Source organism: Streptomyces candidus, from assembly GCF_014207445.1.
Classification (GTDB): domain Bacteria; phylum Actinomycetota; class Actinomycetes; order Streptomycetales; family Streptomycetaceae; genus Streptomyces; species Streptomyces candidus.
The window spans coordinates 1-54,555 of record NZ_JACHEM010000019.1; the positions used below are offsets into that span (position 1 = coordinate 1).

At 72.5% G+C, this 54,555-nt stretch carries 54 protein-coding genes and 2 pseudogenes (1 of these 56 only partly in view); 27 read left to right on the forward strand and 29 right to left on the reverse strand.

Annotated elements, in window-relative coordinates; translation table 11 throughout:
- Nucleotides 1–153: 153 nt before the first annotated feature.
- Nucleotides 154–567, reverse strand: a complete 414-nt coding sequence (locus tag HNQ79_RS28195) for an organic hydroperoxide resistance protein (RefSeq protein WP_185035776.1) — start codon at nucleotides 565–567, stop codon at nucleotides 154–156.
- Nucleotides 568–670: 103 nt separating this feature from the next.
- Here HNQ79_RS28195 and HNQ79_RS28200 point away from each other — a divergent pair, with 103 nt between their 5' ends.
- Nucleotides 671–1,240, forward strand: a complete 570-nt coding sequence (locus HNQ79_RS28200; protein ID WP_185035717.1) for a MarR family winged helix-turn-helix transcriptional regulator — start codon at nucleotides 671–673, stop codon at nucleotides 1,238–1,240.
- A gap of 2 nt (nucleotides 1,241–1,242) precedes the next feature.
- Here HNQ79_RS28200 and HNQ79_RS28205 read toward each other — a convergent pair whose 3' ends face one another.
- Together HNQ79_RS28205 and HNQ79_RS28210 are read right to left on the reverse strand one after the other, a co-directional pair.
- Entirely contained in the window at nucleotides 1,243–2,466 is a 1,224-nt protein-coding gene (locus HNQ79_RS28205) for a PP2C family protein-serine/threonine phosphatase (RefSeq protein WP_185035777.1), read from the reverse strand.
- A 321-nt stretch (nucleotides 2,467–2,787) separates the two neighbouring features.
- Complete coding sequence (locus tag HNQ79_RS28210; protein ID WP_229923459.1) at nucleotides 2,788–3,543, reverse strand: polysaccharide deacetylase family protein; 756 nt, start codon at nucleotides 3,541–3,543, stop codon at nucleotides 2,788–2,790.
- Nucleotides 3,544–3,791: 248 nt separating this feature from the next.
- Between HNQ79_RS28210 and HNQ79_RS28215 the strand changes: the two genes are divergently transcribed.
- The 3 genes and pseudogenes from HNQ79_RS28215 to HNQ79_RS34965 all read left to right on the forward strand — a co-directional run.
- Complete coding sequence (locus HNQ79_RS28215) at nucleotides 3,792–4,859, forward strand: hypothetical protein (protein ID WP_185035719.1); 1,068 nt, start codon at nucleotides 3,792–3,794, stop codon at nucleotides 4,857–4,859.
- A gap of 2 nt (nucleotides 4,860–4,861) precedes the next feature.
- The gene (locus HNQ79_RS28220; RefSeq protein WP_185035720.1) at nucleotides 4,862–5,962 is read left to right on the forward strand and encodes a hypothetical protein; all 1,101 of its coding nucleotides are present in this window, start codon (nucleotides 4,862–4,864) and stop codon (nucleotides 5,960–5,962) included.
- A gap of 179 nt (nucleotides 5,963–6,141) precedes the next feature.
- Nucleotides 6,142–6,477 (forward strand): annotated as a pseudogene (locus HNQ79_RS34965) (glycoside hydrolase family 12 protein); the annotation flags it as partial.
- 39 nt (nucleotides 6,478–6,516) lie between these two features.
- On the opposite strand, the gene HNQ79_RS34855 reads toward HNQ79_RS34965, so the two are convergent.
- Together HNQ79_RS34855 and HNQ79_RS28235 are read right to left on the reverse strand one after the other, a co-directional pair.
- Nucleotides 6,517–6,729: a DUF4190 domain-containing protein gene (locus HNQ79_RS34855; protein ID WP_185035778.1), complete on the reverse strand. Its 213-nt coding sequence runs from the start codon at nucleotides 6,727–6,729 to the stop codon at nucleotides 6,517–6,519.
- 196 nt (nucleotides 6,730–6,925) lie between these two features.
- Nucleotides 6,926–7,072 (reverse strand): hypothetical protein, encoded by a 147-nt coding sequence (locus HNQ79_RS28235; protein ID WP_185035721.1) that lies wholly within the window; start codon nucleotides 7,070–7,072, stop codon nucleotides 6,926–6,928.
- 121 nt (nucleotides 7,073–7,193) lie between these two features.
- On the opposite strand from HNQ79_RS28235, the gene HNQ79_RS28240 reads away from it, so the two are divergent.
- Nucleotides 7,194–7,850 carry a TetR family transcriptional regulator gene (locus tag HNQ79_RS28240; protein WP_185035722.1) on the forward strand — a complete coding sequence of 219 codons (657 nt, stop codon included), beginning with the start codon at nucleotides 7,194–7,196 and terminating at the stop codon, nucleotides 7,848–7,850.
- Nucleotides 7,851–7,911: 61 nt separating this feature from the next.
- Here HNQ79_RS28240 and HNQ79_RS28245 read toward each other — a convergent pair whose 3' ends face one another.
- A complete protein-coding gene (locus HNQ79_RS28245; protein ID WP_185035723.1) occupies nucleotides 7,912–8,460 on the reverse strand; it encodes a GNAT family N-acetyltransferase in 549 nt (182 codons plus the stop codon).
- A gap of 149 nt (nucleotides 8,461–8,609) precedes the next feature.
- Between HNQ79_RS28245 and HNQ79_RS28250 the strand changes: the two genes are divergently transcribed.
- A complete protein-coding gene (locus tag HNQ79_RS28250; RefSeq protein WP_185035724.1) occupies nucleotides 8,610–9,608 on the forward strand; it encodes a TIGR03885 family FMN-dependent LLM class oxidoreductase in 999 nt (332 codons plus the stop codon).
- The gene (locus HNQ79_RS28255) at nucleotides 9,605–11,296 is read left to right on the forward strand and encodes an alpha-amylase family protein (RefSeq protein ID WP_185035725.1); all 1,692 of its coding nucleotides are present in this window, start codon (nucleotides 9,605–9,607) and stop codon (nucleotides 11,294–11,296) included. The genes HNQ79_RS28250 and HNQ79_RS28255 overlap by 4 nt, the downstream gene beginning before the upstream one ends.
- A gap of 56 nt (nucleotides 11,297–11,352) precedes the next feature.
- Here the strand turns inward: HNQ79_RS28255 and HNQ79_RS28260 are convergent, their stop codons facing one another.
- Both HNQ79_RS28260 and HNQ79_RS28265 read right to left on the reverse strand, forming a co-directional pair.
- On the reverse strand, nucleotides 11,353–11,751 hold the full coding sequence (locus HNQ79_RS28260; RefSeq protein WP_185035726.1) for a VOC family protein: 399 nt from the start codon (nucleotides 11,749–11,751) through the stop codon (nucleotides 11,353–11,355).
- A gap of 122 nt (nucleotides 11,752–11,873) precedes the next feature.
- A complete protein-coding gene (locus HNQ79_RS28265; RefSeq protein ID WP_185035727.1) occupies nucleotides 11,874–12,734 on the reverse strand; it encodes a SigB/SigF/SigG family RNA polymerase sigma factor in 861 nt (286 codons plus the stop codon).
- A 287-nt stretch (nucleotides 12,735–13,021) separates the two neighbouring features.
- Between HNQ79_RS28265 and HNQ79_RS28270 the strand changes: the two genes are divergently transcribed.
- Together HNQ79_RS28270 and HNQ79_RS28275 are read left to right on the forward strand one after the other, a co-directional pair.
- The gene (locus HNQ79_RS28270) at nucleotides 13,022–13,885 is read left to right on the forward strand and encodes an MEDS domain-containing protein (protein WP_229923500.1); all 864 of its coding nucleotides are present in this window, start codon (nucleotides 13,022–13,024) and stop codon (nucleotides 13,883–13,885) included.
- Nucleotides 13,882–14,841, forward strand: a complete 960-nt coding sequence (locus HNQ79_RS28275) for an anti-sigma factor RsbA family regulatory protein (RefSeq protein WP_185035729.1) — start codon at nucleotides 13,882–13,884, stop codon at nucleotides 14,839–14,841. Before HNQ79_RS28270 ends, HNQ79_RS28275 begins: the two co-directional genes overlap by 4 nt.
- A gap of 283 nt (nucleotides 14,842–15,124) precedes the next feature.
- On the opposite strand, the gene HNQ79_RS28280 is transcribed toward HNQ79_RS28275, so the two are convergent.
- Nucleotides 15,125–15,844, reverse strand: coding sequence for a class I SAM-dependent methyltransferase (locus HNQ79_RS28280; RefSeq protein WP_185035730.1), 720 nt, complete (start codon nucleotides 15,842–15,844; stop codon nucleotides 15,125–15,127).
- A 578-nt stretch (nucleotides 15,845–16,422) separates the two neighbouring features.
- Between HNQ79_RS28280 and rho the strand changes: the two genes are divergently transcribed.
- A complete protein-coding gene (gene rho / locus HNQ79_RS28285) occupies nucleotides 16,423–17,562 on the forward strand; it encodes a transcription termination factor Rho (protein WP_185035731.1) in 1,140 nt (379 codons plus the stop codon).
- A gap of 7 nt (nucleotides 17,563–17,569) precedes the next feature.
- Here the strand turns inward: rho and HNQ79_RS28290 are convergent, their stop codons facing one another.
- Complete coding sequence (locus tag HNQ79_RS28290) at nucleotides 17,570–18,892, reverse strand: NAD(P)/FAD-dependent oxidoreductase (protein ID WP_185035732.1); 1,323 nt, start codon at nucleotides 18,890–18,892, stop codon at nucleotides 17,570–17,572.
- A 264-nt stretch (nucleotides 18,893–19,156) separates the two neighbouring features.
- Nucleotides 19,157–19,882 carry a S1 family peptidase gene (locus HNQ79_RS28295; RefSeq protein ID WP_185035733.1) on the reverse strand — a complete coding sequence of 242 codons (726 nt, stop codon included), beginning with the start codon at nucleotides 19,880–19,882 and terminating at the stop codon, nucleotides 19,157–19,159.
- A gap of 231 nt (nucleotides 19,883–20,113) precedes the next feature.
- On the opposite strand from HNQ79_RS28295, the gene HNQ79_RS28300 reads away from it, so the two are divergent.
- The 3 genes from HNQ79_RS28300 to HNQ79_RS28310 all read left to right on the forward strand — a co-directional run bounded on the left by HNQ79_RS28300 (nucleotide 20,114) and on the right by HNQ79_RS28310 (nucleotide 22,958).
- Nucleotides 20,114–20,554 carry a VOC family protein gene (locus HNQ79_RS28300; protein WP_185035734.1) on the forward strand — a complete coding sequence of 147 codons (441 nt, stop codon included), beginning with the start codon at nucleotides 20,114–20,116 and terminating at the stop codon, nucleotides 20,552–20,554.
- Nucleotides 20,555–20,766: 212 nt separating this feature from the next.
- A complete protein-coding gene (locus tag HNQ79_RS28305; RefSeq protein ID WP_185035735.1) occupies nucleotides 20,767–21,099 on the forward strand; it encodes a hypothetical protein in 333 nt (110 codons plus the stop codon).
- A gap of 512 nt (nucleotides 21,100–21,611) precedes the next feature.
- Nucleotides 21,612–22,958, forward strand: coding sequence for an esterase-like activity of phytase family protein (locus HNQ79_RS28310; RefSeq protein ID WP_185035736.1), 1,347 nt, complete (start codon nucleotides 21,612–21,614; stop codon nucleotides 22,956–22,958).
- 6 nt (nucleotides 22,959–22,964) lie between these two features.
- On the opposite strand, the gene HNQ79_RS28315 is transcribed toward HNQ79_RS28310, so the two are convergent.
- A complete protein-coding gene (locus HNQ79_RS28315; protein WP_185035737.1) occupies nucleotides 22,965–23,402 on the reverse strand; it encodes a glutaredoxin domain-containing protein in 438 nt (145 codons plus the stop codon).
- 150 nt (nucleotides 23,403–23,552) lie between these two features.
- Between HNQ79_RS28315 and HNQ79_RS28320 the strand changes: the two genes are divergently transcribed.
- On the forward strand, nucleotides 23,553–23,936 hold the full coding sequence (locus HNQ79_RS28320; protein ID WP_229923457.1) for a hypothetical protein: 384 nt from the start codon (nucleotides 23,553–23,555) through the stop codon (nucleotides 23,934–23,936).
- On the opposite strand, the gene HNQ79_RS28325 is transcribed toward HNQ79_RS28320, so the two are convergent.
- From HNQ79_RS28325 to HNQ79_RS28340, 4 genes are all read right to left on the reverse strand, one after another.
- Entirely contained in the window at nucleotides 23,908–24,834 is a 927-nt protein-coding gene (locus HNQ79_RS28325; RefSeq protein ID WP_185035779.1) for an RNA polymerase sigma-70 factor, read from the reverse strand. The genes HNQ79_RS28320 and HNQ79_RS28325 overlap by 29 nt on opposite strands.
- A 58-nt stretch (nucleotides 24,835–24,892) precedes the next feature.
- Nucleotides 24,893–25,369 (reverse strand): carboxymuconolactone decarboxylase family protein, encoded by a 477-nt coding sequence (locus tag HNQ79_RS28330; RefSeq protein WP_185035738.1) that lies wholly within the window; start codon nucleotides 25,367–25,369, stop codon nucleotides 24,893–24,895.
- 341 nt (nucleotides 25,370–25,710) lie between these two features.
- Nucleotides 25,711–26,859 carry a hypothetical protein gene (locus HNQ79_RS28335; RefSeq protein WP_185035739.1) on the reverse strand — a complete coding sequence of 383 codons (1,149 nt, stop codon included), beginning with the start codon at nucleotides 26,857–26,859 and terminating at the stop codon, nucleotides 25,711–25,713.
- A 163-nt stretch (nucleotides 26,860–27,022) separates the two neighbouring features.
- Nucleotides 27,023–27,469 carry a TetR/AcrR family transcriptional regulator C-terminal domain-containing protein gene (locus HNQ79_RS28340; protein ID WP_185035740.1) on the reverse strand — a complete coding sequence of 149 codons (447 nt, stop codon included), beginning with the start codon at nucleotides 27,467–27,469 and terminating at the stop codon, nucleotides 27,023–27,025.
- Nucleotides 27,470–27,476: 7 nt separating this feature from the next.
- Between HNQ79_RS28340 and HNQ79_RS28345 the strand changes: the two genes are divergently transcribed.
- Nucleotides 27,477–28,082 carry a maleylpyruvate isomerase family mycothiol-dependent enzyme gene (locus tag HNQ79_RS28345; protein WP_185035780.1) on the forward strand — a complete coding sequence of 202 codons (606 nt, stop codon included), beginning with the start codon at nucleotides 27,477–27,479 and terminating at the stop codon, nucleotides 28,080–28,082.
- Nucleotides 28,083–28,115: 33 nt separating this feature from the next.
- Here HNQ79_RS28345 and HNQ79_RS28350 read toward each other — a convergent pair.
- Nucleotides 28,116–29,145, reverse strand: a pseudogene (locus HNQ79_RS28350) (helix-turn-helix transcriptional regulator).
- A gap of 219 nt (nucleotides 29,146–29,364) precedes the next feature.
- Between HNQ79_RS28350 and HNQ79_RS28355 the strand changes: the two are divergent.
- Nucleotides 29,365–29,847 (forward strand): hypothetical protein, encoded by a 483-nt coding sequence (locus HNQ79_RS28355; RefSeq protein WP_185035781.1) that lies wholly within the window; start codon nucleotides 29,365–29,367, stop codon nucleotides 29,845–29,847.
- Nucleotides 29,844–30,317, forward strand: coding sequence for a hypothetical protein (locus HNQ79_RS28360; protein ID WP_185035741.1), 474 nt, complete (start codon nucleotides 29,844–29,846; stop codon nucleotides 30,315–30,317). The genes HNQ79_RS28355 and HNQ79_RS28360 overlap by 4 nt, the downstream gene beginning before the upstream one ends.
- A gap of 289 nt (nucleotides 30,318–30,606) precedes the next feature.
- Here HNQ79_RS28360 and HNQ79_RS28365 read toward each other — a convergent pair whose 3' ends face one another.
- The 5 genes from HNQ79_RS28365 to HNQ79_RS34100 all read right to left on the reverse strand — a co-directional run bounded on the left by HNQ79_RS28365 (nucleotide 30,607) and on the right by HNQ79_RS34100 (nucleotide 37,251).
- Nucleotides 30,607–30,948 carry a thioredoxin family protein gene (locus HNQ79_RS28365; RefSeq protein WP_229923454.1) on the reverse strand — a complete coding sequence of 114 codons (342 nt, stop codon included), beginning with the start codon at nucleotides 30,946–30,948 and terminating at the stop codon, nucleotides 30,607–30,609.
- Between the two features lie 145 nt (nucleotides 30,949–31,093).
- Nucleotides 31,094–33,544, reverse strand: coding sequence for an ATP-binding cassette domain-containing protein (locus HNQ79_RS28370; protein WP_185035742.1), 2,451 nt, complete (start codon nucleotides 33,542–33,544; stop codon nucleotides 31,094–31,096).
- Between the two features lie 257 nt (nucleotides 33,545–33,801).
- A complete protein-coding gene (locus HNQ79_RS28375; RefSeq protein ID WP_185035743.1) occupies nucleotides 33,802–36,042 on the reverse strand; it encodes an MMPL family transporter in 2,241 nt (746 codons plus the stop codon).
- 296 nt (nucleotides 36,043–36,338) lie between these two features.
- On the reverse strand, nucleotides 36,339–36,899 hold the full coding sequence (locus tag HNQ79_RS28380; protein WP_185035744.1) for a TetR/AcrR family transcriptional regulator: 561 nt from the start codon (nucleotides 36,897–36,899) through the stop codon (nucleotides 36,339–36,341).
- A gap of 166 nt (nucleotides 36,900–37,065) precedes the next feature.
- Complete coding sequence (locus HNQ79_RS34100; protein ID WP_185035745.1) at nucleotides 37,066–37,251, reverse strand: DUF6191 domain-containing protein; 186 nt, start codon at nucleotides 37,249–37,251, stop codon at nucleotides 37,066–37,068.
- A gap of 268 nt (nucleotides 37,252–37,519) precedes the next feature.
- Between HNQ79_RS34100 and HNQ79_RS28390 the strand changes: the two genes are divergently transcribed.
- Nucleotides 37,520–37,864 carry a DUF6479 family protein gene (locus tag HNQ79_RS28390; RefSeq protein WP_185035746.1) on the forward strand — a complete coding sequence of 115 codons (345 nt, stop codon included), beginning with the start codon at nucleotides 37,520–37,522 and terminating at the stop codon, nucleotides 37,862–37,864.
- A gap of 121 nt (nucleotides 37,865–37,985) precedes the next feature.
- Here the strand turns inward: HNQ79_RS28390 and HNQ79_RS28395 are convergent, their stop codons facing one another.
- The 3 genes from HNQ79_RS28395 to HNQ79_RS28405 form a co-directional block, all read right to left on the reverse strand.
- Nucleotides 37,986–39,581: a SulP family inorganic anion transporter gene (locus HNQ79_RS28395; RefSeq protein WP_185035747.1), complete on the reverse strand. Its 1,596-nt coding sequence runs from the start codon at nucleotides 39,579–39,581 to the stop codon at nucleotides 37,986–37,988.
- A gap of 56 nt (nucleotides 39,582–39,637) precedes the next feature.
- Complete coding sequence (locus tag HNQ79_RS28400; RefSeq protein ID WP_185035748.1) at nucleotides 39,638–40,291, reverse strand: carbonic anhydrase; 654 nt, start codon at nucleotides 40,289–40,291, stop codon at nucleotides 39,638–39,640.
- 399 nt (nucleotides 40,292–40,690) lie between these two features.
- The gene (locus HNQ79_RS28405) at nucleotides 40,691–40,933 is read right to left on the reverse strand and encodes a hypothetical protein (protein WP_185035749.1); all 243 of its coding nucleotides are present in this window, start codon (nucleotides 40,931–40,933) and stop codon (nucleotides 40,691–40,693) included.
- 218 nt (nucleotides 40,934–41,151) lie between these two features.
- Here HNQ79_RS28405 and HNQ79_RS28410 point away from each other — a divergent pair, with 218 nt between their 5' ends.
- From HNQ79_RS28410 to HNQ79_RS34620, 3 genes are all read left to right on the forward strand, one after another.
- Nucleotides 41,152–42,186 (forward strand): permease, encoded by a 1,035-nt coding sequence (locus HNQ79_RS28410; protein WP_308437334.1) that lies wholly within the window; start codon nucleotides 41,152–41,154, stop codon nucleotides 42,184–42,186.
- Nucleotides 42,174–43,049 (forward strand): TIGR03943 family putative permease subunit, encoded by an 876-nt coding sequence (locus HNQ79_RS28415; RefSeq protein WP_311772313.1) that lies wholly within the window; start codon nucleotides 42,174–42,176, stop codon nucleotides 43,047–43,049. The genes HNQ79_RS28410 and HNQ79_RS28415 overlap by 13 nt, the downstream gene beginning before the upstream one ends.
- A 914-nt stretch (nucleotides 43,050–43,963) precedes the next feature.
- Nucleotides 43,964–44,632, forward strand: coding sequence for a class I SAM-dependent methyltransferase (locus HNQ79_RS34620; RefSeq protein ID WP_185035784.1), 669 nt, complete (start codon nucleotides 43,964–43,966; stop codon nucleotides 44,630–44,632).
- Nucleotides 44,633–44,853: 221 nt separating this feature from the next.
- On the opposite strand, the gene trxA is transcribed toward HNQ79_RS34620, so the two are convergent.
- Entirely contained in the window at nucleotides 44,854–45,186 is a 333-nt protein-coding gene (trxA, locus tag HNQ79_RS28425; RefSeq protein WP_308437333.1) for a thioredoxin, read from the reverse strand.
- A 50-nt stretch (nucleotides 45,187–45,236) separates the two neighbouring features.
- Nucleotides 45,237–45,632, reverse strand: a complete 396-nt coding sequence (locus HNQ79_RS28430; protein ID WP_185035751.1) for a MerR family transcriptional regulator — start codon at nucleotides 45,630–45,632, stop codon at nucleotides 45,237–45,239.
- On the opposite strand from HNQ79_RS28430, the gene HNQ79_RS28435 reads away from it, so the two are divergent.
- Complete coding sequence (locus HNQ79_RS28435) at nucleotides 45,631–46,065, forward strand: GNAT family N-acetyltransferase (RefSeq protein ID WP_229923451.1); 435 nt, start codon at nucleotides 45,631–45,633, stop codon at nucleotides 46,063–46,065. The genes HNQ79_RS28430 and HNQ79_RS28435 overlap by 2 nt on opposite strands.
- Nucleotides 46,066–46,244: 179 nt before the next feature.
- On the opposite strand, the gene HNQ79_RS28440 is transcribed toward HNQ79_RS28435, so the two are convergent.
- Nucleotides 46,245–46,739 (reverse strand): MarR family winged helix-turn-helix transcriptional regulator, encoded by a 495-nt coding sequence (locus HNQ79_RS28440; protein ID WP_185035753.1) that lies wholly within the window; start codon nucleotides 46,737–46,739, stop codon nucleotides 46,245–46,247.
- Nucleotides 46,740–46,951: 212 nt separating this feature from the next.
- Here HNQ79_RS28440 and HNQ79_RS33285 point away from each other — a divergent pair, with 212 nt between their 5' ends.
- Nucleotides 46,952–47,509: a quercetin 2,3-dioxygenase gene (locus HNQ79_RS33285; protein ID WP_221508253.1), complete on the forward strand. Its 558-nt coding sequence runs from the start codon at nucleotides 46,952–46,954 to the stop codon at nucleotides 47,507–47,509.
- Nucleotides 47,506–48,507: an alpha/beta hydrolase gene (locus tag HNQ79_RS33290; RefSeq protein WP_229923450.1), complete on the forward strand. Its 1,002-nt coding sequence runs from the start codon at nucleotides 47,506–47,508 to the stop codon at nucleotides 48,505–48,507. Before HNQ79_RS33285 ends, HNQ79_RS33290 begins: the two co-directional genes overlap by 4 nt.
- 287 nt (nucleotides 48,508–48,794) lie before the next feature.
- Here HNQ79_RS33290 and argG read toward each other — a convergent pair whose 3' ends face one another.
- The gene (gene argG, locus HNQ79_RS28450) at nucleotides 48,795–50,240 is read right to left on the reverse strand and encodes an argininosuccinate synthase (RefSeq protein WP_185035754.1); all 1,446 of its coding nucleotides are present in this window, start codon (nucleotides 50,238–50,240) and stop codon (nucleotides 48,795–48,797) included.
- Nucleotides 50,241–50,644: 404 nt separating this feature from the next.
- Here argG and rhaI point away from each other — a divergent pair, with 404 nt between their 5' ends.
- The 3 genes from rhaI to HNQ79_RS28465 form a co-directional block, all read left to right on the forward strand.
- Entirely contained in the window at nucleotides 50,645–51,808 is a 1,164-nt protein-coding gene (gene rhaI, locus HNQ79_RS28455) for an L-rhamnose isomerase (protein WP_185035755.1), read from the forward strand.
- A gap of 94 nt (nucleotides 51,809–51,902) precedes the next feature.
- Entirely contained in the window at nucleotides 51,903–53,960 is a 2,058-nt protein-coding gene (locus HNQ79_RS28460; RefSeq protein WP_185035787.1) for a bifunctional aldolase/short-chain dehydrogenase, read from the forward strand.
- Nucleotides 53,957–54,555 carry the 5' portion of a rhamnulokinase gene (locus tag HNQ79_RS28465; RefSeq protein WP_185035756.1) on the forward strand. The gene runs 838 nt beyond the window's last position, so only the first 599 of its 1,437 coding nucleotides appear in the window; it begins with the start codon at nucleotides 53,957–53,959; its stop codon lies beyond the right edge, outside the window. Before HNQ79_RS28460 ends, HNQ79_RS28465 begins: the two co-directional genes overlap by 4 nt.

The window sequence follows — 54,555 nt, forward strand, 5'->3', positions numbered from 1 at the left end:
GGGGGGCGGGGGCCAACCCCCGGCACCGGGAGGCCCGGGGGGGGCCCCGGGCGGGGGGCGGGCCCCCCCCCCTACGGGGCGCGGGGGGGCCCCCCCCGGGGGGGGGCGCCCGACCGCGCGCGTCGCGGCAGGGGGCCGAAGTGGCCGCTGTGCCTATTCGATGACGAGCTCGACGGGGATGTTGCCGCGGGTGGCCTTGGAGTAGGGGCAGTACGCGTGGGTCTTCTCCAGGAGCGTCCGGCCCACTTCGCCCTCCAGGTGCTCCGGCAGTTCGGCCCGCATGATCACGGAGAGCCCGAAGCCGCCGTCGGTGTCCTTGCCGATGCTGACCTCGGCGGTCACCGAGACGTCCGAGACGTCGAGCTTTTCCTGCCGGGCCACGGAGCCCATCGCGCTGGCGAAGCAGGCGGCGTAACCGGCGGCGAAGAGCTGCTCGGGGTTGGTGCCGCGGCCGTTGCCGCCGAGGGCGACAGGGAAGCCGAGCGGCAGGTCGATCTGACCGTCGGAGCTGACGGCACGGCCCTCGCGGCCGTTGGCGGTGGCGACAGCGGTGTACAGCGCGTCCATGGGGTCCATCTCTCTTCGGTCGTCGGTCGGTGGAACGTATGACCACAACTAGAGCACACAATTCAATTGCGCACAACTTAATCACGCGCGGTACGCTGCCTCCATGGCGAAGGAAAAGGCGGAGAAGACGGCGGCCGGAACAGCCCAGGGAGACGCGGAGGACGCACGCGAGGTACGGGACGCACGGCATCCGCAGGACGTCCGGGACGAGGACTTCCTGCGCCTCGACCACCAGATCTGCTTCTCGCTGCACGCCGCGACGCGCGCCCTGAACGGCGTCTACCGCACGGCTCTGAAGGACCTGGGTCTCACCTACCCGCAGTACCTGGTGATGCTGGTGCTCTGGGAGGACGGCGAACTGCCCGTCAAGAGGATCGGCGAACGGCTGCGACTGGACTCGGGCACCCTCTCCCCGCTGCTCAAGCGCCTGGAGTCGGCGGGCCACGTGGAGCGCCGCCGCAGCCCCGACGACGAGCGCTCGGTCACCGTCCGGCCCACCGCGCAGGGTGCCGCGCTCCGGGCGCAGGCACTGGCCGTGCCGCGTGCCATCGCCGCGTCCACCGGGCTCACCCTGGCCGAGGTCGCCGACCTGCGCACCCGGCTCAACACCCTGACCGCCACCCTGGACGGCGCGGACCCCGTGGCGCTCGCCGGGGGCTGCGCGGCCGGCTGAGGTCAGTCCTCCGCCGTCCCCCGCGGGGACGCTCCGGTGAGGTCCGCACCGGTGGCGGCGTTGCGCCGGGAGTGCCCGACGCCGTGCCAGTCCAGGCACATGATGGTCGCGTCGTCCTCCAGGTGCCCGTCGTGCGCGGCGACGACCTTCGCGATCACCGTGCGGGCGGCCTCGCGCGGGTGCAGGCCGCCGGTACGTACGATCAGGTCCTCCAGGTCCAGGTCACCCGCGCTGTGCTCCAGCATGCCGTCGGTGAACATGAACAGCCGGTCGCCGTCCCGCAGGTCCAGCCGCTGCACCTGGTAGGAGTGCGGGAAGCGGAAACCGAACGGCATGTCGATCGCCACCTCCAGCTGCTCGACCTTTCCGTCCCGCAGCCGCAGCGGCCAGGGGTGGCCCGCGTTGATGAACTCGACGTTTCCGTCGTGCAGTCCGATGCGCAGGAGCTGACCGGTGACGTATCCCTGACGGCCGTGGTCGACCAGGGCCAGGTCGGCCTGCCGGGCCTGTTCGGCCAGGCCCTCGCCGGCCCGCCGGGCCCCGCGCAGCGCGCCCACGGCCAGCGTGGCGAGCAGCGCGGCGTCGACGTCGTGACCCATCGCGTCGGTGACGGACAGCTGCACGGTGTCGCGGTCGATCACGTAGTCGAAGGTGTCCCCTCCGACGTGGTCGGCGGGCTCCAGCGCCCCGGCGACCGTGAACTGGGCGGCCTCGCAGGCGAGGGAGGAGGGCAGCAGCCGGTGCTGGATCTCCGCGGCCAGGCTCAGCGGCCGGGTGCGGCGGCCCCACTGGTACACGTCGGTGTACGACCGGTTCGCGATGACGATGTAGGCCAGTGCGTGGGCGGTCTCGCCGATCTCCCGCATCGCGCTGTCGTCGGGCTCCGCGGAGAGGAAGAGTTCCAGCAGACCGATGGCGTCCCCGCGATTGGTGACCGGAGCGACGACCCGCACCCCGCTCGCGCCCTCCCTCCGCGCGGTGGCGGGCCGCTGGGTCCGGATCACCTCGTCGTACAGGGTGCCGCGCAGGGCGATGCGCCGGACCGGTTCGTCGGTGTCGACGTCGCCGGCGACGCCAAGACGCACCACGGAGGTGCCGGTGAAGTCCATGATGAGGAAGGTGACCTCGGTCGCGTCGAGGCGTTGGCGCAGCATGCGGGCGACGACGTCGAGCGATTCCACCGGAGGTGCGGCCTCCGCGGCGGCGAGCGCCCCGGCGAGTCCCACGGCCGGGGGGCGGCCGTCGGCATCCGGGGCAGGCGGAGCTCCGGCCGGCCGGCCGGAAGCCGGCGGATGCGTGTTCACCTGGGGCGTCTCCGTTGCTCTGGTGCCTGGTCGTCACGCGCGGAGGGCGCACCGGACACCGGGCCCGGCCGGCCGCGAGAACGCACCCGGGGCACGCGTCGCACCGCATCGGGCGGCAGCCGCCGCACCAACCTACCGCGCCCGCCCCGCGGCGCCCCGCCGCACGTCTGCGGACGGCACGGGCACGAGGCCGACCGCGCCGTCCCGTACACCCGGAACGGGCCCTCCGGGACGACCGCCGGGTCAGGGCCGGTAGACCTCGCCGGGCCGGGGCACGGCCGGGGACATCAGCTGGGAGAACGTGACGAACGTGTATCCCTTCGCCCGGAGTTCGGAGATGATCCCGGGGACCGCCGGAATCGTGCCGGCGTACCGCTCGTGGAGCAGGATGATCCCGTCGCGTTCGGTCTGGTCGAGAACACGCTGCTTGATCAGGGCGCTGTCGGTGGTCTGGAAGTCCTTGGCCGTGACGCTCCACAGGGCCTGGGCGAGGCCGAGTTCCCTGAGTACGTCGGAGACGTCGTCGTTGGTGGCGCCGCCCGGCGGGCGCAGGAGGTTGGGGACCTTGCCGGTGGCGGCCTCGATGTCCTTCTGCACCGGCTCGACCTCCGCGCGGATCTCGTCCGGCGTGAGTTCGGTGAGGTTCTTGTGCGTCAAGGTGTGGTTCGCGACCTCGTGCCCCTCCTTCGCCATCCGGGTCACGGTCTGCGGATAGGTGTCGGTGTGGCCCTTCCCCTGGAGGAAGAAGGTCGCGGGTACCTTCTCGCGCTTCAGGACGTCCAGCAGTTTCGGCGTCGGGGCGCTGGGACCGCCGTCGAAGGTCAGCACCACGCACTTTGCCTCGGCGCAGTCGACCGGCCCTGCGGCCCTGCCGTCGGCGTCGTCGCGCGCCTCGGCGGGCGAGATGACGCCGGTGAGCGTGCTGCACGCGGTGAGGACCGGCAGGAGGGCGGCGGCGAGGAGCAGGCCCGTGGTACGGGTGAGGCGGGTGCGGTTCATGACTCTCATCATCGGCCCCGCCTCCGGGCGCGGCGCAGGGGGTTCGCCGCAGGGAGTGCGCGCGGCGCGCCGGGAGGGTACGCCGTCCGGGCCGCCACCCGCCCGACGGGACCATCAACTCGCTGATTCGGCAGGGGAGTTGGCCGGGCCGATGCGTCCAGGCAGTGGCCCGCGATCGGCCGGATGTCGTCTGTTCAGGGGTGTGCGGCGTCAGTAGCGTGTGCGCCCTTCGCACTCCTGGGGGTCTCGTGCACGGTCTCCGTACGTTCGTCGCCTGCCTCGTGCTCTCCTGCACCGCGGTCATGTCGCCCGCCGGCGCCGGGACGGTCGCCGCGGCCGCGCCGCCCCGCTGGTCGGCCCTGCCGGTGCCGGCGGCGGCCCCGGCCGTGTACGTGGCCGACCTCGCCGCCCGCGGGCCCCGCGAGGCGTGGGCGACCGGCTCGGAGTCCGGACCGGACGGCCCGCGGCCGGTGCTTCACCGGTGGGACGGCGCCACCTGGAGCCGGGACGCCACCTTCCCCGGGGCCGGGCAACCGGGCCGGCTCGGCAAGGTGCAGTTCGTCGGCGACGAGACGTGGGTCTTCCACCACCGCGACGGAGCGGGCGAGATCCTGCGCCGGTCGGCGGATGGGTGGACCGTCGTGCCGCTGCCGCAGACCCTCTGGTACTACCAGGACTTCACCGCGGTGCCGGGCGCCGCGTGGGTGGTCGGCGAGGACGACAGCGGGCTGAAGGTGCTGCACTACGACGGTTCCCGCTGGACCGCGCAGAGGGCCCCCGACGGCGTGCTGTCCCTGCGGGGGATCACCGCCCGCAGTGCCACCGACGCGTGGGCGTGGGCGGACACCGCCGCGGGGGCAGCCGTACTGCGCTGGGACGGTACGACGTGGCGGGACGCGCAGGTGCCGCTGCCGCCTGACAGCAACGTGTACACAGTCCTTCCCGAACCGTCCGGCCGGGTCACCATCGGCGGCAGCCAGTACGCCGACGGCGTGAACCGCACGTACCTGACGACCGGCAACGGGCGTACCTGGCGCACCACTTACCCGCCCCTGGACAACGCCTCCGCCGAGGACATGGTGCGCGGCCCGGACGGCGCGCTGTGGCTGCCGGTGCGCAGCGACCGCGCGTTCCAGTCCAGGTACGCCCGGGTGGACGGCTCGCGCACCGGCTTCTCCTACGGACCCCGGCGCACGCACGCGATCGAGGTCCAGCCGCGTGCGCTGGCGTCGGCCGGCTCCACACTGCTGTCCTTCGGGACCGTCGAGATCTACGGCTCCAAACCGAACCTGATGAGCGAACGACTGGGAGGCTGACCATGGCACGGAGACTTCTCGTCGCGGCCCTCGCGGTCGCCATGACCCTCGTTCCCGTCGCCGCGGCGGACCCTCTGACCTGGCAGCACGTCCCGGTGCCCGCACAGGTGCGCCCGCAGGCCGGGCTGAACGAGGCCGCGGCGACCGGACCCGAGCGGGCGTGGGCGGTGGGCACGGACGCCGTCGGCCGCACGGCGCCGGGCTTCCCGCTGCTGCTGCGGTGGAACGGCACCGCCTGGCAGCGCCAGAGCCTTCCCGGCGCCGCCTGGCAGGGCGAACTGCTGTCGGTGGCCGCCACCTCGGCGTCCGAGGCCTGGGCGGTCGGCCGCGACACGGCGGGCGGCACCCGGTTGCTCCGCCTCGACGCCTCCGGGTGGCGGGAGGACCGGGCGCCGCGCGGCGTCGCCGTGACCAAGGTCGTCGCGGGCGGCGGTGAAACCTGGCTGATCGGCTCCCGGGACGGCGCGCAGGCACTGCTGCGCCGGGACGGGCGCACCTGGCGGGACCTGCCGGTGCCGCCCGGCTCGGTGTACGGACTGCACCTTTTGGCGGCCGACGACGTCTGGGCCGCGGGCTCCTCCGGAGCGGGCGCGACCGTGTCGCACTGGGACGGGCAGGCGTGGCAGCAGACGGTCGTGAACGGCTTTCCCCGGTCGGGGGTCGGCACGGTACTCGCGGTCTCCCCGACCGAGGTGTGGGCGGGCGGCTCGGCCGGGTTCATCGGCGGACCGGTGGGCCGGCCGATTCCGCCGCTGCTGATGCGCTGGAACGGCACGGAGTGGACCCGGGTGGCCGTGCCCACCGACTTCGGCGGCATCACCTCGCTGGCACCCAGCGCTTCCGGCGGGCTGGGCTGGGTCGCGGTGGCCCGCTCGCAGAAGTGGGGGTCGCCCGGCGGCCGGCCCCCGCTGGTCCCCGGGCCCGCGTTCCTCGCCTGGGACGGCTTCGCGTTCACCCCGTACGACGAGCCGGCCGTGGCCGGGGAGGGCGCCTCCTCGGTGCTGACGCTGGCCCCGGTGCCGGGCGCCGCGACGGTGTGGTCCGTGGGCCGCGCCGCCGGCCCCGAGGGCACCTTCGCACCGCGCGTCCTGCGCTTCGGGTGAGGTGCGAGGGGATCGGGTGCGCGGGCGGCGGGGGCTTTCTGCGAGCCGGGCGGCGAGATCCCGCCGCCGCACCCCGCCGCCGGCCTCGGCCGTCGCGCTGAGCCGCCCGCACAATTCCGACAACTCCCTTGGCTCGCAAGCGACTTGTCCCGCCGTGCCTCTTGTCCGAACGTACCGGCGCCTCGTACGACATCCGGCTCGACCCCACGCCCAAGAAGGACGGGGTGAACCGGACCGAGATCATGATCTGGTTCCACCGGGTCGGCCCGGTCCAGCCCATCGGGTCGCCGGCCGGGACCGCCACTGTCGGCGGTCGCACCTGGGAGGTGTGGTCCGGCAACAACGGCGGCAACGACGTGCTTTCCTTCCTCGCCCCGGCGGCGATCCCCGAGTGGAGTACGCCGACGCCCGGAGCCTGCCAGGTGCGTTGCGCGGCCCAGTCCTGGCCGGGCGGCTTCGTCGCCGATGTGACCCGCACCAACACCGCCGCGACGCCGGTCGACGGCTGGCGGGTCCGGGGCGCGCCAATGCACCGGGTGCGTCCCGGATCGGGCTCAGAAGCTCCAGGAGACGGCGTTGTTCAGGTCGACGACGGCCACCAGGACCACGAGGTCGGCGACACCGAGGACCATCCCGAGCCAGGCCCGGTACCGGCGGGTGGTGCCGCGCCGCAGGGCGAGGGTGGCGAGTACGAGGGCCGCCGGGCCCAGGACGACGCTCATGGTGAGCAGTCCCACCACGCCGAACACGAAGGAGGCGACCGCCATCCCGTCCGCGTCGTGCAGACCGACGCGGCGGGTGCGGCCGGGGGCGGGGTCCGCGGCGGGGCGGCCGGCGCCGGCCTGCGGGGCGTCGGCGCCTCCGGCGGGGGCGGTGCGGGTCCCGGTGGGCGCGGTGTGCTGCATGGTCGTGCTCCTTTCTCGTAGGCCGGTCGAAGGTCCGGCGTGCTGCCCGGAGCGGTCCTCAGCGGTGTCGGCGTTCCCGGACCGCGAAGACCAGCAGCCAGCAGCCGATCACCGCGGCGGCGACCAGGGAGACGGGCGGGGGCAGATGGGCGACGGGGCCCAGCAGAACGCCCAGGAGCAGGAGGGCGGCGACGAGTGCGATCACTGGCTCAACACCTCGCAGAGCGGGAGGAGAACGATTTGAGTGAACAGTTGTTACTACACTTGTCCACTGAAGCAGATCCCCATGCTTCCTTTCCTCGGAGAACGACTGTTTACTGGATGACATGAGTCACATCGCGGAGACCGCACCCGGGGCGACGGGGGCCGTCGGCGTCCGGCAGGCCCAGAAGTTGAGAACCCGTCAGGCCCTGATGGACGCGGCACTCCGCCTGCTGGAGCACCAGAGCCTGAGCAGTCTGGGCCTGCGCGAGGTGACCCGGGCCGCCGGTATCGCCCCCACCGCCTTCTACCGGCACTTCAAGGACACCGCGGAACTCGGCGTCGCCCTGGTCGAGGAGTCGCTGGGCGGACTGCACGGCGCCCTCCGCACCGGCCTGTCCGCTCCCGACCCGGGCGACAGCGAGGCCAGGATCGCCCTCACCGTCGGCCTGATCGCCGACCTCACGCGGTCCGCCCCGGCGCACGTACGGTTCGTGGCCCGTGAGCGGCACGGCGGTGTGCAGCCGGTGCGCCGCGCGATCGGGGACCAACTGCGGCTGTTCGCCGAGGAGGTGGCCGACGCGCTCGGCGCACTCCCGGACTCGGCGGGCTGGCCGCGCGAGGACCTGCTGATGCTGGCGGGGATCTACGTCGACCACATGGTGATGACCGCGTCGGCCTTCCTCGCTGCCGGTCCCGACGGCGAGCAGTCCACCGCCGAGCTCGCCCGCCGCCAACTGCGCCTGGTCGGCCTGGGCCGCCGCCACTGGCTGGATGGTTAGCCGCGATGCTCGGCGGGTCGGACCCCGGCTCCGTACAGGCCGGGCCCCGACCGGCTGCCGGTCAGGCCGTGGCGCGCTGCCGGGCCTGCCATTCCGGTGCGAGGAGCCCGAGGACGACTTCGTCCAGGAACTCGCCCAGCACCCACGCGGAGGAGCGCAGCACGCCCTCGCGGGTGAACCCGTTCCGCTCGGCGGCGCGCAGCATCGCCGTGTTGTCGGCGAGCGTCTCGATCTGGAGGCGCCGCAGGCCGCGCACGACGAAGCCGTAGTGGCACAGCACGGCCACCACGTCCGTGCCGTAGCCCTTGCCGCGTGCGGACGGGAGGATTCCCAGGCCGACGTGCCCGCCCCGGTGGTGTGCGTCGATGCCCCACAGGGTCGCGGTGCCGACCAGAGCGTCGCTCTCCACGTCCACGACGGAGAACGAGACGTTCATGACGTCCAGGCCGTCCACGTGCAGCCGGGGGTCCTTCGCGTCCGGGGGCATCGGCGTCCACGGCCGCGCCGCCGCCCGGGAGCCCGTGACGGCGTCGTCGTAGAGCCCGGTGCGCAGCAGCGGGATGTCCTCTTCGTGCCGGGCCCTGAGCGCGACCCTCCTGCCAGTCAGCATGCACGCTTCCTATCGGAACGGTCCCACCTGCGGCAACACCTTCGCCGATCTTGTCGGTGGAGGTGCCCGCCGGGGACCGTCACCCCGTCGTGCGCAAGAGCGGCCCGTCGCGGCCGATGATCCCCCGGCGAGGGGGTACGCGGGAGGGCATGACCGTCTACGGGTTTCACGCCTCGCACGAACAGGTGCCGCCCGCCGTCCTGTTGGCGGCGGCCGTCCAGGCAGAGCAGGTCGGTTTCACGGCCGCGATGTGCTCGGACCACTTCTCGCCCTGGAGCGCACGTCAGGGTGAGTCGGGGTTCGCGTGGTCGTGGCTGGGAGCCGCGCTGCAGGCCACCGAGTCCCTTCCGTTCGGGGTGGTGAACGCCCCCGGCCAGCGCTATCACCCGGCGATCGTCGCGCAGGCGATCGGCAGCCTGGCCTCGATGTATCCGGGCCGCTTCTGGGCAGCGCTGGGCAGCGGGGAGGCGTCCAACGAGCACATCACCGGCGCGCCGTGGCCCCGCAAGGACGTGCGCAACGCCCGGCTGCGGGAGTGCGTCGACGTCATCCGGGCCCTGCTGCGGGGCGAGGAGGTGAGCCACGACGGCCTGGTGACCGTGGACCGGGCCCGGCTGTGGACCCGGCCGGACACCGTGCCGCCGCTGGTGGGGGCCGCGTGCAGCGAGGCGACCGCACGGTGGTGCGCCGAGTGGGCGGACGGGCTCATCACGGTGAACGCCCCCGTCGAGCAGCTCCGCCGCATCGTCGACGCCTACCGGTCGGCGGGCGGCGCGGGACCCCTGCACCTCCAGGTCCATGTGAGCTGGGCCCCGGACCAGGACACCGCGCTCGCCCTCGCCCACGACCAGTGGCGCACCAACGTGCACGGGCCGCCCGTGAGTTGGGACATCGACTCGGCGGACGTCTTCGACGTGGTCAGCGAGCACGTCACGCCCGAGCAGGTGGCCCGTTCGGTGAACGTCTCGGCCGATCTGGGCCGGCACGCGGCCTGGCTCCAGGAGTACGCCGACCTCGGCTTCGACGCGGTCATGGTGCACCACGTGGGCCAGGAACAGAGCGCGTTCCTGGACGCCTTCGGCAGCGAGGTGCTGCCGCAGCTCAAGGTCACCCCCGCACCCTCCTACACGGCAGGCGGTTCCCGATGAGGCTCACCCGTACGTCCGACCTGTGGTGGAAGAACGCCGTCGTGTACTGCCTGGACGTGGAGACGTACCAGGACGGCAACGGCGACGGCACCGGTGACTTCGCCGGTCTCACCCAGCGCATCGACCACCTGGTGCGGCTGGGCGTCACCTGCGTGTGGCTGATGCCCTTCTACCCGACCCGCGAACGCGACGACGGCTACGACATCACCGACTTCTACGGCGTCGATCCGCGCCTGGGCACCCTCGGCGACTTCACGGAGTTCGTCCGTACCGCACGCGACCGGGGCATCCGCGTCATCGCGGACCTGGTGGTCAACCACACCTCGGAGCACCACCCCTGGTTCCAGGACTCCCGTTCCTCGCGGGACTCCGACCACCGCGACTGGTACGTGTGGGCGGACGAGCCGCCGAAGGACGGCCCCGAGGGTGTCGTCTTCCCCGACGCCGAGGACAGCGTGTGGGAGTACGACGAGCCGACCGGCCAGTACTACCTGCACCGCTTCTACAAGCAGCAGCCGGACCTGAACATCGCCAACCCCCGCGTCCGCGACGAGATAGCCCGGATCATGGGCTTCTGGACCCAGCTGGGCCTGTCCGGCTTCCGGGTGGACGCGGTGCCGTTCCTGCTGGAGACCGACGGGCAGCAGGACGCCGGACAGCTGCCGGACCCGCACGAGTACTTGGCCGATCTGCGGGCCTTTCTGGGCCGGCGCAGCGGGGAGGCGGTACTGCTCGGCGAGGTGAACCTGCCGTACGAGGACACGGCGCTCTTCTTCGGCGAGCCCAGCTCCGGCCGGGGCGACGAGCTCACCATGTGCTTCGACTTCATCGGCATGCAGCAGATGTACCTCTCGCTGGCGCGGGGCGAGGCGGCCCCGCTGGCCCGCAGTCTGCGCGAGCGGCCGGCCGCCCCCCGGGACGCGCACTGGGCGACCTTCGTGCGCAATCACGACGAGCTCACCCTCGACAAGCTCTCCGACGCCGAACGCGCGGAGGTCTTCGCCGCGTTCGGCCCGGAGAAGGAGATGCAGCTCTACGACCGCGGTCTGCGCCGGCGGCTGCCGCCGATGGTGGACGGCGACCGGCGCCGTCTCGAACTCGTCTACAGCCTCCTGTTCACCCTGCCGGGCACCCCCGTGCTGTTCTACGGCGAGGAGATCGGCATGGGTGAGAACCTGGCCGCGGAGGGCCGCCAGGCCGTGCGTACGCCGATGCAGTGGACGTCGGACAAGCTCGGCGGCTTCTCCACCGCCGACCCGGCCACCTTCCCCAACCCGGTCGCGGACGGTGCGTTCGCCCCGGACAAGGTCAACGTCCACGACCAGTCCCGCGACCCGGACTCCTTCCTCTCCCACATGCGGCTGCTCGTCGAGCGCTACCGGGAGTCGCCGGAGCTGGCCTGGGGCGACTTCGAGCTGCTGGACAGCGGGAGCCCGGCCGTCCTGGCCCATCTCGGCTCGCTGCCGGAGGGCGCGGTGCTGGCGGTGCACAACTTCTCCGGCGAGGCGGCCTCGGCAACCCTGTCCGTGCCGGGCCTCGGCGAGGACGGCGAACTGACGGACATCTTCACCGCGGCCACGCTCGGCACCTCCGCCGACAAGCGCGTGCGGGTCGACCTGGAGCCCTACGGCTACCGCTGGCTACGCGTGGCGACGGACCGGGACGACCCGGACCGGACGACCGCCTGAGGTGGGGAGCCGGGCGGCCCCGGTGCTGCTGCCGGGGCCGGTCCCCGCGCCCCGCGTCAGGTCCGGCGGAGGTAGTGCGCACGCCCCTCGTCGTCGAGGCCGACGGGACGATCTTCGGGGATGATGCAGAACTCGTTGCCCTCGGGGTCGGCCATCACCAGGAACCCGCTGTCCGCGTACTCCTCCAACCGGCGTCCGCCCAGGGCCTCCACGCGCTGCTGCTCGGCCTCCGGGTCCCGGGCGGAGACATCGACGTGCATACGGTTCTTGACCGACTTGGCCTCGGGGGTCTTCTGGAAGCCCAGGGTGATGCCGTTCTCGCGCCGCAGCCACACATAGGGTCCGGTACGGCTCACGACCGGCCTGCCGAGCAGTTCGGACCAGAACGCGGCGAGCAGCTCGGGGTCGGCGGCGTCGACGACAAGGGCGTTGACGCGCAGGGGTGCTTCGGTCACGGTCGTGTCCTTCCCGGTCCTTCGCGGCCCCCGCAGAAGCGAGGCGTGCTCCCGACCGTACCGCCGCCTGCCGGTGTGCCGGCGCGTACCGCGTTCCCGGGTCCGTGAACCGGTCCGTCGGCTCAGTCCGTGAGCATGCCGTTGCGGAGCCGGGCGAGGATGCGGGTCAGGACCCGGGAGACCTGCATCTGCGAGATGCCGAGGACCTCGGCGATCCTGGTCTGGGTGAGGTCCTGGCCGAAGCGCAGGGACAGGATGTGCCTGTCCCGTTCGGAGAGAGAGGCGAGGAGCGGGGCCAGGGTGTGCAGGTCCTCGACGAGTTCCATGCCCGGGTCGTCGGAGCCGAGGAGGTCGGCGTAGGAGAGCGCCGCCTTGTTGCCCTGTGCCTCACCGGTGTCGGAGGGCAGGTCCAGCGAGCCCGCGGTGTAGCCGTTCGCCGCGACCAGCCCGTCGATGACCTCCGCCTCGGGGAGGTCGAGGTGGTCGGCGAGCTCGGCGACGGTGGGGTCGCGGTCCAGGGCGGTGGCCAACTGCTCCTTGGCCTTGGCCAGTTCCGTACGCAGCTCCTGGAGCCGGCGCGGCACGTGCACCGCCCATGTCGTGTCCCGGAAGAAGCGCTTGATCTCACCGGTGATGTACGGGACGGCGAAGGAGGTGAACTCCACCTCGCGACTCAGGTCGAACCGGTCGATCGCCTTGATCAGGCCGATCGTGCCGACCTGCATGATGTCCTCCACCTCGCCGTTGCCACGGCTGCGGAAGCGGCGCGCGACGAACCTGACCAGCGACAGGTTCATCTCGATGAGGGTGTTGCGCGCGTACTGGTACTCGTGCGTGCCCTCCTCCAGCTCCTGGAGCCGGTCGAAGTACAGCCGGGAGATCCGGCGGGCGTCCTTGGGGGCCACGGTCTGCGGATCCGTGATCCGCGGCAGCTCCGTGTCCGTACCGTTGCCCCGCACGCCTGCTTCCCGTACTGCCGACATCGTCCCGTCCCCTCTCGAAACCCCGTTGCGTTTGCGGTTCGCCTTGCAGCCAGCATGGCCCGGGATGTGGGGCAGCACACACGGACGAAAGGCCCGCCCACCCCTGCCGAAGGGCCTTTTTCCCCAGGTGACGCAGGTCCCGGGCCACCGGGTCCGGGACCCCGCGGCCACCGCCCCCGGGGCCCGTCGGGCACCGCCCCGCTCCACGACCGCACGGACCTGTGTTTTGATGTGCAGAAATGCTGAAAGCCGGACGGGGCGGGCAGGAGTCGAACAGCGTGGCAGGGATGCCAGGGGCGGTCGTGCCGCCCGACCAGGGGACGGCGGGGCGGCATGCCAGCGTCGTCTACTCCGACGACCGGCAATGGGCCGCGCACCTGTGCGCGTTCGTGCGGGGCGGGCTGGAGCGGAACGAGCAGATGCAGTACTTCGCCGACGCCACCGACCCCGAGCAGGTGCTGCACGCCCTCGCCGACGACGGGATCGACGCGGCGGAGGCCGTACGGCGGGGGCAGCTGACCGTGTCGACCGCGGCCCGGACGTACCTGGCGGGCGCGGTCTTCGACCCGGATTCCGTGTTCGCCCTCTGGGACGAGGGGGTGGACGCGGCCGCCGCGAACGGTTACCGGGGGCTGCGGGTCGTGGGCGAGATGTCCTGGGGTACAAGGAACATCGCGGGCGCCGACCGTCTGCTGGAATACGAACTGCGGATACACCACGAGGTTTTTGAGCGGCTGCCACTGACGGCGTGGTGCTTCTACGACCGTCGTCTGGTGTCCGACGAGGGAGTGAACGTGCTGGCCGGCGCCCATCTGACGCACCGGGGAGGCTCTGCCGCCGGGACCGCGCTGCAGGTGGCCCCGCTGCACGACTCCCCGGGATTCCTGCTGAGCGGTTCGGCCGGTTACGACACGCGCCGCGTCATCGACGCCACCGCCGCCGCCGTCTCGCACGCTCCCACCCCCCGCCTGGAACTCGACCTCTCCGACCTGCACCACGTCGACGCCGCGTCCCTGGCCACGCTCGCCGAAGCGGCGGGCCGGCGGCCCGGGGGCGTCCCGTTGCAGCTCAGAGAGGCGCCGGAGGCGCTGCGGCGGCTGCTGGACCTGTTCCCCGAGCTGGGCTCCGCGGTGGAGGTCGTCGGACGATGACCACTCACCCGAGCGTGGCCGCCGAGCACGGCGCCCAGTCCCCCTTCTTCCACCCGGCCCTCTTCTACAGCACGCAGGACGAATACCTCGCGGGCGTCGGTTCGTACGTCCGCGACGCCGTGGCCGACGGGCAGTCCGTCCTGGTGGCGGTGCCCGCCCCCGCCCTCGCTGTGCTGCGCGACGATCTCGGCGACGCCGGCCGGGACGTCAGCTGGGTCGACATGACCCTCGCCGGACGCAACCCGGGCCGCATCCTGTCCATGCTCCAGGAGTTCGCCGACCGTCCGCGCGGGGCCCACGACCGGGTGTCGATCGTCGGCGAGCCGATCTGGGTCGGCCGCACCCCCGCCGAGGCCGCGGAGGCGACGCGGCACGAGGCGCTGATCAACCTGGCCTTCGAGGGGCGCGAGGCCGCCATTCTCTGTCCGTACGACACCGCGCTGCCCGAGGACGTACTGGCGCTTGCCTACCGCACGCACCCCGTCGTGGGCGGCCCCGGCCCGTACCGGGCCAGTTCGGGGTACGCCGACCCCCACGACGTGTGCCGCGACTGCGACCTCCCGCTGCCCGAACCCGCCAGCGCGGTCGGCGTGGAGTTCGACGAGGACGGGCTGGGACGTACGCGGGACGAGGCCGACCGGTGGGCGGCAGCCGCGGGTCTGTCCTCGGCCCGCCGTGCCGACTGGCTCCTCGCCGTCGGCGAGGCGACCAGCAACTCCGTGCGCCACGGCGGCGGCAGCGGACGGCTGCGCATGTGGCGCGACGGCGACTCCCTGATCGCGGAGATCAGCGACCGGGGCTTCCTGGCCAACCCGCTGACCGGCCGTCGCCGCCCCGACCCGTTCGCCGCGTCCGGCGGCCGGGGTGTGTGGATCATGCACCAGCTGTGCGACCTGGTGGAGATCCGGGCGGGGGCGGAGGGACTCGTCCTGCGACTCCACCTGCGCATGGGGTAACAGGGCACGGCCCCGACGGAACCTGCCCTGCGAAGGCGCCGGCGGGGCGGGTGCGATCTGCGGGCCTGCCTGCGGGGCCGGTGCGATCCTCGGGCTGGCCCGCGTGCCGGAGCGATCGGCGGGCTGATCCACGGGCCGGTCCGCGGGACGGCGCCACCCCGCGGTCCCGCGCACCCGAGCGGTCCACGGGGCGTTCTGTGGGTCGGTGCGGCCGGCGCCTCGCGGCGGTCGGCGCGGGTCCGGCCGTGCGCCGCGTCCCGTGGAGCGTCCGGGACGCCGTGCGTCAACGGCGGGTCGCCACCAGCATGCGGCAGCGCGGGGCGCCGTCGGGGCGGCGGCCGAGTTCGTCCAGGGCGTACGTCTCGACGCCGAATCCCGCGGCGGTCAGTTCCGCGGTGACGTCACCGAGCCGGAAGCCCCGGTAGTACATGACGAACGGCGGTTGCCGGAGCGCGTTGCGCACCCGCATCACCGTGTCGAATCCGAGCATGGCGAGATGGGCGCCCGAGCCGGGGCGGGCGGGGGCCGGCAGCGGGAAGGCGAACCGGCCGCCGGGCCGCAGCACCGCGTGGACCTGCTCGAAGAGCGCGGGGCGCAGGGCGGGCAGGAAGTGCCCGAAGGCGCCGAAGCTCACCACCAGGTCGAAGACCGGGCCGAACGGCAGCGCGAGCGCGTCGCCGCGAACCCAGTGCGCGGGTACGGGAGTCGGCGGTCGCCGCCGTGCCACGTGCAGCATCCCCGCGCTGATGTCGACGCCGGCCACCCGCTCGCGGCACACCTCCGTCAGGACGTCCGCCCCCGCGCCGGTACCGCAGCACAGGTCGAGACCCGTGCCGAACGGCCCGAGTTCACGCAGGAGCCGCGTCACGGGGGCGAGGACCGTGTCGGGGGTGCGGAAGGGGGTGTGGTCGAACTTCGGGGCGAGCAGGTCGTAGCCGTGCTCGACGGAGGACAGCGCCTGCACGGCGAGTTCGCGGAGAGTAGGACCCTGGGGTGTGAACATCGCGCCCAGCATAGGCCGCGACATCGCTTCTCCCCGGGCCGCGTCACTCCTTCGTTCCCGGCATCTGCCACCGCTTCGTACCCGGGGGCAGAACCGTTCGCACCGGTCCGCGGGTCTGCGTGGCCACGGACCGGCTGGCCCGCAGGCCCGCTCGGTCACAGCACGGACCGGCTGGCCCGCAGGCCCGCTCGGTCACAGCCCCGCTGACCCGCTCGGCCACGGACCCGCTGTGCCACGGGCCGCGCGGCCGCTCGCGGCGGCGACGGGGTGCCCGCTCCGGAAGCGGCGCCCGGCATGGGTACCCCTGTGGTACGGTGCGTTCAGCACTTGTGTACGCCCCTTCTGTGGCGCCGGTGCATTTCTCCTCCGCGGTCACCTTGCTACCGGTCTCCGGAGCACTGTTCCCCGCTCTCCCGCAGGGCCACGTCGTTCGCATCTCGCGTCGTCCGGCCCGCGTTCTCCCACCGGCCGCGGACTTCTCCGTCCGCCCCGCGAGGGCCTCGTGCCCCGCCGTCCCGCCGGACTCACCCCCCCGCACACGTTTTCGTCACCCGCGTCCTCGAAAGGACCGACTCCCCATGACCACCACACTCACCACCTCACGCACCTCCTCGTCCGCCCCGCCGGTCCCGGCCTCGGGCGTCCTCGATCTCGCCGCAGGGGGCCACGGCTTCCTGCGCGGCACGGCCCTGGAACCCGCTCCGCACGACGTGCAGGTGCCCGCCTCGCTCATCCGCCGACTCGGCCTGCGCAAGGGCGACCTGGTGAGCGGCGCCTGCGGCAGGCCGCACACGCTCGCCCACGTCGACCTCGTGAACGACGCCCCGCAGGACGCCGCGCGCCGCCCGCACTTCCGTGACCTCACCCCGCTGCACCCGCGCGAGCGGCTGCGGCTGGAGAGCCCGGCCGGCGGCCTCGGCGCACGCCTCGTCGACCTGGTGGCCCCCGTCGGCAAGGGGCAGCGCGGGCTGATCGTCGCACCGCCGAAGACCGGCAAGACCGTACTGCTCCAGCAGCTCGCCGCCTCCGTCTCCGCCAACCACCCCGAGGCACACCTCATGGTGGTGCTGCTGGACGAACGGCCCGAGGAGGTCACCGACATGCGGCGCAGCGTGCGCGGCGAGGTGTACGCCTCGACGTTCGACCGGCCCGCCAAGGCGCACATCGCGCTCGCCGAACTGGCCGTGGAGCGCGCCAAGCGGCTGGCCGAGGAGGGACGCGACGTCGTGATCCTGCTCGACTCGCTGACCCGGCTGTGCCGGGCGTACAACAACGCCGCCTCGTCCGGCGGGCGCACGCTCAGCGGCGGTGTGGACGCGTCGGCGCTGCAGGAGCCGAAGCGGCTGTTCGGCGCGGCCCGGTGCACCGAGGAGGCGGGGTCCCTGACGATCCTGGCCACCGCCCTCGTCGACACGGGCTCGCGCGCCGACGACTTCTACTTCGAGGAGCTGAAGGGCACCGGCAACATGGAGCTGCGCCTGGACCGCACGCTCGCCGACCGGCGTGTCTTCCCGGCCGTCGACATCACCCCTTCCGGCACCCGCCGCGAGGAACTCCTCGTCCCGGCCGCCGAGTCGGCGGTCGTACGGCAGCTGCGCCGGGCCCTTCAGTCGCGCGGCGCCCAGGCTGCCCTGGAAGCCGTGCTCAGCACGCTGCGGCACACTCCGGACAACGCGTCCTTCCTGCGCCAGGTCCACTCCACGGTCCCCGCCGCCTGAGGTCCGTTCAGCGGTTCCGGGGCCGGTGCGGCGGCAGATGGGCGGGCGGGGCGGGCGTTCTGAGGTGGCGGACGTTGACCGCCGTGGCCCTGGCAACGGCGACCGGGCTGAGGAAGCGCAGCGGGCCGATGAGGCGGGCGGCGAAGAGGTGTACGTGCCGGGCGGCCGACGCGTCGCGCGCCGCCGCCGAGAACATCAGCCGCTCGACAGGGTTGAACGGACGGGACTTGGCGTAGTCGGCGGCCAGGAACTGGTGCCCGCGCAGTCGGCGTCCGTGCGTGCGCGCGTACGCCGCGAGCGACCTGTCCAGGTCGCCCCGCCCCGTCACTGCGGGCGCCACCGCTTTCGCCAGCCACTGGGCGGACTGAAGGGCCCATGCGCATCCCACTCCCCACAGCGGGTCGCAGGTCAGGGCGGCGTCGCCGACGAGAGCGAGGCCCGGGGCGGCCGGACTGCGGCTGTGCAGAGGGTAGTTGACGGTTCCGGTTATCTTCGTGATGCGTTCGGCGGCGTCGATGGGCGGCGCGTCGGGCAGGGCGCGGACCAGGGCGAGGAAGCTGCCCTCCAGGTCCGCGCGGAAGTCCGGCAGCCGCTTCTTGTCCGGGAGCACCGCGAGGACCGTCACCCCGTCGTCGTTGGGGAACGCGTAGGCCATGTCCGGTTCGAGGAACCAGGCGTGGCCGGTGCCGCCGGGCAGGGGGAGGTTACGGAAGTGCGCGAGGTAGCCGAAGCGGGTGTTCTCGTAACTCCGGGAGGGCACCTCGGCGAACGCCGCCACGGCGGAGTCCTTGCCGTCCGCGCCGACCACCAGGCGGGCGCGGATCTCGCGTTCGCCGTGCGGGGTGGCCGCGCGCACCCCGGTCGTGCGTCCGGCGTCCCTGAGCAGGCCGGTCACCTGGTGGCCGAGCAGCAGATCGACGCCGGGGGTCTGTCCGGCGCGGGATCTGATCAGCGGGTCGAGGATGCTGCGCCGGATGTTGTACCCGTACGGCAGTGCCGGGCCCGCCGGGGCGGCCCGCGGCTCGATCCATCCCCAACGGGTGTGCCAGCGGGCGTGGTTGCGTACGGCGCCGGCCTCCTCCAAGGCGGTCACGAGGCCGAGTTCCTCCAGCACCGGGTAGGCGCTGGCCGTGAGGGAGTGGGTGCACAGCGTCTTGTACGCGTCGGGGTCTGAGCGGCGTTCCAGCAGGGCGACGCGGGCGCCGCTGCGGGCGAGCAGGATCGCCGCGGCGCTGCCGGCGAGGCTGGCTCCGGCGATGACGACGTCGTAGTCGAGGCCCGGGTCGGTGTCACGGTGGTCGACGCGTCCTGCGCGGTCGGGCTGTGTCATGCGCTGACTGCTCCCTCCGGGGAGTGGTGCCGTTCCTTGCAGTGATGCCCTTCTTCGGGGCGGCGCAATGCCACGGCTGTCAGGAGCATGAAGAGTTGTCGGGATGCAGGCAGCGACCGGGCGGTCGCGATTCCGGCAGCGGGGGCCCGCCCCGGGGGGCCGGCCGGAGCAGCGGAAGGCCCCGCAAGGCGCCGTGGGTGCCTTGCGGGGCCGGGGCCCGGGGAGCCCGGGAGGGAAAAGTCCCGGGGTGGGGGGCCGGGTCCGTCAGACGCCCGCGACGGAGCGGATCCAGGAGCGGTACGCGGTGACGTTCGTGTACGCGGTGGTGGTCTGGCGGTCGCTGGTGGAGGCGACGCCGACCTGCACCCCGTTCGCGTTCATCGGGCCGCCGGAGTCGCCGCCCGCGGTGATGCCGTTGCCGCGGCGCGCACAGATGGCGGAGCCGCCGTACGCGTCGCCGCAGCCGCCGGTCACGGTGACGTTGGCGACCTTGAGGTAGCGGGACTGGCAGGTCGCCTCGGAACCGCACTGCGAGGTGGCGCCCCAGCCGTAGACCTGCACGCTCTGGCCGACGCTCACCGAACCGGGCTGGCCCAGCCGGGAGTAGGTGCCCTGCACGGACCGGTCCAGGCGGACCAGCGCGAGGTCGGAGCTGTGGGTGTACGTCTGGACGCCGTTGGCGACCGTGCCGCCGCTGTGCTGGTCGAGGCTGCCGATGCGGAAGGAGAGCCCGCCGCCGCTGACGCAGTGTCTCGCGGTGAGGATCCAGGTCGGCGCGATGATCGTGGCCGAGCAGGTCTCCCGTCCGTTGGAGAAGAGGCGCGCGGCCCAGGGCGCGTTCTGCGCGTAACCGCCGCCGATGATCGGCTGGGTGACCGGGGCGGTGGTGGGGGGCGGGGTGGCGACGGAGGCCGTGGCCGTGGGGGCGAGGAGGGCGACGACGGAGGCAGCGGCGGCGAAGGCAGCGGGAACTAACCTGGCTATGCGCATGGTTCCTCGTTTCGGGTGCACGCTGAGGTGCGTGTTGTGGGGGTCGACGGCCCCAGAGTGACGGGAAACAGAACGCCCGGGTACTAACGACTGGCCATAACTCGCGCTTGTGCCCCCGCTGTCGGGCACCCGCGTGCACTCCGCCGGGACAAGATGTCGGAAACGCTGCGGCGGTTCCGTCCCGGGCCGGGAGCAGGGCAGGCGCGGCCCCACCGAACGAAGGAGACCGGCATGACGATCCAGCGGATGGACAACGTCCTCATCGTGGTCGAAGACCTTGACGCGGCCATCGCGTTCTTCGTCGAACTCGGCATGGAGCTGCGGGGCCGGGCCGAACTCGAGGACCGTGGGGCGGAGCGGGTCATCGGGATCGACGGCGTCCGGCAGGAGATCGCCATGCTGCGGACCCCGGACGGTCACGGCGGGGTGGAGCTGGCGATGTTCCACACCCCGCGGGCGGTCCGCGGCGAGCCCATGGACGCGCCGGCCAACACACTGGGCATCCGCCGCGTCATGTTCGCCGTCGACGACATCGACGAGGTGGTCGCCCGCGTGGGGGCGCACGGCGCGGAACTCGTCGGTGAGGTGGCGCAGGTCGGCGACAGCCACCGGCTCTGTTACCTCCGCGGCCCCGAGGGCATCCTCGTCGGGCTGGCCCAGCAGCTCGGCTGACGCGGGCGCCCCCTGGGGCCGGGTCGTGGCGCTGCCGTGCACGGCGCTGCGGGCCGGAGCCGTGACGCAGGTCCCGCCGGCCGCGACCCGGAGCTGTGACGCAGGTCCCGTCGTTTCCGGGGGTGAATCCGGCAGCCGTGGGCAGGCACTGCAAGATCCACCGCATACGCATCCGGCCCCCACGGGCCGTCGGACCAGTCACGGAGCTCCGCATGACCCACGACCAGGACCTGCTGCCCGCCCCCGCCGTCGCCGAGGCGCAGGGCGGGAGGCTGAACCGCGGGCAGATACCGACCGACGCCGTGCACGTCACGGTCAACGCCGTGCCGACCGCCGAGGCGGGCGACAAGGTGAACCTCTGGCTGACCGGCAGCGGCGAGGAGTACGTGGACGGGCTCACCGTCGGCGACGGCGGCAGCGTCGTCTTCGCGGTGCCCGCCGACACGCTTCCCCCGGCCCCGGCCGAGCTCAACGTCTCGTACCACCTGCACCGCAGCAGCGACCTGCTCGGGGTGTCCGAGGTCCTCCACCTCACCGTCGCCTGACGCGCCGCCGCGTACGCGCTTCGGAGCCACGGGGCCCGGTGGCCGGCCCGGCGCCGGCACGCGCTCCGCGGCCCCCGCCGGGGCGACGGGCGGTTCGGCAGGTCCGGCCCCGCAGCGCTCGTGTTCGCGGGGCCCGCCGCTCAGTCGAGGGTGCGCAGGACCAGCCTCACCACTCCGCCGACCGTCCGGCCGATCAGGGACAACAACCCTGTCTCCACCGCCAGTTCGGCAGCGTCGGCGGCGACGTCCGCCTTCTCCGACCTGGTCCGGCACGATGAACAGACACGGCGCCATCCGCGCGGACCACCACATTTCCTGCATGACCTCATGGGCACACACTGTAATGGCTGGGCCAACGCTCGGTCCCCGCTGCCGACAGGGCTCGGGCCGTGTGCGTTCACCGAGGAGTCACCCCGGCGTCATGATCCTGCCGTCCCGCGTTGCGCACGGCTGCGGATCATGAAACTCCGCCCCGGGATGTCGTCCACGGGCGACGTCACAGGGAGTTGACCATGAATCCGCGCCTCCTGCGCCGCCCCGCCGCCGTGGTGCTGCCGCTGTCCACCGCGCTCGCGCTCACGGCCGTCGTGGGCACCGCCGACGCGACCCCGACGCGCCACCACCGGCCGGACGGCGGCGCCCGCGTCATCTCCACGTCGACGCTGCCGGACATCCCCCTGGCCACGTTCAGCAACCGACAGCTGCCCGGCACCGTCGGCGACGACCGCGGCGTGGACCTCGGCGGCATCGGCAGCGACCTCTACCCGGCCGAGCGGCACGGCGAGTACTGGACCGTCACCGACCGCGGCCCCAACGGCCGGATCACCGTCGGCCAGGACAAGCGGCGCACGTTTCCCGTACCGGGCTTCAATCCTGCGATCGTCAAGATCCGCGCCGTCGGCGGCCGCCTCCAGGTGCTGCACTCCATCCCGCTGACCACGTCCGAGGGCGCGCCCGTGACGGGGCTGCCGAACCAGCCGGGGCGCGACGAGGCCCCGTACGACCACAGCGCCGCCAAGCCCCTGCCGTACCACCCGAGCGGGCTCGACACCGAGGGCCTCGTCCGGGACCGGGACGGCAGCTTCTGGGTTGTCGACGAGTACGGGCCCTCGCTCGTGCACGTTTCGCCTCGCGGGCGGGTACTGGCCCGGCACGTGCCCGAAGGGCTGCGGCTGACCGGAGCCGGATACCCGGTGGTCGAGTCGCTGCCGTCGGTCCTGCTCAAGCGCAAGACCAACCGCGGCTTCGAGGGACTGGCACTGCTGCCGGGCGGCGGCCTTGTCCTCGGCCTGCAGAGCCCGCTGCTCAACCCGGGCAAAGAGGCCGGCGAGGAGTCGCGCACCACGCGGCTGCTGCGCTTCTCGCCCCGCGAGAACAGGGTCACCGCCGAGTACCCGTACCGTTTCGACCCGGTCGGCGTCGTCGAGCCCGGCCAGACCAGGACGTCCGAGCTGAAGCTCTCCGCTCTGGTCGCGCTCGGCGGGGACCGGCTGCTGGTGCAGGAACGCACCGACAAGTCCACCCGACTGCACGAGGTGCGGCTGCGCCCCGCCAACGACATCCTCAACTCCCCATGGCAGTTCGCCACTTCGCCCTCGCTGGAGCAGCCGGCCGACCCGGTGGCAGCCGGAGTGCCCGTCCTGCGCAAGCGGCTGGTGGTGGATCTGAACGAGGTGAAGGGCGTGCCCGGCAAGATCGAGGGCATCGCGGTCGAGGGCTCGTCGACGCTCGTCCTGCTCAACGACAACGACTTCGGGATGGCCGAAGGACCGGAGGCGTTCGACGCGCGGGGCCGCCTGGTCGACAGCGGCGTGGAGACCGCTCTCGTCCGCGTACGGCTGCCGCGACCGCTGCGCTGAACGCCGTCAGCGCTTGGCGGGCAGTTGTTCCCGTACCCATGCGGGAGTGGGATTGGTGTACGGCCGGCCCGCCACGAACACCGTCGGCACGGTCTCGTTGCCGTCGTTCACCGCCCGTACCGCGGCTGCTCCCGCCGGGTCGCGCCAGATGTCGACCCAGTGCAACTGCCGGGCTTGGCTACCGAGTTGGACGCGCATACGCTGGCAGTACGTGCAGCCGGGCCGCCAGTAGACGACCGGCCGGCCGTCGGCCTCGCTGCGGCGCCGCGCCTCCGCCGCACTGAGCGACCTCGGGAAAATCAGCGGCGAGTTCACGACGGCGAACAGCATGAAGAACAGCAGGAGCGCCACACCGGCGACCGGGTTCCCCCTTGAGATGAGCCCGGCCGCCATCCCGGCACCGCCGAGCGCCAGCAGTACCGGCAGGGCCCACGTGCGTGTCATGCGACCGCACGCTACGGGCCCCGGCACGATTCGGCCAGTTTCGCGCCGCCTCGCATCCCGCACTCCACTCCCCCGCATTGAGTACCCCACGCCTCCGGGCTGAGTACCTGAGCCGATGCCCCACCGGGCGACCGCTGCTGGACTACGGGTATGACTCCCGCACCCGCTCCCGCCGCCGCTCCCGCCGCACCCGCCGCGAGCCGTCCGCGCCTGCGCCAGGTGACCGCCGCAGGCACGGCACTGGCCGTGGTGCTGCTTCCGCTGGCTGCCGGGGTACTGGTCGCCAAGGGAATGGCCGCGGACCCGCACGCTCCCGTCAACGCCCTGATGACGAGCGGCGGTCCGCGCGCCACCCTTCCCCACGCCGAGTGGAAGCGCCGCGGCCACGCCACCGCCCGCAGGCTGCGCACGGTCCGCCACGGAGTGGTCCGGCTGCGCACGGTCCGCAGCGGCGTCGTCCGGTTGCGCACGGGCCCCCATGCCCTCCGGCTGCGCGCTCCGAGGGTCACCTCGACCGGCGGCGGGCCTGCTTGACCTCGCGGTCGACCGCCCAGGCGTCGGCGACCGGTCCGAGGTGGCCGAGCTTGTCGGGGTTGATCACCCCCCGGACGGTCTGGACCCGGCCGCCGAGCACATCGAGGACCATGACGTACAGGACCTTGCCGTCCCGGTCGCGGAAGACCGCCCCCGGCTGCCCGTTGAGGTCCTGTGTCTCGCAGGTCACGCCGACGCCGCGCAGCATCGGGAAGAACGCGCCGAGCAGCCGCGAGACGTTCTCCGCGCCCACGATCGTCCGGGCCAGCTGGGGGGCCTTGCCGCCGCCGTCCCCGACCAGCTGCACATCGGCGGCGAGCAGTCGCTGCAGCCCCGCCACGTCACCGCCGCGCAGCGCGTCGAAGAAGCGGGTCGCCAGTTCCCGCTGCTCCAGGCGGTCCGCCGCGTACCTCGGCCGCCCGGCCTCCATGTGCCGCCTGGCCCGTACGAGCAGCTGACGGCAGGCCGCCTCCGAGCGGCCCACCGCCTCGGCGACCTCGTCGAACCCGAAGCCGAACACCTCCCGCAGCAGGAAGACGGCCCGCTCCAGCGGACTGAGCCGCTCCAGCAGCAACAGGGCCGCCATGGACACCGAGTCGGCCAGCTCCGCCGACCTCGCCGGGTCCTGGTACGGGTCGTCGAGCAGCGGTTCGGGGAACCACGGGCCGACGTACTTCTCCCGCCGCACCCGCGCCGAACGCAGCACGTCGATGGAAATCCGGGTGACCGTCGTCGACAGGAAGGCCTTGGGCGACGTCGGGCGGGTCGCCGATCCGTCGTAGCGCAGCCACGTCTCCTGCACCGCGTCCTCGGCCTCGCTCACGCTGCCCAGGATCCGGTAGGCGATCGAGAACAGCAGGGGGCGCAGTTCCTCGAACTCCCCGACCTTGCCCGTCATTCCGGCTCCCCGCTTCTCTGCTGGCAACTCGGCTTCTCCTTCGGGTGGTTGATTACCTTCAGTGGTGGGCCTGGCCTGCGACGTACGCCCCGGCGGGCTGCCGCGTGATGATGTTCAGCCGGTTCGCGGTGTTCATGAAGGAGATCAGGAGGACCAGGGCGGTGAGCTGCTCCTGGTCGTAGTGCTTGGCGGCGAGCTCCCACGCCCCGTCGTCGACTCCGCCGTGCGCGTCGGCGACCCGGGTGCCCTGCTCCGCCAGTTCCAGTGCGGCGCGCTCGGCCTCGGTGAAGACGGTGGCCTCGCGCCACGCCGCCACCAGGTTCAGCCGTACCGGGGTCTCGCCCGCGGCGGCGGCCTCCTTGGTGTGCATGTCGATGCACATGGCGCAGCCGTTGATCTGGCTCACCCGCAGCGAGACCAGTTCCTGCGTGGTGGCCGGGAGCGCCGAGTGCCGGATCGCCTGGCCGGCCGCCATGAGGTGCTTGACGGCCTTTCCGGCGGTCGGGTCGGCGAGGAAGTTGAGTCGGGCTTCCATGGTGGGCTCCTTTTGTGGTGGTGAATCGGTTCCTCATCTCCTGGGACGAGGTGGGGCGGCTCCTTGTGACACGGCCGGGGGTGGGGGCGAGACAGTGGCGGGGGCGGGGGTCGTAGCGGGGGTGCGGCGCGTACGCGGAGGGGCCGGGGCGTGGGGGCGGGACGCTCCGCGTGGGGGCCGCCCCCTTGCCCGCCCGTTCCGCCCCCCGGGGGCGGCCCCGCCGCCCAAGAGGTCTACGGGGTACTGCGGCCCCGCCGCCCAAGAGGCTTACGGGTGGGGCGGGGGGCGACGCCCTACGGGCTGCCGGGGGAGGGGCGTGCGGCCCGGCCGCGGATGTGGGGCTACTTGTGGGGAGGGCGGAGGCGGGTGAAGGCCTTGGTGAGAGCGTTCAGGGGGGAGTCCGGCTTGGCCGGGGAAAGCGCGGGCGGGCCCGGGGTCGCCCCGTCGGACACCTCGGCCAGTGCGGCGTGAGCCGCCTCCGCGGCCTCACGGTACAGGTCGCGGGACGTCGTCATGGCGTCCAGGGCCTCCGCGTACCGCACGACCATGTGCTGCGCGTGAACCAGTTCCTCGTCCGGGGTGAGCAGGTGCCAGCCCAGCCGGAGCCGGGCCAGGGCCTGCTCGGCCTCGGCGGTCATCCGTTGCGGCAGGGCGGCGAACTCCTTAATTCTGTCGAGGAGTTCGGTCGGCACCGAGCCGTCCAGGAAGACGGTGCGTACGGTGAAGTCCGCCGCCTCGTACCCCGGTGCCTGCGGCTCGGCGGGCAGGACGACGGCGCCGCCGCGCGGCACCCGTACGTTCAGTTCACGCTTTGCCGCGAAATCGACGATCTGCGCCTGCTCGGGCGTGCCCCGGTGCTCGACGACCCGGTGGCGCAGGCTCGGCGGCAGGAACGTGGAGACCGGCCGCTGCCCCAGCGCGTCCGGGGTCATCGCCTCGTGCACGACGACGTGGACGTACCAGCTCTGCCGGGCGCATTCGCGCAGTCGGTGCCGGAGTTCGTCGTCGTCCTTGGGCAGGTGGTTGGCCGCGCGCAGGCGTACGCCGGGCACCGTGTCGTGGTCCCAGGCGACGCTCTCGGTGTCGGGCCAGAACACGGTGGCGGGCGAGGGCCACTCCGGGGCCCATGCCGCTTCCGCCTCGGCGGCGAGGATCCAGGTGACGCCTTCGCTGTCCTTGCGGCGGTGGTGCTCGGGGTCGTACGTGGTGAGCTGGGCGCGCACCGTGATTCCGTCGGCCACGCGCCAGCGGGCCTCGAAGAGACGACGGGCCGACGGACCGGGGTCGGCGGATTCCTCGCGCGGGTGCAGGACGGTGGAACGAGCTGCCTCGACGGGGTCGAGATCCAGGAAGTCGTCGAGCACCCCGGCCGCCTTGAGGGCGATCAGGTTGCGGCGCACGTCCTGTTCGGGCTCGGGCCCGAGGTGGCGCCCGCGCCCCAGCCACGCGGTGTCGGGGACGGTGGTCGAGGGGGTGCTTTTTTTGGCCATGGAGTCGTTCTGTGAGGGGGCGAAGGCCCGACCAGTATGGTCCGTGGGCCTGGGAGGGGAAGCGGCGCCCCGCCCCGGACGCGACACCGCGTGTGTGCGGCTGATGCGGCGCAGCGGATTCCGGAGGGGGTGGAAGAGGGGGCGGACGCGGAGACGGCTGCGGCTAGGGCGGCGGGGCCTCGTCCGGGTGCAGGGCGTCGAGGATGAGCGTCAGACCGTAGCCGAATTCGTCCGCGTACGCGTAACCGGGCTTCAGGGCGTGCTCGGTGGCGAGTTCGGCGAGATGGGGGTGGGCGTCGGCGGGCAGGTCGCGCAGGATGGCGCCCGCGACCTCCGCCAGTTCCTCCGTGCCGCTGAACGGCAGGCTCGACTCCTGGAGCACGAAGCCGTACAGATAGCTGTCGATCAGCGACACGGCGTGTGCGGTCATGGTGACGGAGAACCCGCCGGCGCGCAGCGCACCCAAGCCCGAGCGCCCTGGCCCACCCGGGCGTGCCGCAGGGCCACGTCCGCCGGCGGCGGGAACCGATGAGTTCCCGGGCCGGGAAAGGTCATCACTCCGAACGGCCCTGAGACCGGACGAAGGAGCAGCCGTGCGGGACGACGACATCTGGGCGATGGTGCACGCGGAGCGGGCGGCACTGATCGAGGACCTCGCGAAGCTCGACGCCGAGCAGTGGCGGACGCCGTCGCTCTGTGCCGGATGGACCGTGCACGACGTGGCGGCCCACCTGGTCGACACCGCCCGTGCGACGCGTCTGGGCTTCGTGGCGGCGATGGTCCGGGCCCGGTTCGACTTCGACCGGCAGAACGCGCGCGGGGTGGCGCGCGAGCGGGCCGGCTCGCCGCGGGAGACGTGGGAGCGGCTGCGCGAGGTGGCGCCGCGCACGTCGACTCCGCCCGCGCCCCTGGACACCCGGCTCGTCGAGGAGGTCGTCCACGGCGAGGACATCCGAAGGCCGCTGGGGATCACCCGCGCCTACCCGGCGGAAGCGGTGGTACGGGCACTGCGCCTCCAGGCCCGTACCCCGGCGTCCTTCGGCGGGGCGAAGGAACGGGTGGCCCGACTCCGTCTCGTGGCCACGGACGCCGACCTGACGATCGGGGAGAGCCCGGACGGCCCGGAAGTGCGCGGGAGCGCGCTCGCCCTTCTGCTCGCCGTGTCCGGACGCCCGCTCCCGCCGGACGCACTCACGGGACCGGGAGCCGGCGCACTGGCGTGAGAACCCGGCGGCGGCCCGGCCGGTACGGGTACCTCACCCCGCGTCCGGCGGGTAGCGGGCGGCGAGGGTGCGCACCGTTGCGGTGAGGCGGGCGCGCAGGGAGTGGCGGGGCGAGCACCTCGACGTCGGCCCCCAGAGCCAGGAAGACGCCGTGCGCGTGGTCGAGTGACTCGATGGGGAGGGTGCCGCGGATCCAGCCGTCCGGGCCGGGGACCCCATGGGCGGCGAGGGCACGGGCCGCGGCAGGGGTGAGGCGCGGGACGGCGCGCGGGTGGAGGCGGACCTCGGCCTCGTCCTGGTACAGACGGGCGTGGAAGTCCCTCTGGTGGTGACGCCAGTACGCGGGCAGGTCGAACCCGTCCGGGACGGTGAACTCCTGGGCTTCGAAGCTGAGTTCGAGGATCTGGTCGACGCGGTAGGTGCGGAGCGCGGGGCTCGGGGCGGGGTCGGTGCTCGGCGCGGGGCCGGGGGGTGTGCCGGGGCCGGAGGCCGGGGCCGAGGCCGCGACGACGTACCAGCGGCCCGCCTTGAGGACCAGTCCGTACGGTTCGAGGCGTCGCCCGACCTCGGTGGGTTCCTTCCAGCGGCGGTAGCGGACGTGCAGGGCCCGGCCGCGCCAGACGGCGTCGGCGACCTGCGGGAGGTACGGGACCTCGTCGTCGGGGGCGTACCAGCCGGGCGCGTCCAGATGGAAGCGGGCGCTCAACCGGTCGGCCTGGTCGCGGAGCTCGGCGGGGAGGGCGGTACGGAGCTTGAGCTGGGCGGCGGCGAGGGCGGGCCCGAGGCCGAGTTCGGCGGCGGGTCCGGGCAGCCCGGAGAGGAACAGCGCTTCGGCCTCGTCGGCGTTGAGGCCGGTGAGACGGGTGCGGTAGCCGTCGTGAAGGCGGTAGCCGCCGCCGTGCCCGGCGTCCGCGTACAGCGGGACGCCCGCCGCGAGCAGGGCGTCGACGTCGCGGTAGACGGTGCGTACGGAGACGTCGAGTTCGGCGGCGAGATCGGCGGCGGTCGCACGGCCGCGGTTCTGCAGGATCAGCAGGATCGACAGGAGACGGCTGGACTTCACTGACAGAGGATGTCAGTGAAGCGCGTCTACGGTCCAGCCATGACCTCGACCAAGAGGCTCCTATCGGAGCACACCGAACACCCCCTGCACACCGCGCGCACCAGAAGCACTGAGCCCATCTCGGGCACCGAAGGCACCGAAGGCACCGAAGGCACCGAAGGCACCATAGACACCGAAAGGACCGACGCCTCCCCCACCGGGCCCGCCTTCGCCGAGAAGCTGATCTGGACACGCCCGGTGACCGAGGTCGCCGGGCGGCACGTCAAGCGCTATCTCGTCGCCGCCGACCGGACCGCGCTCACCCCCGCCGTCGAGGAGGCCGCGTACGCGATCCTCCCGGAGCTGCTGCCCGAGCCGGACGGGACACCGCCCGCCACCTTCGTGGTACTGCACAAGGGCGGCGACAGCGGGGCATACCTCAACGCGTACAGCTGGACATGGGACAACGCCCTGTACTTCGGCGGCGCGGCGGCGGGCCAGCCCGCGCTGGGCTGTCCGGACGAGGACCCGACGCACTTCGTCGTCCTGGACCGTTCGCTGATCGGCTGCGTGTGGGAGCTGCCGCCGCTGCTGCACGAACGGGACGCCTGGGTACGGCACATGCTCGACCCGCACCCCCCATCCCCCTCCGGCCTGCCCGCCCGCCTCGACGCGTACCTCGCCGACGTGATGCCCGGCCGCACCACCGGGGACCGCCTGTGAACGGCTCCGCGGGCACGGGCGACTTCGACTTCTTCGTCGGCACCTGGGACGTCGCCAACCGGCGGCGTACGGACTTCCTCGACGCGTCGAGCGAGTGGGAGGAGTTCCCGGGCGTCACCCACGGGTCCCGGCACTTCGACGGCGGCGCGCACTTCGACGAGATCGACTTCCCGACGAAGGGTTCCACCGGTCTCACGCTGCGACTGTACGACCCGGAGCTCGCCCGGTGGTCGCTGTACTGGGCGAGCAAGCGCACGGGGACCCTGTTCCCGCCCGTGACCGGTGCGTTCCGGGACGGCCGGGGCGAGTTCCACGGCGACGACACCTACGAGGGGACGCCGGTCCTGGTGCGGTTCGTGTGGTCGGGGATCACGGAGGACGCGGCACGGTGGGAGCAGGCGTTCTCGGTGGACGGCGGCACGAGCTGGCTGACGAACTGGGTGATGGAGTTCGAGCGGCGCAGGCGGTGAGGCGGCCCGGGGCGGGGGGCCGGCCCTGACGGCGGAGGCGGGACGGCCCGGGGCAGGGGGCCGGCCCGGCCCGGCGGGCGAGCGTCGGCCCACGCCAACTCGGCCGCCGGTTCCGGTCGGTGACCGGGCAGCCGCCGCGATGGCTCCTGGCCCAGCGTGTGCACCGGGCGCAGGAACTGCTGGAAGGCGGGCGTCGTCTCCCTCGGGACGGCGCCGAAAACCACCCTCCGTCGCATGAGTCGGGTCGGGCCCGCCCCGCCCCGCCCCGCCCCGCCCCGCCCCGCCCCGGTCAGAGGTGCCCGTCGAGGAAGTCCCTGAACTCCGTACGGTCCATGGGTCCGGTCGCCGCCGTCGCCCCGCCGTCGCTGCTGATCAGTACGAAGGCGGGGGCGCCCGTGACGCCGTACCGCTTCGTCGGCTCCGGGCAGCGGCTGATGTCCACCTTCACGCAGGTCAGCCGCCCCTCGTACGCGCGGGCCAGTTCCGCGACGACGGTGTCCATCTCCTTGCACGCCTGGACCGCCTTGGGCCAGGTCCCGGAGAAGTACGCGAGGACCGGGCCGTCCGCCCTCGCGAGGATGAAGTCGAACTCGGCGCTCTCCATCGGCTGATGGACCCTGCTGCCCGCCACGGGTGCTCCTTCTCGAACGCGATAGGTGCTGACCTGCGGTGATGATCACCGGTCCGGTCCCATCATGCCCCGTACGGCGGTGCGGGCGCTCCCGCGCTCCCCTCCCCCGGGCGGGAGACCCGGCCGGGGGAGGGAGGGTGCACGCTCACGCCCCGACGTACTCCGCCAGGTGCTCCCCGGTAAGGGTGGAGCGGGCGGCGACGAGGTCGGCGGGGGTGCCCTCGAAGACGACCTTGCCGCCGTCGTGGCCGGCCCCCGGGCCGAGGTCGATGATCCAGTCGGCGTGCGCCATCACCGCCTGGTGGTGCTCGACGACAATGACCGACTTGCCAGAGTCGACGAGCCGGTCGAGCAGGCCGAGCAGCTGCTCGACGTCGGCGAGGTGGAGGCCGGTGGTCGGCTCGTCCAGGACGTACACGCCACCCTTGTTGCCCATGTGGGTGGCGAGCTTGAGCCGCTGGCGTTCACCGCCGGACAGGGTGGTCAGGGGCTGGCCGAGGCTGAGGTAGCCGAGGCCGACGTCGGCGAGGCGGGCGAGGATGCGGTGGGCGGCCGGAAGGTGCGCGTCGCCGGAGCCCCGGCCGAAGAACTCCTCGGCCTCTGCCACCGACATCGCCAGCACCTCGCTGATGTCCCGGCCGCCGAAGCGGTACTCGAGTACGGACGCCTCGAACCGCTTGCCCTCGCACTCCTCGCAGGGGGTGGCGACCCCGGCCATCATCGCCAGGTCGGTGTAGATGACGCCCGCGCCGTTGCAGACCGGGCAGGCACCCTCGGAGTTGGCGCTGAACAGCGCCGGCTTCACCCCGTTGGCCTTGGCGAAGGCCTTGCGGATCGGTTCGAGGAGGCCGGTGTACGTCGCCGGGTTGCTGCGCCGCGAGCCCCGGATGGGCGTCTGGTCGACCGACACGACGCCCGCCGAGGCCGGGATCGACCCGTGCACGAGCGAGCTCTTGCCGGACCCGGCGACCCCGGTGACGACGGTCAGCACGCCGAGCGGGATGTCCACGTCGACGGCCCGCAGGTTGTGCCTGTCCGCGCCGCGGATCTCCAGGGCGCCGGTGGGCCGGCGCACCGACTCCTTGACCGCGGCCCGGTCGTCGAAGTGGCGGCCGGTGACGGTGCCGCTGGTGCGCAGCCCCTCCACGGTGCCCTCGAAGCAGATCGTGCCGCCACCCGAACCCGCGGCGGGGCCGAGGTCGACGACGTGGTCGGCGATGCGGATCGTCTCGGGCTTGTGCTCGACGACGAGGACCGTGTTGCCCTTGTCGCGCAGCCGGAGGAGGAGGTCGTTCATGCGGCTGATGTCGTGCGGGTGCAGGCCGATCGTCGGCTCGTCGAAGACGTATGTGACGTCGGTGAGCGGGGAGCCGAGGTGACGGATCATCTTGACGCGCTGCGCCTCGCCGCCGGAGAGGGTGCCCGCGGGACGGTCGAGCGCGAGGTAGCCGAGGCCGATCTCCACGAACGAGTCGAGGGTCTGCTGGAGCGCGGCGAGCAGCGGCGCCACGGAGGGCTCGCTCAGCGTCCGTACCCACTCCGCCAGGTCCCTGATCTCCTTCGCGCAGGCGTCCGCGATGCTGATCCCGTCGATCTTGGAGGACCTGGCGACGTCGCTCAGCCGGGTGCCGTCGCACTCCGGGCAGGTGGTGAAGGTGACCGCCCTGTCCACGAACTCGCGGATGTGCGGCTGCATCGCCTCCCGGTCCTTGGACAGGAACGACTTCTGGATCTTGGGGATGAGTCCCTCGAAGGTGAGGTTCACCCCGTCCACCTTGACCTTGGTCGGCTCCTGGTGGAGGAAGGCCCGCATCTCCTTCTTGGTGAACTTGGCGATCGGCTTGTTCGGGTCGAGGAGGCCGGACTCGGCGTACACCCGTACCGTCCAGAAGCTGTCGGACTTCCAGCCCGGGATGGTGAAGGCACCCTCCGCGAGGGACTTGGAGTCGTCGTACAACTGGGTGAGGTCGATGTCGGAGACCGCCCCCCGGCCCTCGCAGCGCACGCACATGCCGCCGGTACGGGTGAAGTTGACCTTCTCGGTCTTCGTCTTGCCGGCACCGCGCTCGACCCGGAACCCGCCGCTCGCGCTGACCGACGCGACGTTGAAGGAGAACGCGCCGGGCGAGCCGATGTGCGGGGTGCCGAGCCGGCTGAAGAGGATGCGCAGCATGGCGTTGGCGTCGGTGGCGGTGCCGACGGTGGAGCGGGGGTCGGAGCCCATCCGCTGCTGGTCGACGATGATCGCGGTCGTCAGCCCTTCGAGGACGTCGACCTCGGGGCGGGCGAGTGTCGGCATGAAGCCCTGGACGAAGCTGCTGTACGTCTCGTTGATCAGCCGCTGCGACTCGGCGGCGACCGTGCCGAACACGAGGGAGCTCTTGCCGGATCCCGAGACGCCGGTGAACACCGTCAGCTGCCGTTTGGGGATGTCGACGCTGATGTCCTTGAGGTTGTTGACGCGTGCGCCCTGAACGCGAATGAGATCGCGCACCCCGGCTCCGCCGGCTGCCGCCGTCGACGCCCCCGCTGCCTTCGGTGCCTTGGCCGCCGTCTTGCCGACAGGGGCCTTGGCCGCCTTCTTGGCCGTGCTCATCGTGTCTCCAAGTGTTGCCCGGGGCCGCCTCGCACGGCCTCCCCCAATATCGCCCGGATCACCGCACCGGCAGGCAGAACGTTTGATTCCGCTCCGCCGGTGCGGGCGCCCGCGACGTCCGTGGCCACACGCTACGGGCGCGGCGACCGGTTCCGCTTCTCCGTTTCTGACGATCTCCGCGGGGCCGTACGCCTACGGGCCGCACGCCCGCAGGCGTACGGCCCGTAGAGCCCGTGCAGGCGTGCGGCCGTCCGGGGTCAGACCGTGAGGGACTCGCGTTCCCGCCGACCGGTGTCCGCGGGCTCGTCCAGGCTCGCGCCCTCGATGTCCAGGTCCGGCAGGGCGCGCTGGAGCGGGCGCGGCAGCCACCAAGCGGCGCGGCCCAGGAGGCTCATCACCGCCGGGACGAGCGTCATACGGACGACGAACGCGTCGATGACGACTCCCACCGCCAGCGCGAACCCGATGGACTTGATGATCGGGTCGTCGAGGAGGACGAACCCGCCGAAGACCGCCGTCATGATGAGCGCGGCCGCGGTCACCACACGGGCGTTGTGGCCGACGCCGTTGACCACGGCACGCCGGGCCGGCATGCCGTGCACGAAGTCCTCGCGCATCCGGGAGACGAGGAAGACCTCGTAGTCCATGGCCAGGCCGAACAGAATGCCGATGAGAAGGATCGGCAGGAAGCTGACCAGCGGTCCCGGCGTGTCGATGCCGACGAGGTGCGCGAGGTGCCCCTGCTGGAAGAGGCCGACGGTGATGCCGAATGTCGCACCGACGGTGAGCAGGAACCCGAGCGCCGCCTTGAGCGGTACGAGGACCGAGCGGAACACCAGCATGAGCAGGAGTACGGACAGACCGACGACCAGCCCCAGGTAGACGGGCATGGCGTCGGCCAGTTTCTCCGAGACGTCGATGCCGAGCGCGGTGGCGCCGGTCAGCGCGACGTCGGCGCCGGAGACCCGGTCGGCCTTGGCCCGGATGTCGTGGACCGCCTGTTCGGTGGCCTCGGCCGTCGGTCCCGCCTTCGGGATGACCGCCAGGAGGGCGGTGGTGCCCTGCTTGTTGAACTGCGGCGGGGCGACGGCGAGGACACCATCGGTGCCCTGGATGAGTTTGGCCGCCTCGGCGGTCGCGGCCTTGGTCCGTGCCGGATCGTCGGCGCTCACGACGGCGAGCAGGCGTCCGTTGAAGCCGGGGCCGAAACCCTCGCTGGTCAGGTCGTACGCCTTGCGGGCGGAGGAGCCGACGGCTGCGGTGCCCGCGTCGGGAAGGGCGAGCCGCATGTCCTGAGCGGGGAGGGCGAGCGCGCCGAGCCCCACGATGCCGACGATCAGCAGCGGGATGCGCAGCTTGGCGACCAGTCGGCCCCAGCGGAACCCGAAGGCTTCCTTGGCCTTCTCCGTATCCGCACCGGCATCCGCCCTCGCATCCGTGGCCGCCGTCGCATCCGTGACCGCCGTCGCATCCGCGTCCGCAGCGGCAACCGCGGCCACGCTCTTGCGCTGGGCGCGCGGCAGGACGCGGCGCCCGGCGAAACCGAGCGCCGCGGGCAGCAGGGTGAGCGCGACGAGCACGGCGAGCACCACGGTGCCCGCGGCGGCCAGGCCCATCACGCTCAGGAACGGGATGCCGACGACGGAGAGGCCGACCAGCGCGATGACCACCGTCGCTCCGGCGAAGACGACCGCGGAGCCCGCGGTTCCGGTGGCACGGCCGACGGCCTCCTCGCCGTCCAGGCCCTCGGCGAGGTACTGCCGGTAGCGGGAGGTGATGAAGAGCGAGTAGTCGATGCCAACGGCCAGGCCCAGCATCAGGGCGAGGACGGGCGCGGTGCTGGTCAGTTCCACCGTGCCGCTGAGCGCGAACAGCCCGGCCATTCCGGCGCCCACGCCGATCAGCGCGTTCAGCAGGGTCATGCCCGCGGCGACGAGGGAACCGAAGGTGATGACGAGGACGACCGCGGCGACCGCGACGCCGAGGGCCTCGGTGGAGCCCACCTCGACCTTCGCCGTCATCACTTCGCCGCCGTGCTCGACGGTCAGGCCCTCGGCGGAGTCCCCTGCCTTCTCGAAGGCGGCCCGTTCGTCGTCGGTGACGTCCTCGACCCCCTTGGCGAACGGCACCTGGACGAGGGCGTAACGGCCGTCCGGCGACACGGCCTTGGCCTGGAAGGGGTCGACCGCACCGACGACACCGGGAAGGGCGGCGGCCTCTCGCACGATGGGCGCGACGCGCGCCGGCGTCAGCTTCTCGCCCTTGGGTGCGGCGATCACGATGGTGCCTGTCGTGCCACTGGCCTGCGGGAACTCCTCCTTGAGCGCGGTCAGCGCCCGCTGGGACTCCGTGCCGGGCATGGTGAACTTGTCGGTGGTGGGGCCGCTGAACGCAGCGGCGGCCGCGCCGAGCAGCGCGAGCAGGAGCAGCCAGCCGGCGGCTATGCGCCCGCGACGGCGGAAGGAGAACCGGCCGAGCCGGTAGAGCAGGGATGCCATGCGGAGATGTGTCTCCTCGGTCGGTACGGGGGCTTCGGGGCTTCGGGGGCGTCGGGGCTTCGGGGGCGTCGTAACGAAATTGCGGGCGCCCGGATACGGGACTGTGCGGGCGGCGGTGCGGGACTGCCCGGGCGCCGTTGCGGGGGCTTGGCTTGGCCGGGGCGTGAGCGGGACCTGGTCAGGGACGTCGGCGGCGAGCAGCCTGGGGGCCGCGGGTCCGGAATCGGGGTCTGGGTCGGCGGTCTTGGTCTGCGGTCCTGGTCGGAGGTCCTGGCCCGGAGGGTCCGGGCCGGGGGCTAATGCCGTGGTCCGTCCGGTCGTCGGCCGAGGGTGCGCAGGGCGCCGGCGATCAGCTCGTCGCGCAGGACGTCGTCCGGGATGTCCATCTCGCCGGCACAGGTGACGAAAACCGCGCCGAGCACCATGTTGGCGCTGACGATCCGTCCCGCGTCCCTCGAACGGCCGCTCATCGTGTCGACGAGTCGTTCCGCCATGGCCGCGATGTCGCCCAGAGCCGGGTTGCAGACCATGACGGGGGTGTCCTCGAAGAGGATCTTCACCTCGCGTCTGTGGCGCAGGGCCAGCTCCACGTAACCGACGACCGCCGCCTCCACCTGCTGGTCCTGCGGCAGGCCGGTCACGTGCGCGTCGAGCGCGGCGAGCTCCTCACGCGCGGGCGTGAGGAGCTCGGTGAGGATGGCTTCCTTGGTGCTGAAGTGGTAGATCAACGACGCCTTGGAGCATCCGGCGTCGGCCGCGATGTCGTGCAGTGAGGTGCCGTTGAAGCCGCCGGCGGCGAAGAGCCGCAGGGCGGATTCGAGGATGTGCCCGCGCATCGCGGACGCAGGTCGTGCCATGCCCCCACGGTAACTGTCCGATCGGTCAGTACTGACCGATCGGACAGGGAAAGGCGTGTGAGCTGCGCCACGGCAACAGGGGGCGGGGTGAGTGATCCCGGCACCGCCGACGCGTCGCGCCCGAGGCACGATCCCGGTCGGCGCCCTGCTCCCGGCCGGAGCCCGGTCAGCCTTCCTCCCGGTCCTCCTCCGCGCTCGGCGGCCGGACGACGACGACTCCGCTGGAGAGGTCTATCGGGCCCCGGCCGGGGTCGGAGTCGCCCGTCTGCTCCAGGGTGAGCTCCAGCCGGCGCCGCTCCTCCTCGGTGTGCCGGCGGCCGGGGGCGAAGAGTTGGTCGAAGGTGCCGAACACGGTCACTCCTTCCGAGGGCGAGGAGGACAGCGTACGGCGACCGCACGTTTGTACGACGACGGGGCGTGGCAAGTGCAGCGGCGCACGCGCTCGGGGGGCGCTTCCCGGTCGGTACCGACTCCCGTGGGCGGCGTCACAGCCGTCGGCTGAGACGGACGCCGGCCGCCCGTCGCCGACCGCACTTCGACGGGCGGCAACCGGTGCGCCATACGGGCGGGGCGGGGCCGCTCGGTGGTAGCGGGGCGGGGGCGGCGGGAAGAGGGAGGGCATGAACCTCATGACTGGCGCAGACCCCGTCGGCGCAGCCCCCCGCGGCGCAGACCCCGTCGGCGCAGGCCCCCGCGGCGCAGACCTCATGGGCTCGGACTTCGCCCCGCTCGCCGTGGAAAGCTCCCCGCACCTGTGGATCCTGGTGGTCGGGATCCTCATCGCGGGCCTGCTGCTCGGTGCCTTCCTGTACGGAAGCCGCCGTTCGTCCCGGCACCGCGCGAACCTGCCGCGCCGGCCGCAGCCGGGCGCTGACTCCTGGCAGAGCGCCGACGAGTCGACGCACCCGGACCCCGACGGCCACGAGGGCGAAGGCGGGGGCGGCGGCCGGCACCGGAGGAGCTAGGCGAACGGGGGCCGGGCCCCGAAGCGCGGGGCCCGGCGGACGGGACTCGGTGGGCCCTGCGGGCGGGACTCGGTGGGCCCTGCGGGCGGGACCCGGAGGGGCGAGGGTGGTGTCGCAGGGGTCAGAGCCCGGGTGGCGGGGCCTTCGGGGTGGTCTTCATCCGTACCGCTTCCGTTCCGCTGTCGTTGTGCCGTATCGCCCAGTTCTCCAGGGTGGTGCGGCACGCGTGGTCGAGGTGCTGGGCGGTGGTCAGGTCCAGCTCTATGGGCCGGTCCTTCGGGAGGGCCTCCAGGGTCTCCAGGAGGCGCGGCAGCCGCAGGAAGGTCGCGTTGCCGGTGAGGGTGACGACGACCCGGCCGCCGGTCAACTCCCGTACCTCCACCTGCGCCTGCGAGGTGTCCCAGGCCGTTTTGGCCACCGCGAGGGCCAGGCCGATGAGTACCCCTTCGAACATGTTGGTCACCAGGATCGCGACCGCCGTGGTCACCAGTACGAGGGCCTCTCCCCGGTGGGCGCGGGCGAGCGGGACGATCTCCCTGACCGGCAGCAGCTTGAAGCCGGCGTGGATCAGTACGCCCGCGAGCGCCGCGAGCGGGATGATGCCGAGCGCACCCGGGAGCAGCATCACGAACAGCAGCAGCCAACCGCCGTGCGCGATGCGCGACAGCGGGGTTCGGGCCCCGGCCCGGACGTTCGCGGAGCTGCGGACGATGACGGCCGTCATGGGGAGGGCGCCGAGGACACCGCAGAGGGTGTTGCCGACGCCCTGGGCGACGAGTTCCCGGTCGTAGTGGGTGCGCGGGCCGTCGTGCATGCGGTCGACGGCCGCCGCGCTGAACAGGGATTCGGCGGACGCGATGAGCGTGAACGCGAGGACCGTGCCGAGGACGGCGACACTGCCGAGTGCGGCCAGGTCGCCGAGGCCGGGCGGCTGGACGGCGTGGAGCAGGCCCTGTACCGACACGTTCGCCACGTCGAGCCGCAGCAGGGCGGCGGTGGCCGTGGCGAGGGCGACGGCGGCGAGCGGGGCAGGGACCACGCGCACGGCCCGGGGCAGTTTGGGCCACAGGACCAGCAGGGCGATGGTGCCGAGACCGAGGGCCGCGGCGCTGAGGGCGGCCGGGTCGGCGAGGGTGTCGGTGAGCAGGGCGGGGAGGCCGGCGAGCTTGCCGAGACCGGAGCGCGGCTGCTCGGCGCCGGCCATGCCGTAGAGCTGGCCGAGGATCAGTACGAGGCCGATGCCGGCGAGCATGCCCTGGACCACGGACACCGAGATCGCCCGGAACCAGCGCCCGCAGCGCAGCAGTCCGAGGACCGTCTGCAGCAGGCCCGTCAGCAGCACGATCGCGCCGAGCATGCCGAGGCCGAACTCGCGTACCGCCTCGAAGACGAGCACGGTCAGTCCGGCGGCCGGTCCGCTGACCTGGAGCGCGCTGCCCGGCAGGCAGCCGACGACCAGGCCGCCGACGATGCCGGTGACCAACCCGAGTTCGGCGGGCACGCCGGACGCGACGGCCACGCCGACGCACAGCGGCAGGGCGACGAGGAAGACGACGAGCGAGGCGAGCAGGTCCTGGCGCAGGACGCCGGGCTCGCGCAGGGGGCGGAAGCGGGCGGTGAAGGAGAGAGCGGGGTCGGGCGTGGGGGTGGCCGGGGCCGGCGCGGACGCCGGTTCGGGGCTGTCGGGGGGCACAGATGTGGGGGTCCTGGTGGACATGGGTGCGAGAGTCCCGTCGTGAGGAGCGGCCGTACGGTCGTGGGGCTCGGCGGCCTTCACAGGGGTACGAAGGCGGGGCGGGCCGGCTCGGACGTCGCACGGTGCGCGGTGACCCTCCCCGTGTGGACCTCGTAGTACCAGGCGTGCAGGGTGAGCGTGCCGTCGGCGACGCGGTCCCGTACGCAGGGGTAGGCACGCAGCTTCTCGATTTGCGCGAGTACGTGCGCCTGGACGGCTTCCGCGACGTCGGCCGTGTCGGGTGCCGTGGAGCGCAGTGCCGCGTCCGGGGCGACGGAGTGCTCCAGCCAGTCGCGGACCGCCGGCACGGCCGACAGGTCTTCGCCGCGCACGAGCGCGCCCACGGCACCGCAGTGCGAGTGCCCGCAGACGACGATGTCGCGGACGCCCAGCACGCAGACGGCGTACTCGACGGTGGCGGCCTCGCTCCGGGGGTGCGCGTGGGCGCCGGGCACGTCCGGGTGTCCGGTCGCCGGATAGGGCGGCACGACGTTGCCGGCCGTGCGGAGTTCGAAGAGTTCGCCGGGGCGCGCTCCGGTGATCAGGGCGGGCACGACACGCGAGTCCGAGCAGGTGATGAACAGCGCTTCGGGGTCCTGTCCCGCCTCAAGGGCGCGGAAGGCCTCGGTGTTGCGGGGATCCGCCACGTGGGTCGCGGCGAAGGAACGGGCGTGGTCGATCAGGGTCTTCAAGGTGGCCTGCCTCCTGCGTCGTTCCGGCGGGGGCCGGGACGCGGTGTGGTCGGGTCGGTGGTCACGGTGGAAAGCCGGTTGCTCCAGCCTGAACGGCTACCGCGACTCCCACTTTGCCATCACATTAACCTTCGGTGGCAGAGCAAATTTCTGCCAAAGAATGAGTAATTACCGCTATCGAGCTGGGGTTTGGCCCGGCGATCAACCGTGGAACAGGGACAGGGTTGGCCCTTCTCGAAGCATTGTGACCAATTCTGGTCGCTTTCTGCGATTTTCCGGGTGGGCAATTCTCAAATACTGGACACGAGGCGGTCGCAATGCACCGCAGGACATGCACGCCGACCCCGTTCCTGGGCCCGGATTGCTCGGTCTCCGACTTTGGGGCGGGCCGACGCGGCATCAATCACTCTCAGGGGTGGCCCTGTTCGGCACGTACCCCGAACAGCGGCAGGTTCCGACGGGGGCGAGTTCCGATCCGAACTCGTCCCCGGTGCACGTCCCGGTGCCGTCCGCGTGGTCGTACCGCTGGTGCTTGCAGGTACGACACCATTCCTTGGGCGTCGGGACGAGGAGCATCGGCAGCAGGCAGAAGAGCCCGAGGCCCGCGAAGGCCCCGAGGCCGACGAGAAGGTTCTCGAGCATGTGTGCCTCCGCTCCTTCCCCTGCCCGGGAAGTGTCCGACGGCCGACGGACCGGGCGTGTCGAGGTGCGCGTCGTCGGAGGCCCCGGCACTCACCCCGCGCGGACGGTCCCCGGGCCGCCCACGCCGGCCTGTGGCGCGCGGGCAGCATAATGCTCATGGTCGCGGACCCACCAGGGGGCCACGCCCGCTCTCTTCCCGCACGACGTCCGGAGCCGATGTGAACGAACCCGACATACCGGCTGCGCTCCCGCCCACGCACCCGGCGGCGCTCCATGCCCGCGCGGACCGTGCCACCCCGGCGTCCGTGCGGGTGGCGGGCGTCGTCTCGATGCTGACCGTGTGCGGGATCGGCTGGGCGGCGGGGCTGGACGAGTTGCTGACGAGCGCCGGCTTCCGTGCCTGGCAGACGATCACCGTGGCCGTCCTCGTGCAGGCGCTGCCGTTCCTCCTCCTGGGCACCCTGGTGTCCGGCGCGGTCAACGCCTTCGTCCCGGCCCACGTCTTCGGCAGGATGCTGCCCCGCAACCCGGCGCTCGCGGTTCCGGTGGCGAGCGCCGCCGGGGTCGTCCTGCCGGGCTGCGAATGCGCGTCGGTGCCGGTCGCGGGCAGCCTCATCCGGCGCGGGGTGACGCCGGCCGCCGCCTTCGCCTTCCTCCTCTCCGCCCCGGCGATCAACCCGGTCGTCCTGGTCTCCACGGCCGTGGCCTTCCCCGGCGCGCCGGAGATGGTCGCCGCCCGACTGGTCGCGTCCCTGGCGACCGCCGCCCTGATGGGCTGGCTGTGGCTGCGGTTCGGCCGGGCGAAGTGGCTGCGGATGCCCGCGCGCCACTCCGGTCACGCACCGGGAAACAGCCGCTGGGAGGAGTTCCGGACCGGTTTCCAGCACGACTTCCTGCACGCGGGCGGCTTCCTCGTCCTCGGGGCGATGGCCGCCGCCACCTTCAACGTCACGGTGCCGCGCTCGGTGCTGGACACCTTCGCCGACTCCCCGTGGCTGTCGGTGCTCTTCCTCGCCGCGCTGGCCATCGTCCTCGCCGTCTGCTCGGAGGCCGACGCCTTCCTGGCGGCCTCGCTGACGGGGTTCTCGCCGACGGCCCGGCTGGCGTTCATGGTGGTGGGCCCCATGGTCGACCTGAAACTGATCGCCCTCCAGGCCGGCACCTTCGGCCGGGCGTTCGCGTGGCGGTTCTCGGCGGCGACCGCCGTCGTGGCCGTGGCCTGCACCGCGCTGACGGGCTGGTGGCTGCTGTGAGGCCCGGCCTGCAGAACGTGCTCCTGCTGCTCCTCGGGGCGGGAGTGCTCCGGATCTCGCTCTTCAGCGACATCTGCCTGCGGTACGTGAAGGAGGGGCTGCAACCGTACGTGGTGGTGGCGGGCCTCATGCTCACGGCGCTTGGCGCACTGGGGGTGGCCCGGGACGGCATACCGTTCCCGACGCGGCGTCAGCCGGTGGCGTCACCGGACGTCCACCCCCACCCGGCCGGACACGACGGCTCCGGACACGGGGACGCGTCCGGAGCCGAACCCGGGCACGGAAACGGGCACAGGCACGCCCCGGAGCACGACGTCGACCTCGCCCCGGACCCCGCCTCCGAGCACGGGCACGACCACTCCCGAGGCCCCCGGGTCGCCTGGCTGCTCCTGCCGCCCGCCCTGGCGCTGCTCCTGTTCGCACCGCCCGCCCTGGGCTCGTACACGGCCGCCCGCGACAGCCCGCAACTCGTCGTCGACTACGACAGCTTCACCCCGCTGCCCGCGTCGGGTCCCGTGCCGCTCTCGATGACCGAGTACGTCGCCCGCCTCCAGCAGGAGGAGAGCGGCAGCCTGAAGGGCCGCACCGTCGTGCTCCAGGGCTTCGTCACCCCCGGCAAGGGCGGCACCTGGAAACTGACCCGCCTCGTGGTCTCCTGCTGCGCCGCCGACTCGCAGTCCCTGAGCGTCGCCGCGCACGGCCGGCAGGCCCCGCCCGCCGACACCTGGGTGCGGGTGACCGGCACCTGGCGCCCGGAGGGCACCCTGGGCACCACTTCGGCGGCGATCGCCCTGGACATCGCGACGCTGGAGCGCATCCCGGAACCGGCGAACCCCTACCTCGACCGGGCTCCCGGACGCTGAGACGCGAGGCACGGGCGGGCGGGAGCGGCACAGCACCGCACCCGCCCGCCCCTGCTTCGCGCCGCCCCTATTGCTTCCCCGCCCCCGGCCTCCAGCGGCCGCATCCGCAGAGGCTGTCGTACGTCGCGCCGACGTGCGCGGCAAGGGCGTCGCGGGGCATGAGCACCCTGGTTGACGCCCAGTCCGCGCGTGTACGGTGATCGGCCTCCGCGCCTACGCCTCCGACCACAATGGCCGCCATGCACCGCATCGAGTTCTTCACCTACCCGTCCAACGCACCCGCGACCGGCTCCCCGCTCGTCGGTATCCGCGTCGACGGCACGGATCTGCGTACGTACACCGCCGACGCGACCTTCGGGCTGCGGCTCCGGGAACGCGAGGCGGAGGAGGGGGACGGGGACGATGCCGAAGACCCGGACTTCGCCCGCCCCCAGCACAACGGCCTGCCCCTGGAGGAACTCGGCGACCTCGCGCGTCACTTCCACGGCGACCCACTCGCCGAGTTCGCCGACATGGGCGCCACCCCGGTCCTGGGCTGCCCTTGCGGCGTGTGGGCCTGTTGGCCCCTGCTGGCCGTTATCTCGCTCGCCCCCGACACGGTCACCTGGTCCGGCTTCCGCCAGCCCTACCGCGAGGAGTGGGGCGAACTCCCGATGGGTCCGTACGTGTTCCCCGCGCCGCGTACGATGCCGCCCTCTCAGCGCCGGTGCGGTGCGCGGAGGACCCCCTGGGCGACGTCCGCGACCCGGCGGAAGCGGGTGGCGAGAGCGCGGCGGACGACGAGCCGGTGGCGGACAACCGGTAGACCGGGCCCGCTTGTTGAGGTCGTCGAGGTGATTGGCGAGGTCGTCGAGGAGGTGGTGGTGGTGGTGAGGAGCTCGCACCCGACCGGATCGCCACCCTATTGTTGGATGATGCGTGCACCTCACATTGACCGCCCGGCCGATCTCGACACGGTCCGCCAGTCCTACGACCGGGTGGCGGACAACTACGCCCACATGGTGCTGACCACGGGAATGGGCGACATCCGCCGCCACCCGTGGCTCCAGGCGGCCATCGACGCCTTCGCCGACACCGTGGGCGATCTCGGACCCGTCCTCGACGTCGGCTGCGGACCAGGCACGGTGACCGCCTACCTCGCCGAACGCGGACTCGACGTGTCCGGGGTCGACCTCTCCCCCCGCATGATCGAGAACGCCCGCCGGCTCCATCCGGAATGCCGCTTCCGCGTCGCCTCGGCCACCGAACTCGACCTCCCGGAGGCATCTTTCGGCGGCCTGCTGGGATGGTGGTCGCTCTTCAACCTCCCCCGCGATGTCCTGCCCCAGGTCCTCGCCCAGTTCGCCTGCGCCCTGAAGCCGGGCGGTCACTTCATCACCGGGACCCATGTCGGCGACGAGGACACGGTGCGCACCGAGGCGTACGGGGGCGTGCCCGTGCGGTGGACGACCTACAAGTGGCAACCGGAACAGCTCGTGGCGCTGATCGAGCAGGCCGGACTGCGCCCGGTCGCCGAACTCCGGCTCCCCCCGGACGAACACACCGGGCCGAGCGTGGTGGTCATGGCCCAGCGCCCCGCCTGACAGCCGGACCTCACGCAACACCCGTCGTACCGGGCAGGGGCGGGGCGGCCCACGACCAAGCCGGATCCGATGCCGGGCCGCCCGTCCGCCCGCCCGCCCGCTGCATGCCACCCGTGTGTCGCATGCCGTGCACGACAGGTCGTACATCGGGCGGCATGTGACGCACGCCGTACATCACATGCCGTACATCACGCGCCGTACGTCATACACGACCGCAACGATCAGACGACCCCCTCCAGCTCCTGAAGCAGCCGCCGCTTGGGCCGGGTGCCCACTATCGACCGCACCGGCTCGCCTCCCCGGAAGACCATGAGGGTGGGGGCCGCCAGCACGCCGTACGCGGCAGCAGTGCCGGGGCTGGTGTCCACGTCGAGCTGCACGATCTTGAGCCGGTCCCGCTCCTCGTCGGCGAGCGCCTTGAGTACGGGCGCGATCTGGCGGCACGGGCCGCACCAGTCGGCCCCGAACTCCACGAGCACCGGGAGATCCGACTTCAGCACCACCTCGTCGAAGTTCGCGTCCGTGACCTCGTCCAGCCCCGCTGTTCTGAACATGTTCGTCCCCTCTCGTGGCGGCCGTCCGTGCGGCGTCACCTGTTCGCTGTTCACGACTGACCGAGTTCGCACAGCGGCGTCGGCCCGTCCGGAAGATCCGCCTGGGCCCGTACCAGCTGGGCCCCCACCTGGGCACGCACAGTCGTCAACTCCGCGATCAGCAGGTCGAGTTCCGCGAGCTTGCGCCGGTAGACGTCGAGCGAGGCCGGACAGGCGTCCCCGGCCGGATGCCCGGCGTTCAGACACTCCAGGAACGGCCGGGTGTCCTCGAGGCCGAAGCCGAAGTCCTGGAGCGTACGGATCTGCTCGACGAGCCGAAGGTCGTCGTCGCCGTACACGCGGTATCCGTTGACCGCACGAGGGGCGGCCAACAGCCCGCGGGACTCGTAGTACCGCAGGGTCCGGGTGCTGACTCCGGCCCGTTCCGCCAGTTCACCGATGCGCATGGGGACGACGCTAGACCTTGACGCGGACGTCAGGGCAAGGAGGCGGGGAGTCGTCGAGGACCGTTTCGAGCCCGGCGCCGCTCCGACCTCTGCCGACATCGCGGTGTTCGCGCTGGCCCGTGCCGAGGACGGAACTCCCCTCGGCTGTGCGGGGCTTCGCGCCCTCGGGGACGCGGCGGGCGAACTGAAGCGGATGTACGTGATCCCGGCCGGGCGCGGTACGGGCGTGGCTCCGGCGCTGCTGGAGTTCCTGGAGCAGTGGGCCCGGGACCGGGGCTGGACCCGACTGCGTCTGGAAACGGGCCTCTCGCAGCCGGACGCGGTGCACTTCTGCACCCGCTCCGGATACCGCCGCATCCCCGATTTCGGCACGTACACGGGCCTCGAAAGCACGTCGCTGTGTTTCGAGCGCGAGCTGACGCCGGTCCTTTGACCCGCTCGCCCCACCGGCCACGGGCGATGCCGACCCCACCGCCCACGCTCGCCCCGCCGCGCCCGCTCGCCCCACCGGCCATCGGCACCGTACCCGCCGCCCCCCCCCGGCACGGCCGGACGTGCCGTCCCCCAGGCCGGCCACGACGTCGCCCGGCCATACCGAGCAGTGCCGTCGGCTCAGCCCGAAGCCTCCGGTGCGGAAGCCTCCGGCCCGGACTCCCGGGACCTTCCCAGTGCCAGCGTCGGGGGGTCTCCCCACGGCGTTTCGAGAGCCGCGCGCAGGGCGTCCACGGCGTCCCGGCCGATGCGTTCGGCCAGCCGCGCCTCCAGCCCCTCCAGGATCAGCCCCGCCTGCCGGTGCACCCGTTCGCCCTCTGGTGTGCGGCGGATCAGCCGTCGGCGGGCGGAAGCGGGGTCGGGGACCTGCTCCAGCATTCCAGCGGCGACCAGGCCGTGCACGGCCTGGTGGGCGGTCTGCCGGGTGACGCCCATGCGGCGGGCGGCCTCGGAGACGGTGGTACCGCCGTCCTCCAGAACGGAGAAGAGCTGCGACTGCGGCGCGGAGACCGGCTGCTCCCCCGCCGCCTCCAGCGCGGCGAGCATCGCCTCCTCGAACCAGCGTCGGGCCTCCCCGAGGAGTTGGGGCAGCTGGCGGTGCGTGGGACGGCGCATGGTTTCCTCACGGGGCGGATCGGCGATCGGAGCGGTGCGCGAGTCACCACGTACGGGTTGCTCCGCAGCGCCATCATATGTCAGGCTGCCTGACATAGATACTCGGCGTCGCTCCTCGGCACCGGGCTGCGCGGCGTGCCCGCCGCGTCCCCCGCCCCCGGCTTCCCACCGGGAGCACCAGGAGCAGCCGTCCCCCCACCTACGGAGACCGCATGACCCTCGAATACGCCACCCGCTACCGCCGGGCCTCGCGCATACCGGCCGACCCCACGAAGCCGTACGTCATCGAGAAGGGGGAGGGCGACCGCGCGCATCTCTTCGGCGACCTGGTGACCGTGTACGCGGGTGCCGAGCAGACCGAGAACACCTTCAACTTCTTCACCGTCGAGGGCCCCAAGGGCGACATCATCCCGGCCCACCTGCACGCCGACACGCACGAGGTCTTCTACGTCACCCAGGGCGCCGTCCGGCTCTTCGTCGAAGATCTGGCGGGCGAGCAGATGGAACGCCTGCTCACCCCCGGCGACTTCGGCTTCGTACCCAAGAACTGCACGCACTCCTACCGCATGGAGCGGCATCACAGTCAGGTCGTCGGCGTCGCCGCGGGGCCGGGCCGCACCTACGAGCGATTCTTCGAGAACCTCGGCACGCCCGTCGGGGAGATGGGCCTGCCGCACGCCCCGGTCGTGCCGGAGCCGCAGAAGTTCGCCACCGTGCCGCAGGAATTCGACGTGCGCTTCCTGCCCGACCACCAGTGGCGCACCCAGTGACCGCCCCGGCCGCCGACGGGGACACCGCGATCCCCCTCCCGCTCCTGCTCCGGGCCCCGCACCCGGACGGCGCCCCCCTTCCACCCTCCGCCCAACTCCCCTCCGGCGTACGGCACCTGCGCGGCATCCCGTACGGAGAACTCGACGGCAGCCGCCCCCTCGAACTCGACCTCTGGCTCCCCGCCGCCCCCGCCCCCCGCGCGCCTCTGGTGCTGTTCGTGCACGGCGGCGCCTGGCGGCGCGGTCGGCGCGACGACATGGGGCTGCACACCCGGCAGTGGAACCCGGGCCCGCTCGCCCGCATCGCGGAGACGGGCTTCGCGGTCGCCGCCGTCGACTACCGGCTCAGCGGCGAGGCCGTCTTCCCGGCCCCACTGGAGGACCTGCGCGCCGCCCTGCGGTGGCTGGCGCTGCGTGCGGACGAGCTGGGTGTCGACGTCGGGCGGACGGTGGTGTGGGGCGAGTCGGCGGGCGGCCACCTCACCTCGCTGCTCACCCTCGCAGGCCCCACGCCCGAGCCCGGAACCACCCGGCCCACCCCAGGAACCGCCGTGCCCGCAACCGCGGCGCGGCAACCCGCCCCCGCCCGGCCCGAGGACGCCGTCGGTCTCTCCGGTGCCGTCGTCTGGTACGGGCCGAGCGACTTCACCACGCCCCGTGGCTACTACTCCCCGGATGCCGCCGGTACACCCGACGCGTTGTTCCTCGGTGCGCCCGCGGCCACCGTTCCCGAACTCGCCCGGACCGCGAGCCCTCTCGCTCAGGTGCACCCGGCCGCACCTCCGTTCCTCCTCGTGCACGGGGCGGCGGACAGCATGGTCCCGTGTTCGCACAGCGAGGACCTCGCCGCCGCCCTGAGGAAGTGCGGCGTCCAGGCCGAGCTGCGCCTCGTCCCCGGCGCGGACCACGGCTGGCACGGCGTGGCGCAGGAACAGGTGGAGGAGGTCTTCACGTACTCGCTCGACTTCGCCCGCGCCCTGGTCGGACTCACCGACTGACCGCACGGGCACGGGCGCGTACCCGGATCAGGACCGCCGACGTCCCTCCGGCCGTAAGAACGGGCCGGGCCGGGCCCGGGTGGCCCCGGCCCGGCGGGTGGGCGGCCCGAGTCGGCGCGGGCATCGTCCGGGCCGGTCACAGGTGGAGTCGTCCAGCCGCCAGAATGCGCGGATCCGCCGCCATGTACCAGGTACCGGCGGCAACCGGACACCGGGTCGGGAGGGGCCGGTCCGGAACGCCCCTACCCGCAGAGCGGAACCGCACCCGAGCGGGTCCTCCAGCCGGCCTAGTCCGTGCCGAACTCCATCGCCGCACGGTCCAGCATCTCCTCGTCGCCGGAGACCTCGCCGCGTGAGGCGATGGCCTCGGCGCCGCCCTCCGGCATCGCGCCGATCAGGCCGGTGGCCGCCGCCTGGGCCGCGCCGATGGAGGGGTTGGCGGTGCCGATCAGGCCGAGGCTCGCGTACTGCTCCAGCTTGGCGCGCGAATCGGCGATGTCGAGATTGCGCATGGTGAGCTGGCCGATCCGGTCGACCGGGCCGAACGCGGAGTCCTCGGTGCGCTCCATGGACAGCTTGTCCGGGTGGTACGAGAACGCCGGGCCCGTCGTGTTGAGGATCGAGTAGTCCTCGCCGCGCCGCAGCCGCAGGGTCACCTCGCCGGTGACGGCGGCCCCGACCCAGCGCTGGAGGGACTCACGGACCATGAGCGCCTGGGGGTCCAGCCACCGGCCCTCGTACATGAGACGGCCGAGCCGCCGGCCCTCGTTGTGGTACTGGGCGAGGGTGTCCTCGTTGTGGATCGCGTTGACCAGCCGCTCGTACGCGGCGTGCAGCAGGGCCATGCCGGGAGCCTCGTAGATGCCGCGGCTCTTGGCCTCGATGATGCGGTTCTCGATCTGGTCGGACATGCCCATGCCGTGGCGTCCGCCGATCGCGTTGGCCTCCATCACCAGATCGACGGGTGACGCGAACTCCTTGCCGTTGATCGCGACCGGACGGCCCTGGTCGAAGGCGATCGAGACGTCCTCGGTGGCGATCTCGACCGACGGGTCCCAGAACCGCACGCCCATGATCGGTTCGACGGTCTCGACGCCGGTGTCCAGGTGCTCCAGGGTCTTGGCCTCGTGGGTGGCGCCCCAGATGTTGGCGTCGGTGGAGTACGCCTTCTCCGTGGAGTCCCGGTAGGGCAGGTCGTGGGCGAGCAGCCACTCCGACATTTCCTTGCGGCCGCCGAGTTCGGTCACGAAGTCCGCGTCGAGCCAGGGCTTGTAGATCCGCAGGTGGGGGTTGGCGAGCAGGCCGTAGCGGTAGAACCGTTCGATGTCGTTGCCCTTGAAGGTCGAGCCGTCGCCCCAGATCTGGACGTCGTCCTCCAGCATCGCCCGTACGAGCAGCGTGCCGGTGACGGCGCGGCCCAGCGGCGTGGTGTTGAAGTACGCCCGCCCGCCCGACCGGATGTGGAACGCGCCGCAGGTCAGCGCCGCCAGCCCCTCCTCGACGAGCGCCGCACGGCAGTCGACGAGCCGCGCGATCTGAGCGCCGTACGCCTTGGCACGGCCGGGCACCGACTCGATGTCGGGCTCGTCGTACTGGCCGATGTCGGCGGTGTACGTGCAGGGGACGGCGCCCTTGTCGCGCATCCAGGCGACGGCGACGGAGGTGTCGAGTCCGCCGGAGAAGGCGATACCGACGCGTTCGCCGGCGGGGAGGGAGGTGAGGACCTTAGACATAGGAAGAGTATGCACACAGACGCATGGTCATGCAAAGCCGCGCGTGCAACCACGGGTCCGGGTCCACCCCTACCACGCCCCGCGGGCAAAGCCCCGCACCTCTCGAACGAGGCCGGAACGCGGGGACGGGTGTCGCCCGTCCGTCCGGTTTTGATTCGTTTCAGCCCACTGGGAACGCATGGGGCCCCCGGCCCGGCGAACCGACTGCGCGCCGATACGCCAATCCCCTCTCGAAAGGGGCGACTCACAGGACTCTCCCGTCCCCGCTCGACCCGCCTCCCTCCTGCTCCCCAACCCTTGCCGCCATCAGTAGCCCCATGCTTGAATCGATTCACCGAGCCGCACCGCGTTCACAGGCACTCGCCGCGCACTCCGCACACTCCGCCCCGGGCAAGGAAGATTCCATGGTCGAATTCGCCGACACAGCCCCACGCCTCGCCGCCCTCGCGATCGAGGTCCCCTCCTGGGCGTACGGCAACTCCGGCACCCGCTTCAAGGTCTTCGGCACGCCGGGCACCCCCCGTACCGTCGAGGAGAAGATCGCCGACGCCGCGACGGTCCACCGCTTCACCGGGCTCGCCCCGACCGTGGCCCTGCACATCCCCTGGGACACCGTCGACGACTACGGCGAACTCCGCGCATACGCGGAGGACTTGGGCATCGCGATCGGCACGGTCAACAGCAACACCTTCCAGGACGACGCCTACAAGCTCGGCAGCCTCACCCATGCGGACCCCAAGGTCCGCCGCCAGGCCGTCGACCACCACCTCGCCTGCATCGACGTCATGAACGTGACCGGCTCCCGCGACCTGAAGATCTGGCTCGCCGACGGCACCAACTACCCCGGCCAGGACGACATCCGCGCCCGCCAGGACCGGCTGGCCGAGGGCCTCGCCGAGATATACGCCCAGCTCTCGGGCGAGCAGCGGCTGGTACTGGAGTACAAGTTCTTCGAGCCGGCCTTCTACCACACGGACGTCCCCGACTGGGGGACCTCGTACGCGCACTGCCTGGCCCTGGGCGAGCGGGCGAAGGTGTGCCTGGACACCGGCCACCACGCGCCCGGCACCAACATCGAGTTCATCGTGGCCCAGCTCCTGCGCCTCGGAAAGCTCGGCTCCTTCGACTTCAACAGCCGTTTCTACGCGGACGACGACCTGATCGTCGGCGCGGCCGACCCGTACCAGCTCTTCCGCATCATGGTCGAGGTGATCAGGGGCGGCGGGTACGGCCCCGATTCGGACGTGGCGCTGATGCTCGACCAGTGCCACAACATCGAGCAGAAGATCCCCGGCCAGATCCGCTCCGTGCTCAACGTGCAGGAGATGACCGCCCGCGCCCTGCTCCTGGACACCGAGGCGCTGGACGCGGCACGCACGGCGGGGGACGTGCTCCTCGCCCACGAGATCTTCAACGACGCCTTCTATACGGACGTACGGAAGGACCTCGCCGAGTGGCGCGAGTCCCGCGGCCTGCCGGGCGACCCGGTGCGGGCGTACCTCGCCGACGGCTACCAGCAGCAGATCGAGTCGGACCGGGTCGGCGGACACCAGGCAGGGTGGAACTGACGTGAGCAGCAAGGGAATCGAGCCGGTGTCCGAGCGTCCCGAGAACAAGTCCGGCAACGGGCGTCCCGCCAACGACCCCGTCCCGGGAGGACCCGTGAGCAGCGACCGCAGGGGCAGTGACGCCGAGGCCGTGGAGGCGTTGATCGCGCGCTCGAACCGGCTCGGCAGCGACCGCAAGAACACCAACTACGCCGGCGGCAACACCTCCGCCAAGGCCTCCGCCACCGACCCCGTCACCGGCGAGAGCGTCGACCTCCTCCATGTGAAGGGCTCGGGCGGGGACCTCGGCACCCTCACCGCCGCCGGCCTCGCCTCCCTGCGCCTGGACCGGATGCGGGCGCTCGTCGACGTGTACCCGGGGGTGGAGCGGGAGGACGAGATGGTCGCCGCGTTCGACTACTGCCTGCACGGCAAGGGCGGCGCGGCCCCCTCCATCGACACCGCCATGCACGGGCTGGTCGACGCCGCGCACATCGACCACCTGCACCCGGACTCCGGCATCGCGCTGGCCACCGCCGCCGACGGCGAGGAGCTGACCCGCAAGATCTTCGGCGACCGGGTGGGCTGGGTGCCGTGGCGTCGCCCGGGGTTCCAACTGGGCCTTGACATCGCCGAGTACAAGCGGTCGAACCCGGATGCCGTCGGGGTGATCCTCGGTGGTCACGGCATCACCGCCTGGGGCGACACCTCCCAGGAGTGCGAGCGCAACTCCCTGTGGATCATCGACTCGGCCGCCGAGTACATGGCGGAGCACAGCCGCCCGGAGCCCTTCGGCCCGGTCCTGGAGGGGTACGCGGCCCTGCCTGGCCCGGAACGGCGGGCGAAGGCCGCGGCCCTCGCCCCCACCCTGCGCTCGATCGCCTCCCGGGACCGGCCGATGGTCGGCCACTTCACCGACTCCCCCGCCGTCCTCGACTTCCTCGCCCGCACCGAGCACCCGCGCCTCGCCGCCCTCGGGACCAGCTGCCCGGACCACTTCCTGCGCACCAAGGTCCGCCCGCTGGTCCTGGACCTGCCCGCCGCCGCGCCCCTCACCGACGTGCTCTCCCGGCTCGGGGAACTGCACGCGGACTACCGGCGCGAGTACCGGGCGTACTACGACCGGCACGCCACCCCGGACTCCCCCGCGATCCGCGGCGCGGACCCGCTGATCGTCCTCGTCCCCGGCGTCGGCATGTTCAGCTACGGCAAGGACAAGCAGACGGCGCGCGTCGCGGGCGAGTTCTACATCAACGCGATCAACGTGATGCGCAGGGCGGAGGGCGTCTCCTCGTACGCGCCCATCCCGGAGTCCGAGAAGTTCCGTATCGAGTACTGGACGCTGGAGGAGGCCAAGCTCCAGCGCATGCCGAAGCCGAAGCCGCTGGCCACGCGCATCGCCCTGGTCACGGGCGCGGCCTCGGGCATCGGTCGGGCCACCGCACGCCGGCTCGCCGCCGAGGGCGCGTGCGTGGTCGTCGCCGACCTCGACGGTACGAAGGCGGCAGCGGCGGCCGCGGAGATCGGCGGCCCGGACGTCGCGGTGGGCGTGGCGGGGGACGTGTCCGACGAGGCGGCGGTACGGCACATGGTCGACACGGCGGTACTCGCCTTCGGCGGCCTCGACCTCGTCGTCAACAACGCGGGCCTGTCCCTGTCCAAGTCCCTGCTGGACACCACCGAGGCGGACTGGGACCTCCAGCACGACGTCATGGCCAAGGGCTCCTTCCTCGTCTCGAAGGCCGCGGCGAAGGTGCTGATCGAGCAGGACATGGGCGGCGACATCGTCTACATCTCGTCCAAGAACTCCGTCTTCGCCGGTCCCAAGAACATCGCCTACTCGGCGGCCAAGGCCGACCAGGCCCACCAAGTGCGGCTCCTCGCCGCCGAGTTGGGGGAATACGGCATCCGGGTCAACGGAGTGAACCCGGACGGCGTCGTCCAGGGCTCCGGCATCTTCGCGGGCGGCTGGGGCGCGAACCGGGCCGCGGTCTACGGGGTGGAGGAGAAGGACCTGGGCGCCTTCTACGCCCAGCGCACCCTGCTCAAGCGCGAAGTGCTGCCCGAGCACGTCGCCAACGCGGTCTTCGTGCTCTGCGGTCCCGACATGTCCCACACGACGGGCCTGCACGTGCCGGTGGACGCGGGAGTGGCGGCGGGCTTCCTGCGATGACCGCCACCGCCCTCCGGGTGGCGGCGGTCGACCTGGGCGCGACCTCGGGGCGAGTGATCGCCGCCGAGGTCGCGCCCGACCGCCTCCACCTCCACGAGGTCCACCGCTTTGCCAACGAACCCGTCCGCACCTCCGACGGCCTGCACTGGAACGTCCTGGAACTCCACCGTCAGATCCTGACCGGTCTGTGCCACGCCCACCGGGCGGCGGGCCCCCCGCTGGCGGGCCTCGCCGTCGACTCCTGGGCGGTCGACTACGGTCTGCTCCGCCAGGGCCGCCTCCTGGGCAACCCGTACCACTACCGCGACGAGGCCCGTACCGGGACGGGTCCCGCCCTGGTCCATCAACTCCTGCCGCACGACGCCCTCTTCGCGCGCAACGGCCTCCAGTACCTGCCCTTCAACACGCTCTACCAGCTGGCCGCCGACCCCTGGACGGACCTCGCCGACCGGATGCTGCTGATCCCCGACCTCCTCGGCCACTGGCTGACCGGCGGCCCGCAGCTCACCGAGCGCACGAACGCGTCGACGACCGGCCTGCTCGACGTCCGCACCGGCGCGTGGGACCACGAGCTGATCGCCCGGCTGGGCCTTCC

Bases quoted from the DNA above. Each gene is read 5' to 3' on its own strand.
- HNQ79_RS28195 (WP_185035776.1), bottom strand. From the start codon at position 567: ATGGACGCGCTGTACACCGCTGTCGCCACCGCCAACGGCCGCGAGGGC.
- HNQ79_RS28435 (WP_229923451.1), top strand. From the start codon at position 45,631: ATGGGGACGACGCTAGACCTTGACGCGGACGTCAGGGCAAGGAGGCGG.
- HNQ79_RS28265 (WP_185035727.1), bottom strand. From the start codon at position 12,734: ATGTCGGCAGTACGGGAAGCAGGCGTGCGGGGCAACGGTACGGACACG.
- HNQ79_RS34855 (WP_185035778.1), bottom strand. From the start codon at position 6,729: ATGGCGGTCGCCTCCTTCGTGTTCGGCGTGGTGGGACTGCTCACCATG.
- rho (WP_185035731.1), top strand. From the start codon at position 16,423: ATGACCACCACACTCACCACCTCACGCACCTCCTCGTCCGCCCCGCCG.
- rhaI (WP_185035755.1), top strand. From the start codon at position 50,645: ATGGTCGAATTCGCCGACACAGCCCCACGCCTCGCCGCCCTCGCGATC.
- HNQ79_RS28240 (WP_185035722.1), top strand. From the start codon at position 7,194: ATGAGTCACATCGCGGAGACCGCACCCGGGGCGACGGGGGCCGTCGGC.
- HNQ79_RS28440 (WP_185035753.1), bottom strand. From the start codon at position 46,739: ATGCGCCGTCCCACGCACCGCCAGCTGCCCCAACTCCTCGGGGAGGCC.
- HNQ79_RS28220 (WP_185035720.1), top strand. From the start codon at position 4,862: ATGGCACGGAGACTTCTCGTCGCGGCCCTCGCGGTCGCCATGACCCTC.
- HNQ79_RS28245 (WP_185035723.1), bottom strand. From the start codon at position 8,460: ATGCTGACTGGCAGGAGGGTCGCGCTCAGGGCCCGGCACGAAGAGGAC.
- HNQ79_RS28430 (WP_185035751.1), bottom strand. From the start codon at position 45,632: ATGCGCATCGGTGAACTGGCGGAACGGGCCGGAGTCAGCACCCGGACC.
- HNQ79_RS28330 (WP_185035738.1), bottom strand. From the start codon at position 25,369: ATGGAAGCCCGACTCAACTTCCTCGCCGACCCGACCGCCGGAAAGGCC.
- HNQ79_RS28345 (WP_185035780.1), top strand. From the start codon at position 27,477: ATGGTGCACGCGGAGCGGGCGGCACTGATCGAGGACCTCGCGAAGCTC.
- HNQ79_RS28315 (WP_185035737.1), bottom strand. From the start codon at position 23,402: ATGACACGCACGTGGGCCCTGCCGGTACTGCTGGCGCTCGGCGGTGCC.
- HNQ79_RS28200 (WP_185035717.1), top strand. From the start codon at position 671: ATGGCGAAGGAAAAGGCGGAGAAGACGGCGGCCGGAACAGCCCAGGGA.
- HNQ79_RS28275 (WP_185035729.1), top strand. From the start codon at position 13,882: ATGACCACTCACCCGAGCGTGGCCGCCGAGCACGGCGCCCAGTCCCCC.
- HNQ79_RS28310 (WP_185035736.1), top strand. From the start codon at position 21,612: ATGAATCCGCGCCTCCTGCGCCGCCCCGCCGCCGTGGTGCTGCCGCTG.
- HNQ79_RS28340 (WP_185035740.1), bottom strand. From the start codon at position 27,469: ATGTCGTCGTCCCGCACGGCTGCTCCTTCGTCCGGTCTCAGGGCCGTT.
- HNQ79_RS28395 (WP_185035747.1), bottom strand. From the start codon at position 39,581: ATGTCCACCAGGACCCCCACATCTGTGCCCCCCGACAGCCCCGAACCG.
- HNQ79_RS33285 (WP_221508253.1), top strand. From the start codon at position 46,952: ATGACCCTCGAATACGCCACCCGCTACCGCCGGGCCTCGCGCATACCG.
- HNQ79_RS28405 (WP_185035749.1), bottom strand. From the start codon at position 40,933: ATGCTCGAGAACCTTCTCGTCGGCCTCGGGGCCTTCGCGGGCCTCGGG.
- HNQ79_RS28255 (WP_185035725.1), top strand. From the start codon at position 9,605: ATGAGGCTCACCCGTACGTCCGACCTGTGGTGGAAGAACGCCGTCGTG.
- HNQ79_RS28280 (WP_185035730.1), bottom strand. From the start codon at position 15,844: ATGTTCACACCCCAGGGTCCTACTCTCCGCGAACTCGCCGTGCAGGCG.
- argG (WP_185035754.1), bottom strand. From the start codon at position 50,240: ATGTCTAAGGTCCTCACCTCCCTCCCCGCCGGCGAACGCGTCGGTATC.
- trxA (WP_308437333.1), bottom strand. From the start codon at position 45,186: ATGTTCAGAACAGCGGGGCTGGACGAGGTCACGGACGCGAACTTCGAC.
- HNQ79_RS28290 (WP_185035732.1), bottom strand. From the start codon at position 18,892: ATGACACAGCCCGACCGCGCAGGACGCGTCGACCACCGTGACACCGAC.
- HNQ79_RS28250 (WP_185035724.1), top strand. From the start codon at position 8,610: ATGACCGTCTACGGGTTTCACGCCTCGCACGAACAGGTGCCGCCCGCC.
- HNQ79_RS28375 (WP_185035743.1), bottom strand. From the start codon at position 36,042: ATGGCATCCCTGCTCTACCGGCTCGGCCGGTTCTCCTTCCGCCGTCGC.
- HNQ79_RS28390 (WP_185035746.1), top strand. From the start codon at position 37,520: ATGAACCTCATGACTGGCGCAGACCCCGTCGGCGCAGCCCCCCGCGGC.
- HNQ79_RS28380 (WP_185035744.1), bottom strand. From the start codon at position 36,899: ATGGCACGACCTGCGTCCGCGATGCGCGGGCACATCCTCGAATCCGCC.
- HNQ79_RS28335 (WP_185035739.1), bottom strand. From the start codon at position 26,859: ATGGCCAAAAAAAGCACCCCCTCGACCACCGTCCCCGACACCGCGTGG.
- HNQ79_RS28305 (WP_185035735.1), top strand. From the start codon at position 20,767: ATGACCCACGACCAGGACCTGCTGCCCGCCCCCGCCGTCGCCGAGGCG.
- HNQ79_RS28320 (WP_229923457.1), top strand. From the start codon at position 23,553: ATGACTCCCGCACCCGCTCCCGCCGCCGCTCCCGCCGCACCCGCCGCG.
- HNQ79_RS28370 (WP_185035742.1), bottom strand. From the start codon at position 33,544: ATGAGCACGGCCAAGAAGGCGGCCAAGGCCCCTGTCGGCAAGACGGCG.
- HNQ79_RS28210 (WP_229923459.1), bottom strand. From the start codon at position 3,543: ATGAACCGCACCCGCCTCACCCGTACCACGGGCCTGCTCCTCGCCGCC.
- HNQ79_RS34620 (WP_185035784.1), top strand. From the start codon at position 43,964: ATGCGTGCACCTCACATTGACCGCCCGGCCGATCTCGACACGGTCCGC.
- HNQ79_RS28270 (WP_229923500.1), top strand. From the start codon at position 13,022: ATGCCAGGGGCGGTCGTGCCGCCCGACCAGGGGACGGCGGGGCGGCAT.
- HNQ79_RS28300 (WP_185035734.1), top strand. From the start codon at position 20,114: ATGACGATCCAGCGGATGGACAACGTCCTCATCGTGGTCGAAGACCTT.
- HNQ79_RS28295 (WP_185035733.1), bottom strand. From the start codon at position 19,882: ATGCGCATAGCCAGGTTAGTTCCCGCTGCCTTCGCCGCCGCTGCCTCC.
- HNQ79_RS28325 (WP_185035779.1), bottom strand. From the start codon at position 24,834: ATGACGGGCAAGGTCGGGGAGTTCGAGGAACTGCGCCCCCTGCTGTTC.